Below are 57,671 nucleotides of genomic sequence, written 5' to 3'. Positions count from 1 at the left end.
AACGAGTTAGAGGCTGTTGTGCTAGCGCCGCGAGTAGGTTGCGTAATAATGGCGCACCCTGTCGCACGGCGAAGACGCCGGCTTTGGGGCGAGGAAAGTTGATCATCTCGGCGATATCGCCGGTGGCGAAAATATCGGCGTGAGACACTGATTGTAAATAATCATTCACCTTGATGCAGCCATTATCGGCGCATTCCAACCCTGCCTTCGAAGGCCAATCTGCCCCTCGCGCATTGGTTGCCCAAATGATTTCATCGAGTTCTATCGCTGCGCCAGCGGCATTAATGACGCGCCCCTGTTTGACTTGAGCAACGCGAAACTCGGTATGCAGCTCGATATTGCGCGTTTTTAATACGCGTAAATAGTGCTGTTGAACCCGTTTATTTTGACCCGACAGAATCTGTTTTGGACCGCAGATAATATGAAAATGTAAATGACTGGTACGACGTTGTTGTTTGCTCAGCATTTTTTGCAATTTATATTGCATTGCTAGCAATATCTCAACGGCGCTGGCGCCTCCGCCAACGCTACCGATATGGATCTCTTGGTTATCATCCCCTTGCATAATTCGCGCTTGAAGCGCGTCCCAGTAGGTCAGTAGCTGTTTGACAGGTTTCACCCCCGTGGTGTATTCCGAGGCGCCGGGAATAGCGCTGAGTGCCGGGGTTGAGCCGGTATCGATACTCAGCAAGTCATAATGAAAATCGGGGTGGTTGAGGCACTGTACGGTACGACTGCTAGGATCGATACTCGTTACGGTATCTGCAATAAAGTCGATACCGGCATAGCGACAAAAGCGGCCTAAATCGATATGTGCTTGATCAACGCTGTAATGTCCCGCTATCAATCCTGGCAACATGCCGGAGTAAGGGGTTTGCACGAGATCGGAGATGAGGGTGATACGCACGCCCGCAGGCTTCTTCATCGCCATCATCAGTAGCGCGATGGCGTGAGCATGTCCACCGCCGATGAAGATCAGGTGTTTATTCGCGGGGGTAGGGTCCAGTTGCATGAGTTACTCGGCCTGTCTTGAAAGTTGGCTATATAGTAACGAATAAATGACCGGAGATAAGAAAAAAATACCGGGTGTGTGCACCCGGTTAATATTAACAAGAGCCTGATAATGATCAGCGATCACTCTGATGAGCGTAAGCCACTAACGCTCGAGGTGAAAGAGGCATCACTGATGGATTATCAATGTTCGAAAGCAGGCGAGAGGGCTGGCCAAATCAGCCTTCCCGCCGAAGACAGATAGCCGGTGAGGTGAGAGCAACCTGTCTGTCCTAACGAACGAGATTGATCTTAATGCAAATGAGAATGCTTATCAATAAGTTTTTGCTTTTTTATTGTTTATAAACTAACCCAGTTTTGTTGATGTCGATTTTATGGGCGTTGAGCTGATTTATAAGTCGCTATGCAAAGGTTTTCCCATAGGATATCCACAGAATAAGGGGATAACATGGGGTGTGGGTAATTGTTATACTGATTTGCCTCTTAAGACGTTTATAACCGGCTGCTCAGGACAAAATGCGAGCCTAATTTAATAAATCAGTCGACTCACAGCCGATAACGATCGTTTAAGGATGAGCAATAAGGGGACTGACCGATCATTGTTGCATAAAAGAGGCGCTGACATCGCTCGTTGTGGATATCTATTCACAACTTATACTCGGCTACTCACAGGGATATGCACAGATTGCTGGGATTTTGATGACCTGCGAAGCATAATGCTGTCAGTCAGACGACTGTCTGATGCATAGCGCATTAAAGCGTCTGCTACTCTCATCGGGGTGAGTGTCACCGCTAGCGTTATAGCCGTATTCGCTAGCACACTTTCTTTAGAATGGCGACACCCTGTTTATAACCTAAGCCACCATTACCGTGGACTACACCGCACGAGTGGCGAGTGCTCGTCAGTAGTTGCTGATGCATATCAATCAGACTATTCAGCGCAGGATTGTTCCACGGGCCTTTGGCTAGATTCATTCCTCCGGTGATCGTAATGAGATGCTGTTTAAGGAATGCGGGTAACTGTTCTAAGTTATCGATCAGGCCACTGTTGAGCAGGAAGGCCATCGGTACCACTGGATAGCAGGTGTAAACCTCTAATAAAGCGTGGCCATCTCGAAAGAGTTGCGCAAAATCGATGTCTGCTTGCTGACAGGCTAATTGATAGGCTTTTTTAAGGTGGGTATAACTGACAATGTCAGCAATGGCTTGCTGACCATCGTCTGCTAACAGCCCAAGGCCGACCGAGGCAACTTCAAGGGTGTCTGCTGGTTTGAGATGCAGCGCCTTGACGGCCGCTGAATTGCCGATCAGTAAGCGGCCGCTAAAATCGATGAGTGGATTGGCACAATCGACGCCGCGAAACAGCGATGTAATGGGCTGATACCAGCGTTCATCCGGCAGCGATTCAGGGGATAACTTATCGGCATTGAGTTGCTGATAACGACGTTGATAGTTTTCAAATAGCTGCTCAGCTAACGCACGGAACTGTGCTGCATCGCTGTGCTGACGCTGAATAAATTGTTCGGCTAATTCGTTATAGGCGGTTGTCAGTGGGTAATCCTGACCATAGACAGCCATGAGATTGAGTCTTTCCTGACGATCATAATCACTGCGCAGCCTATCGGTACCGCTGATGACAACGGCATCCACCGCACCACTGCTAATGAGTGAACGAGCCTCTGCTAGCGCTTCGATGGGCGCACAGCCGCTGCGATAGTGATGGTGAGCGAGTTGACTGTGCCAAGGGGTGCTGAGTGGATCAATGATCAGCTCAATTACACGCAAACCTTGTTGTATTAAGCTTGCTTGCTGCGCTAGGCAATCGTCTAAAGAGCCGTGGTTATCGACAGTTTTAGCGGAGGCAATTATCAGGGCCTGAGTCATCGTGTTAATCCTTGATCAAAGGCACTAGTCTATCAGGGTTTTCCTGTATATGAGAAGGGGCCGCACGCTAAGGGTGGGCCCTGAGGCTTGATTGAAGCGAAATTATTACTTCAGAAGTCGAATGCCGCTTGCTTCGATGGCAATTTTGCGTTCTTTATAAAGACGTCCGATTGACAGTTTGAATGCCTTTTTACTGCAACTGAATAAACGTTTGATCTCATCGGGAGAGGTTTTGTCATTGGCGGCGATAAACCCATCATGATCGTCTAGCAGGTGCAAAATACGTTTGCCCAGATCATCGGTTTTACCATACCCGAGTTGCTGTAAACTCAGATTAATCTTGCCATCAGGACGAACCAGCTTGATAAAGCCTTTCATTCGCTGACCATAGCGGACCGGCTTAAACACATCATCGTCGTAGATGACGCCCCAGTGTTGCCCGTTGATGATCGCTTTGTAGCCGATATGAGTGTGTTCTTCGATGATGAGATCAACCTGCTGGCCTTGCTCATAGCGATGAGGATAGTTATCGAGAAACTTATTTAGTTTGGTCGATCCGGCGATGCGATCAGTTTCTTGATCGAGATAGAGGTAGACGATCTGCTCTTGATCTTTTTCAACGGTTTTCTTCTGTTCACTAAAGGGCACTAAGAGATCTTTAGGCAGTCCCCAGTCGAAGAATGCGCCGGTGCGATTGAGATCGACAACCTTAAGGCAGGCAAATTCACCGATCTGGGCTTTAGGCGTATCGGTTGTAGCGATGAGCAAATCATCGGAATCGCGATAGATAAAGACCTCTAGCCTATCACCGGCTTGCGTATTGTCTGGGACATAACGCTGAGGCAGCAGAATTTCGCCTAGCTCTTCGCCATCGAGGTAAACGCCAAATTTAACTTGTTTGATCACTTCCAGATTATTGAATCGGCCGATCATTGCCATGGGGAGGTGTGCCTCTAGGTAGATGTAACGGAGCCGGATGTATTGTGCTCCGTTACTGAATCAGATATCGATGTGATCAAGAATGGGTTTCTAGGAACTCAGGGTCTAACTTCAACTCAGCATTGCTGTTAACACCGACGCCACGCTGACGAATGTTATCGGCAATCGATTTCGCTTCTTCCAGTGAATGCATATGGTAGGTACCGCACTGATATTCGTTGAGCTCAGGAATCTGATTTTGCTGTTCAACATGCAGCACATCGTCCATGGATTCTAACCAAGCATCAGCGACACGCTGCTCTTCAGGTGTTCCGACTAGGCTCATATAAAAACCGGTACGACAGCCCATGGGTGAGATATCGATAATTTCTACATCCTTCGCATTCAGATGATTGCGCATAAAGCCGGCAAACAGATGCTCAAGCGTATGAATGCCTTTCTCGCTGAGTATCTCTTCGTTGGGACGGCAGAAACGGAGATCGAAAACGGTGATGGTATCGCCATGTGGCGTTGTCATATTCTTGGCAACACGAACCGCTGGCGCATTCATACGGGTGTGATCAACAGTAAAGCTATCTAGCAGAGGCATGTGCAAATCTCTCGGAAATAACAAATAGTATAGTCGATGATTATCCCAGTATTAGGCTGGGAAATTAACCCTTAGCAACGGATTTCTTTTCAATCGCTGACGCATTACCTTTCCCGAATACGATTTAATAATTTACGTGCGGGAAAGCCGAGCCGTTTTTCCAACCGCTTGGCGCTATTGAGTAGGGTTCTAGGATTGGATTCGGGTTTACCGCCCTTGAAACCAAAGGCGATGAGGTTACCGCTATCAACGGTGCAGCATAGCCAGTTATCGCCAAACAGGTTTGAGAGTTGTTGATTAGCACGCGGATGATAACCATGGCCTTCATCCCACAGATTTAACACCAGTACGCCCTGATCGCTAAGCAGACGGTAACACTGTTCGAGATACTCTTGTTGCAATTGTTGCTGTTGCATGCCCGCATCGCTGAACAGATCGGTAAAAATTAGATCCGCTGTGGTGCTGCTTTGACATAGATAATCCATAGCATCACTGATACTGATGGTTAGTCGATGAGTATCCGGTAACTGAAAGTGACTAACCGCCGTATTGAGTACCTGTGGTCTAAGTTCGGCCACATGGATCTGTAGCGCCTCTGAGTAGCTGAGTAACGCATGAATCAGTGACCCACCTCCTAATCCCAGCATCAGCGCGTGTTGCGGAGCGGGTTGATACAGCAAACCGAGCAGCATGACCTGTAAATATTGATAAACAGGATATTCCGGCCGGCTTCGATCAATACGGCTCTGCTCGCCACCTTCGCCAAAGCTCATATAGCGATAGGGGCCGTCGTCATACACATAAATAGGACCATATTCGTCAACTAAACGAGTGATCTCTGTACCCTGCATGGTGCTCAAACAATGATTCTCCAAAAATATTCGCTGCCTCCTCTATGAGGGCAGTCGACGCTGTCCATCGGTATTAGCCTTAATGAGTTTAATCCTAGCTACATAGTTGAACGGCGCGATGGCGACTTTTGATCTACCATTAATCACCGCAGAAAGGATAAAAACAAATAATGAGGGATACACTCATGGAGCAAAGTGAGTTGGTGTTAGCCCATTGTATCGGGTGTGGCTGTGATGATCATCACAGTTGTGATACGGATGCGGGCAAATGTACCTGGATTGTCGTAGACTGGGAATTAAATGTCGGTGTTTGTAGTGCTTGTAAAGCGGCGTTAGTTGCTTGGAAACAGGGCGCAAGGAGCGCTGCGGCGGTTCAAGCGAGCAGACAACAGGAACAGCCACCGTTAGGATAGAAAAAACCAGACCGCCACTGATCGATGATGCAGCGCTGACGCTCGTTGCGATATCACTGTTTTGATAGCATAAAGGAGCCATCGGCTCCTTTATGGTCTTCTGAGTATAAGTATCGTGACGGTTAACGGATACCCATGCGACGGATCGCTTGAGGGGTAAAGTCACTGTGCTTGAAGCGAGCATTGAAATCGAACCCATCGCCCTCTTCATTGGTTAGACTGCCCACCAAGTAGCGTCCCGATTGCAGATCATACAGGGCCTCAGCGGTTAACCAAGGCACCTGAGCGTCTTGATACTGTAACTGATGCGCTTCACCCACACGCCATAGCTGCCCACGACCGTCGTAATGATCGACAATCGCCGCTTGCCAGGTATCTTCATCGATATAGAACACGCGTTTGGCGTAGATATGACGAGCGCCTTCTTTCAGTGTGGCTTCAACCTTCCACACGCGGTGCAGTTCATAGCGACCGTAATCGGGGTTCATATGACCTTGTTTTAAGATATCGGTGTATTTCAGCTGACGATCGGCTAGCTTGTAGCTGTTATACGGGATGTAAATCTCCTCTTTACCCATCAGTTTCCAGTGATAGCGATCCGGCGCACCGTTGAAAAGATCGAGATTGTCGGAGGTTCGCTGTCCATCGGAGGCTGTCCCCGGGGCATCATAAGCAATCTGTGGTGCGCGACGTACTCGCCGTTGACCCGCATTGTAGATCCATGCCTGACGCGGTTTGGCGATCTGATTTTGCGCTTCATGTACGAGTAAGACGTTACCGGTCAGTCGAGCGGGCGCCTTAATTTGTTGCACGAAGTAGAAGAGGATATTGTCATCCTTATCGCTACGGCCCTCTTTCAGATAGTTTGGCCAAGACATCTTTTCGGTGATTTTAACCGGTACGAAATTGCCATTTTCATGTACGGGCACCTGTACAAAGGTACGTTCCAGCGCGCCGCCTCGGTAACGAGACATATGGTTCCAAATCACCTCCAAACCATTGCTTGGAATAGGGAAGGGAATACCTTCCAGAGTGTTCGCACTGAGTCCGTTACCGTTATCGGTTAATTCTGAGTTAACCGCATTGTTGCGAGCATTGTCATACTGAATCGCCGGTAGTGACGCACTCCGATGAGTCGGATAGACATTCATTCGAAAGCTATCGGGATATTTAGCAAACATCGCCCGTTGGCCAGGGGTTAAGTGCTGCTGATATTCGGCGGCATTGGTCGCGGTAATCGTGATGAGCGGTTGTTCACCGGCATAGGGGTCTTTAAAGCGTTCTCCGCCGGCGGGTAAGCCGCCATTCCAAGCAGGAATCGAACCATCGGCATTAGCGGCTTTTTCAGCTCCCATCGGGGTTAATGTCGTGCCGAGTTTAGCCGCTTCAACCGCGGACACTGCGGCGCTGGTTGACAGACTGAAACTCAACCCTATCACTGAACTAAGGATCAAAGCCGTTGATGTAAACGTCATAATAAATTCTCCTGTTTTCCTTAACACTTAGAAAGAGATCGAAGCACTGAGTGAAAGAAAATCGCGATCACTGATGGCGTTATAGTCACCGCCAAAGAAATTGGTATAGCCAAGCTGTACTTGATATTGATTTAGATAATCAGCGGTTAGGCTGACAGTGGCGACTTTTTCACCTTCCCTAAAGGTGGCGCCGGGTTCTGGCCCATTGCCTCCAAGACCCTGTTTAAAGCTTATCTGAGGGGATAAATTGATACCTGAAAAGGCATTCGGATAATTGAGACTGGCGCGGACGACGTATCCATAGGAGTCTTGCGTAACAAAACCATCCGTGTCACCGGAGGTATAGCCAAAGGTACCGTGACGGCCGTATTTTAGTGCATTAGCGTCTTCATCGAAGTCGTTAATGTGCGTCCAACCAAGCTCACCGATTAGCGTTAGACGGCTAGCGCCTAAGGTGTTATCAAAAAATTGTAAAAAACTGGTTTGTAGCTGCGTGATATCGAATAGGGTGTATCCATGAACATCCTCACCAGGGGCTGAACTGGCGACTAGGTTGTCTGCTGCCGTATTGCCGCTGCTTGCTCCCAGCCCTTCCGATAGGATGGCAGAGACTAGCAATGGGCCATTGATCTGAACGGGCGCATCTATTTTATGCGTCATTTCTCCAGACCAGGCGACGCTACCAATGGTGGTGTTAAAACTGAGGCCTAACATCTGTGTATCTTCTGGATATTCAATGAAGTATTCAGAGGTGAATACGCCAGGTACTCCGCCAGCCGTGTACTTGACGCCACTCGAGATGGGTAATCGACTATGATAATTAGCCAAGTAGAGACCAAACTCAGTGCTGTTTAGGGCTTCGGCATAATACCTAAATGCCAAACCAAATTGACCATCATTATCGGCTTCACGGCGCCCATCATTATGACGGTTGATGACAAATAGTCCGCCAGCGGTACCGAAGTAAGCAGAATCACCTTGTTGCGTTGGCGGGATTAAGGCAGAGTTGATCCGAATGCCATCACAGCCTTCTGCACCGAAGTCATTGCTGGAAAAATAAGTACCACAGCCATCAATAGCGGTGGGTTCCCATTTAAGCTGATAGAAACTCTCTACGCTGAGGTTGTCCGTCAGCCCTAACGATGCAAATGCCATATTTGATGGCAAAAGAGCTTCTTTAACCTCGACCCCAGCACGACGAATGGCACTGACATCGATGGGGTTAATTGAGTTTAGACCGCCTTGAATGAAGGTACTTTCCCCCCAGTTGATGACTTGACGACCTAGCCTGACATCGAGCGGTTGTTCGTTTACCGTAAAGGAGCCAAACACATAGGCATCGAGAACTTCCGCGCCGGAAAATTTGGCATAGTCGTTAAAGCCATCATCACTGAGCTGATCATTTTGTGAGTAACCATTGGCCGTATTACCATGCGCGCGATTACCATCATTAAGCTCGGTATCGAACCAGTATTTTCCACGGATAAACGCGCCAATATTATCTTTACGTAACTCCAGATCATGGACACCCTTGAACACGGTTGAAAAAGAATGGCCTTTTTCAAAGTTGAGGTTGGCATCATCATACGAGCCTGAGCCGGTACTCGTGCCGCCATTCGCTGTTGATATGTAGCGCTCATCGGCGTCATTTAAGCGCCAACTGGAGCCAACGGAAAGTTGGGAGTCAAATCGGCCTTCTATCTCGCCAAGGTTAAATTCGACCGCCATCACCGGACTGGCCAATGTCGTTGACAAAATTGCCAGGCTGACGCTTTGTGCGAGTTGATTGCGCATCGGCGTGCTTAGCCTTGGAGCAGGCATCAGTATCGATCTCTTTGCCATTGGTTACACCTTTATCGGTAGCTTGTTATTTTTGTTGGTTCAGCCTATCCCAATCATTGGGATATGAGCGAGCCGACTGATCAGGTATCGAGTCCTGCGGCTGGCGTGATCTGAAATGCAGCTGATTAAATCATCTATCAATCGACCCTTCGCTCTCAATAACAATAGCTGTCATTATTACTGACAAAAAATGTCTTGGCTGTTTTTTCTGCGTTTCGTGGTGTAAGTTGAAAACGATAGAGTATGAATTTTATAAGATTTGCATAACGAAGTAGAAAAGAGAAATAAAAGATGGAAAAAACCATCACAGTTCCAACAGGTTATGTGCGGTATTTACTCTCTCAGGTAGAGAAACAGGGCTACAATCTCGATGCGCTGTTGGCTGAGGTTGGTATCGATGCCACAGAAATAAAGCAAAGAACGGAATTTTCTGCTGTCAAATTCGGTCAGCTGTATCAGCGAATTATGTGGACAGCGCAAGATGAGTCGTTTGGTATGGTCTCCGGTGGGCGAGTGCCTAATGGCACCTTTCGAATGATGTGTCATGCGATTATTCATTGTACAACGCTCGAAAAAGCGATTTATCGCAGTAGTGCGTTTTATGAAATTTGTCGAGGCACCATGGTTAAGCCTCTATTGGTACGTAAAGGCCGTTATGCCAAGCTTTCGTTTGCGCCAGTTAGTTCTGTGCCGGCCGAGGACGTGCGTACCATGTTGGAAAATGAACCGGCCGGCGTGGTACGCACCGGACTATCGATGTGGCATCACTTTATCAGTTGGCTGATTGGCTCTCGATTGGATCTTAAGGCGGCTTACTTTACGTTTCCTCAGCAGGAGGATAGTTATCATTATGAGACACTGTTTCAATCAGAAGTTAAATTTGATCAGCATGATAATGCCATCGTTTTTCCGGCTCGCTATCTTGATTACCCCATTATTCAGAATGATGAAAGCTTAAGAGGGTTTCTGCAAACCGCCCCCTATCAATTAATCGTTATGGTGGATAACGATCAAAGCTTGCGTTCACAGGTTAAAGCGATGTTGGGTAAAGATTTCAGTCGCGAGCTACCGGGAGCCGAGGAGGTGGCCTTTAAGTTGAATATGTCTGTATCGACTTTACGGCGTCGTTTGGCTGAAGAAAATAGCTCCTATCAAAAAATTAAAGACGAGTGTCGTAAGAAAGCGGCGATTAATTATATGGATTCGCCGCAGCTATCGATCAACGATGTGGCCGCCTTAATGGGTTTTGATGAACCCTCGGCTTTTTTTCGCTCGTTTAAAAAATGGACCGGCATGACACCGGGTGAGTATCGTCGTAGTGAAACCTATGGTGAGAAATACCGTCTGAGCATGAGTTAACGTAGGTCGATGGGGTCGAGCAAGAATGACTACGTTTTTTGATAAAAATATAACTTTTTATATTCCAAAGTGTTGACACAAACACGAAATCCTTTAATATACGCCACCTCGCTTAGGAGGGGTGGCTGAGTGGTCGAAAGCACTGGTCTTGAAAACCAGCGAGGGTTAATAGCCCTCCCAGGGTTCGAATCCCTGCCCCTCCGCCATAGCGAGAAACGTTGTTCCTCGATAGCTCAGTTGGTAGAGCAGTAGACTGTTAATCTATTGGTCGCTGGTTCGAGTCCAGCTCGAGGAGCCACAACGGGTCGTTAGCTCAGTTGGTAGAGCAGTTGGCTTTTAACCAATTGGTCATAGGTTCGAATCCTATACGACCCACCACTTTCTTTATTAAAGAATTGTGGTATGGGGTAAAAAAGAAGTTCGGTGTGGGTCGTTAGCTCAGTTGGTAGAGCAGTTGGCTTTTAACCAATTGGTCATAGGTTCGAATCCTATACGACCCACCACTTCTTATAGATAGCCACCGTTGGGTGGTTTTTTTATGCCTGCTGTTTATGGCACTGATAGGATGAGAACCGCTTGTGTGAATGGCGAGATTCGAGCCGAGCGCAGCGAGACAACGCTGACGCTTGCGGCAGCGGCCCGTAGGGCGTAGTCATCCTCTGAGATCCTACGACACGATCCAGCACTTCTTATAGATAGCCACCTTTGAGTGGTTTTTTTATGCCTGTTATTTATGGCACTGATAGGATGAGAACCGCTTGTGTGAATGGCGAGATGCGAGCCGAGCGCAGTGAAACAACGCTGACGCTTGCGGCAGCGGCCCGTAGGGCGTAAGTCAGCCTATAGGCTCCAACACCACTCATCAATAGCCAGTGTCGTTTATAGGTATCTAAAACGCATGACAGATGCCTTAAATTATCGGTAGTTGCTTCAGTGATGCAGCAGATAGCGGCTTTATTCGTAAAGCTCAATTTTATTATGCAGCTGTGAAGGTGGTAATATCGATAGCAGATGATCAACTCGTAGTCAGAAAGGATTTGAAATGCTGCTTCATAATCGCAATATCATTCGTGTGGCCAAAGGTGACAGTGTTGCTAACTGTATCATTTTAAAAATGTGCTACGACTATGCCGTGGTTAAGTTTGAAGGGAAAGAATACCGGATCGCTTATGATGTAATCGATGAGGTGGTTGGGCATGAGTTGTTGGTTAGTATCGAATAACTCGCGATGCTGTTGAGGTGTATCAAAAGCGCTGCTGAAACAGCGCTTGAAAGCGTAACTGATGACGTGTGCGTCTCGCCTTAGCGTCATCAGTTACAGGGGTTATGCCTTTTGCTTCGTGGGCGGCGGTATGCGATAGACGAGGGTGTAAAGCACGGGGACGACAATGAGTGTCAGTATCGTCGCAAAGCCCAAGCCGAACATGATGGTGACCGCCATCGATTGAAAGAAAACATCGAAGAGCAGCGGAATCATCCCCAGAATCGTGGTGATAGCGGCCATGGCAACCGGCCGTACACGACTGATGGCTGAGTGGAACACCGCTAGGTAGGGGTCCTTACCCTCGGATAACTCAAGGTTGATTTGATCCACCAATACAATACCGTTTTTAATCAGCATACCCGAGAGGCTCAGCAGGCCTAGCAGCGCCATAAAGCTAAAGGGTGCACTCATTACCAGTAAGCCGAAGGACACGCCGATAACTGCTAGCGGTACGGTTGCCCATATGACTAGCGGCGCCCGCACCGAGTTAAACAGCAATACGGTAATGATAAACATACACAAGTAACCTAGAGGTAAGCCGCCGAACAGGGCCGCTTGTGCGTCACGGGATGATTCATATTCGCCTCCCCATTCTAATTGATAGCCCGGCGGTAAATGGATCGCTTCGATGCGGGGCTTAACGCGACTGAACAGCGTGGCAGCGGTTTCATCACCCAAGACATCATGATCCGCCATCACGGTAATCGTGCGTTTACGATCGCGACGCATAATCAGCGAATCTTCCCAGTCGGTCTTAAAACCGTTGATCACTTGAGTGATCGGCACATAAGCATTGGTTGCCTGACTATACACCTGTAGCTCCGGTAAGCTATCAATGGTTAGGCGTTCATCCTGTGGTGCTCTGGCGATAATCGGCAATAGTTGGGTGCCGTCTCGGTAAAGGCCTACCTGCTGGCCCGAGAACGTCGACAATAATAGCTGATCAATATCCTGTTTACTGATGCCAACGCGGCGTGCCATCGCTTCATTAAATTGAGGGCGGATAACTTTCGTGCGTTGACGCCAATCATGACGAATATTGTGCGCGCCCGGATCTGATCGCATGATGGTCATGGCTTGACTGGCTAACAGCCGCAACTCATCGGGATCGGGGCCACTGAAACGGGCTTCTATTTTGGCATCCGTGGAGGGCCCTATCTCCATCTGTTTAACTTTGTATTGCGCCTGAGGGTAGTTATCGAGCATATAACGTCTTAGGTCGGCCATAACGTCGGGTAAGGCGTCTCGATTCTGTACTCGAATAATCAACTGACCAAAAGCGGCATAAGATTTTTCAGGGGCATAGGTGAGCATAAACCGTGGCGCGCCTCGGCCCGTGGTGCTGGTGACTTGCGTGACTCGCTGCTGTTGCATTAGGTAGCGTTGGATGGATTCAATATCCGCTTGAGTGGCGCGAATATCAGACCCTTGGTAGCGCCAGTAATCGAGATAAAACATCGGTGTGTTGGATGGCGGGAAGAAGGATTGCTTCACCTGCCCGAAACCGATAATCGCACTGACAAATAACGCGGCCATCAACACCATGGTGAGCAGGCGAAACCGCATACATAGGTGTAGTAGGCCTTTGTAGGTGGTAAAAATGAAGCCTTGATAGAGTTCGGCATCACTCCCGTCGGCACGATCAGCCGGATGACGCTCTTTAAACATCAGGTCGGCGAAAAACGGCGTCAGAGTAATCGCGGTGACCCAACTAAGCAATAACGAGATAAACAGAACCCAAAAGAGGCTACCGGCAAACTCACCAGTGGCGTCCGATGATAAGCCGATAGGCGCGAATGCGGTGATAGCAATGACGGTTGCACCGAGCAAGGGTAAATTCGTCTGTCGAGTGATATCCAGCGCGGCTTGAAGCTTCGTCTGACCTTTTTTAAGGCCGATCAGAATACCCTCGGTAATGACGATGGCGTTATCGACCAGCATACCGAGTGCGATAATCAACGCGCCGAGTGAAATACGCTGCAGTTCGATATCAAACAGTTTCATAAAGATAAAACTGCCAAGCACGGTTAATAGCAGGATTAGGCCGATCAATACGCCGCTTTTTAGTCCCATAAAAATAAGCAGCACGGCAATGACGATAACCACCGCTTCCACGAGACTCAGCATGAATGACTGCATCGAGTTATCGACTTCTGCGGGCTGATTGTAGACGCTACTGATCTCCATGCCGACAGGGCGCATATATTCAAGTTCAGCCATGCGCTGCTGTACAACTTCACCAATCTCTACGACGTTAACGCCACTACTGAATGAGATGCCTAACAGTAATGCTTGCTGGTTGTTGTAATTTATAATATTACTGGGGACCTCCGCATAGCCACGGGTGATGCTGGCCACGTCGCCGAGATAGACCAGTTGAGAGGTGCCAGGATTGGAAATGAGTAGCCCTTCGAGCGCTTTGATACTATCGAATTCGCCGGTCGGGTGTAGGCGGATATACTCACTATCGACGTTGACGCTACCGGCGTTGGAAACTTGATTTTGGGTTTGCAAGAGTTGATAGATACGGCTGGCGGATATACCCAGTGCCGAGAGTTTATTTCGGGCTATCTCAACCATGACCTCTTCTTGCTGCTTACCGGCAACGGTCACTTTGCCCACGCCTTTAATCAACACGAGCTCGCGTCGCAGATAATCTACATAGTTGTTTAACTCTTCATAGGAATAACCCTCACCGTTGACGGCGAGTAAAACCCCATAGACATCACCAAACTCATCAATCACGGTGGGGGTTGCGACGCCAGGGGGCAATTGTGCTTCAAGGTCATGTACCTTACGTCGTAGTGCGTCCCATATTTGTTGTAGATCATCTTTGCGATAGGTGCTTTTCATCTCAATGATAATCTGCGATAAGCCGTTCGATGAGATCGATGTGACGTAATCCACATAGGCCAGTTGCTGGATGGCATTCTCCAGCGGGTAAGTGACCTCTTCTTCAACCTGTTTCGGCGAGGCACCTGGGTAGGCGGTGGTGATCATCGCTTGTTTAATCGTAAAAGATGGATCTTCTAAGCGACCTAAGCCGTTGTAGGCGATGATGCCCCCAATCAAGAGTATCAGGGTAAACATCCAACTGGTGACTGGCCGTTTAATCGAATATTCAGTTAACTTCATCGTTAGAGCCCCGCTTCACGAGTCCAAGGTCGCACTTTCTGACCTTCGCTGAGGAAGCTTGCACCGACCGCGATCACTTGATCGCCGGGCACTATGCCGCTTTCAATCACAATACCTTGTTGCGTGATTTCACCGACAGTCACCTTAGCTTGATGAACTTGTTGCGTCTGAGGATCATATTTCCAGATAAAGCGGCTGCGATCCGATAGTGACGCACCTTCGGCAACGAACACCGCGCCAACCGGTAACATTAAGCGGGTGTTATTCAGATCAGTCACTTTTGAAACATCGATTTTGATACTCGCAGCCATCCCCGGCAGCACATTAAACGAGGTGGGTGTCGGCATGGAGAAAACGACTTTGTAGGTCAGGGTCGATGGATCGGCTTGAGTATCCCATTCCTTTACCTCGACGAGAAAGGATTGATCGGGATGGGTGTCAAACACTACGGTGGGTTGATAGTCGGTATCGGCTTTAACTCGCGAGATAATATTTTCAGGCAACTGAATAGTGATATCAATATGATCGCTGGTTTGTAGCAACAAGACCGTTTGATTCGCCTGAATGTTTTCATGCTGATCGATCTCTACCTTAGCAATCGTGCCACTGAAGGGCGCTCGCAGGTAGGTGTATTCTAAGTTTGTTTTGGCCACATTATAGGAGGTTAAGGCCACTTTTAGTTCAGCACTGGCTTCATCGTAACTCGATTGCGAGATGAGTTTACGTTCAAGCATGGTTTTAGCCCGTTCAAATTGAGAATTAGCGAGTTGATAGCGGGCTTGTCGATCATCAAGGGATAGTTTGTAATCTTGTTGATCGAGCCGTGCCAACAATTGACCTTGTTGTACTTTATGGCCGGGTCTGACGAGCACTTCAGCCACTTGTCCATTGACACGAAAAGCTAATTTGGAATCGCCATTCGCTTCCACCTCCGCCGGAAAACTACGGATATCGGTTAACGTTGGATTAGCGACTTGAAATATTTTTGCCGGCCTGATGATATCCGCTGTCGTAACGGCGTCATGATTGTCACTGCAACCTGTCAGAACCATTAGGAATGCCAGAATAGAAATCGGGGTCAGCCGAAATAAAACCTGCATGGTAAACCTCTAAAAATGTTGCCGGTGAATAAACCTAATAAGGGCTTATCGCGCGCGGATTGAGATGAAATTTTCTGGGATCTGTCTAATGATTGCATCACAGCCCCGTGATAGTGGATGCTGAGGAGGGTATTTCAGCTATTGCACGGTGAAATATATGTTAGATTCTGGTTAAATAATATTCATTAAATATTGCTAAGTTGTTAAGTAAAATTTATATGACTCTCGATCAATTACAAACGCTCAGCCGTATTGTTGAATGTGGCTCGCTCAAGTTGGCCGCTGACAGCTTACATAAAACTCAGCCAGCATTATCGATGGCGATTAAAAAGCTGGAACAGGAATACGGTTTTAAAATCCTTAACCGCAATAGCTATCGTCTGAGCTTAACGGAAGAGGGCCGTTCTTTTTACCGCAAGGCGCAAGAGCTGCTACTGAATAGCCAGCAGCTAAGCTCGCTAGGCCAACATTTAGGGGCTGGAAATGAGCCATTGATTCGATTTGCCTTTGATCAAGCCTGTCCCTACTCACACATATTGCAGGTATTGAAACAGTGTCAGCAGCAATATCCATCAACCGAGTTTAAAATTTCGGAAAAATCGCGCTTCGGGGCGCTGGATATGTTGCAACATGGGCAGGCCGATCTCGTGGTTAGCCCGTGGTGGCCGACATTTTATGCGGCCGGTGATTTCGATACCCTACCGATTGGGCATTTTCGTGTGCTCATGGTGGCTGCCCCCGAACTGTTTCCCGATGGCCCCGTGATCCATTCTGAGCAGTTAAAATCACAGGTTCACTTAACACTTGAGACCAGTCCTTTTAGCTTTGATTCGGATAGCTTAATGTTGGATAAAGGCGTGCGTCGTTGGAAAGCCGAGGATAGCTTCACCGTGAAACAGTTGTTGTTGGCTGGCTTAGGCTGGGGGTATGTGCCTGAACACTTAGTCAAAGACGAGCTTGAGCGTGGTGAGTTAATGCGTTTAACGCCAAAAGATGTTGAATATAGTGTCACAGGGGAAGTACGCTTGATTCGTAATTTGGAAGATAGTTTAGGGCCGGTCGCGAGCATGATATGGCAGACGTTTGCGCAAGAGACTTCGCCTGATACAGCGTCATGACGGTGTGTTGCCTAGGCTACCGAGAGGCTGCTGCTGGCGACGTGCAGTGAGCGTCAGGGTAGATGGATTTATCAGACAGGGGGTTATATGACGCATAGGCAACTGAAACAGAAGCATCGCGCGTTGCGAAAGGGATTTCATCTCAATTTGTCGTTACGAACGCATCGCGCGTTGAGTTGGCTCGATCGAGCCGAGCATAGTCATGATGATGCAGATGGGCAGTTTATTTTTCTGTGGATATCATTTAATGCGGCGTATGCCACGGATATCGAAGAGCAATATCGAACCACAGAGAAAGGAATGTTTGAAGCCTTTTTTAAAAAGCTGGTGGATCTCGATAGTGACGATCGGCTATATCATTCGGTCTGGGCGGAATTTTCCAGTTCGATTCGTGTATTACTGAATAATCCGTATATTTTTCAGCCTTTTTGGGACTATCAGAATGGGAAAATCCCCGAAACTGAGTGGCAAACGCGTTTTCAAACCTCTAAGCGTAAAGCCTCAACGGCACTCGGACGGCGTGATACGGTCGCCGTGCTATCGGTCGTTTTTAGACGTATCTATACCTTACGCAATCAAATTATTCATGGCGGTGCTACCTGGAATAGTCAGGCCAATCGTGCTCAGTTAAATGACTGTATCGCATTGTTGTCGAAGGTGATTCCTGTTGTTATCGATTTAATGATGGATCACCCAGAACAGCTCTGGGGCGATGCCTTTTACCCTTTTTTAGCAGATGATTGAATGAGATGACGTCAACGCGTTGACTCATGGAATGAATTAATGAAATTTATACATACCTCAGACTGGCATATAGGTCGGTTATTTCAAAATATCTCGCTGTTGGATGATCAGCTCTATGTGTTACAGCAGCTTAAGCACTTCGCGTTGACGCATCATGTGGATGCGCTAGTGGTGGCGGGTGATATTTTTGATCGGTCGGTGCCGCCTGCCGATGCCGTAGATGCCTTAAATCGTTTTTTAGCCGATTTTACCGCCACACTGAAGATTCCTGTGATTATGATCTCCGGTAATCATGATAGCGCTAAACGGTTGCGGTTTGGCGCACAATATATGCAGGGAGCCGGTGTCTATATCTTGAGTGATATTGACGCTATTGATACTCCGATCGAGATTACCTCGGGGGATCAAACCGTGCGTTTTTATGGCATTCCCTATCATGATCCGGTTGAAGTGCGCGAGGCGTTTGACTGTGATGTGCGCAGCTATGATGAGGCACATACCTACCTCGTTGATAAAATTAAGCCGCAACTCGCCGAAGGCATTGCCTCGGTGTTAATCAGTCATTGTTTTATCGATGGCGCACAAGAATCCGATTCAGAACGCCCGCTATCCATAGGCGGCGCTGATCGTGTCAGTTATGAACCGCTAAGCGACTTCAACTATGTCGCCTTGGGGCACCTGCATGGGCCGCAGTATAAAGGCCATGAACATATTCGTTATTCCGGTTCGTTGATGAAATATTCGTTTTCCGAGTATAAGCAATCTAAAGGGGTGACGCTGGTGGATATTGCCCCTACCGGTGAGACCTCATTCGAACATTTACCGCTCACACCTAAAAGAGAGCTCAGAGTGTTAGAAGGTTTGTTGGAGGATATTATTAGTGCGGCACGCACCGATCCACGGGCGGACGATTATCTATTGATCAAGTTAACCGATAGCAAAGACATATTAGATCCGATGGGGCAGTTGCGCGCGGTATACCTTAATGTCTTGCAGTTAGAACGATTGAGTTTTGCGGTGTCGAGTGGCAATCGTTTGGTGACCACCGCAGGCAATCAAAAAACCGAACTGGAGGTGTTTGAGGATTTCTTTGAGCAGGTGATGGGGGATGATTTGTCGGCCGCGCAGACTGAGTTATTAACCACGACTATTGCTGAAGCTAAACAGGTATTGGTGGGCACAGAATGAAACTGAACACACTCGAACTTCAGGCATTTGGACCGTTTGCGGGTCAGCAAATCATCCGCTTTGATGATCTCGGAGATAACCCTCTGTTTTTGATTGATGGCCCAACAGGGGCCGGAAAGTCCTCTATTTTGCATGGTATTTGCTATGCTCTCTACGGCGAAACGACGGACACTGAACGCAAAGAGCAGGGCCTAAGATGCGATTTTGCCGCTGCCGATGATTTAACCTATGTGACGCTGACCTTTAGCATTAAAGACAAAACCTATCGTATTAGCCGCGTGCCGACGCAGATGCGCCCCGCCAAACGGGGTCATGGGGAAACCGAAGAGAAGGCCTCGGCACACCTGCTAGAAGTCTTAGCGGATGGCACTGAAAAAACCTTGGTGGCGAAAAAGAAAAAAGATGCCGATGAGCGTGTGCGTGAGATAGTCGGGTTATCGGCTGAACAATTTCGTCAGGTGATGGTGTTGCCGCAAGGGAAATTCAGAGAGTTATTGCTGGCAAAATCAGACGATCGTCAGGCGATTTTATCAACGTTATTCGAAACCGGTTTGTATAAACAGATAGAAAGCCTATTGAAAGATAAGGCTGGCAATATCGAGAAGGAAAATAGAGCGTTTGAACTGAGAATTGAAGAAGCTTTAGCTGATGTCCATGTCGACAGTCTGGAAGCGCTGGTGGAAAAGCGACAGGCGGAGGAAGCGCAGCTGGCTTTGGCGGCAGAACAGAAACAGCAGTGTGATGAGCGGCTACAAGGTGAGCTACAAAAAGCGAGAGATGCCAAAGCGGTGATGGCGCAGTTTGAGCAGCGACAAAGCTTAAAAGCGCAACTTGACGCGAAACAAGCGGCTGTGGATAACATTAATGCGCTAAGACAAACCATCGTCAAAGGGGAGTCGGCCCACGCAATTGCGCATCTGTGGCGAGATGTACAAATCGGCCAGGCGAAACTCGTTGAACAACGCGACAATATTGCGCAACTTAACACGCAGTTGGTCACCGCTAAGCAACAGGCGGAACAGAGTGCAGCGGCCTTAGCTGAGGTAACCACACGTTATAAAACTCGGGATACGTTAATCACTGAAGAACAGCGGCTTAAAGGCTATCAAACCGATTTAAGTGATTTTGAGCAGGCGAAAGTACGGCTGCTTCAAGTGACAAAAAATGAACAACTTATTATGCGCGAAGTCGCGCAAAAGAAGACTGATTATCAAGCGTTAATTGAGCAGGTGCGGGGGCATAAAGACGCAATAGAGCAGCGTCAGCAAGGGCTACAGGATAAAGCGAATATCGTTCAGTCGATCCATGCGGCTAAGAGTCTTTTTGAACAACGAAAAACGTTAGGTGAACAGCAAACTCTGCGACAGCGTTTAGAGACTAAAACAGCTGAGGCTGAGCGTCAGCGCGATGTTGCTAAAGCAGCGTTTCAGGCGGCAGAACAACATGCCGATCAGCTTGAAATGCGTTGGTTTAGCAATCAGGCGGCTATTCTGGCGGCAAAGCTCGAACAAGATCTCCCTTGCCCGGTATGCGGTAGCGTCGAACATCCGGCTCCCGCTACATTGACAACGAATGAGGCTGTCTCAACGAAGGACGATGTGGATATTGCCCGCGCGGAGCAAACAGAACGATTGCAGGCTTATCACCATAGTGATAAGCATTATCAGGATGCACTGCGTTTACAACAGACATGTGAACAGCAGATTCAGCTGCTGATCGGTCAATTAGGTGAAGATGCCTCGCTCGAGTTAGATCACTTTAAGCAGCAGTTAGCGGCGCTAGAAACGCAATGGCAACAGGCAGAGAAGGATGAGCAAGCGTTACTTGTGTTAAGGCAAACCTTGATTCGCGATGAACAGAATTTAAGCGTGTTGAATGATGCCATTTCGCAGCAGGCGACGACACTGAGCCAAGCATTGGCTGAGTCAGCCGTTGCAAAACAAGCGTTAGAGAGCTTAGAAAATAAATTGCCAGATGAATACCGAACATTGGCGGCGTTAAATAGCGCATTGGCGCAATTGCAAGGACACATTAAGTCACTCGATAGCGACTACCAATTAGCGCAGGCAAGCGATACTAAGAGCCAACAGGCACTGTCGGCAATGGGGGCTAGGTTAGAAGAGGCTAATACACAGTTATCTCAACTGACACTACAGACGCAATCGGCAACAATAGCTTGGGAGCAAGCACTGAAAGCGGGGTTTGCCTCTCAGGCTGAGTTTGAAGCCGCACTGTTGGAGCGAGAGCAGCTTAAAGCGCTGCGTCAAACGGTCGCCGATTATGAGGATTTAGTTAAACAGCTAGCGACGCAGATCAAGATGCTGGACGCGGGGCTAGAGGGGAAAGCCCAACCGGATCTTGAGAATATTACTGTCGTGGTTGAGCAGGCGAAAACGGCATTTAAGCGAGCGGATGATTATTGGCTGGGTATCACAACCGAGCTGGCTCGACTGCAAGGCATCGAAGCCAAAATAGCGGAGATTAAAACCCGGCAAAAAAATATCCGTGAAAAATATGAGGTGGTGGGTGCATTGGCTAAAGCCGCATCTGGGCAGGGTAATGTGCGGGTGAGTCTTGAACGGTTTGTGTTGGGCACATTATTGGATACGGTACTGGGAGTAGCCAGTCAGCGATTACATCTGATGAGTAAAGGACAGTATCGTTTGGTGCGACAGAATGAGCAATCGCAAAAGCGCAATGTCACAGCAGGGCTCGATTTAGCCATTGATGATGCCTTTACCGGTAAAGTGCGTCCGGTCGCTACTTTGTCGGGCGGCGAGTCATTCATGGCATCGTTATCCCTTGCCCTCGCATTATCGGAGGTGGTGCAGCAACGTTCGGGCGGCATTCAATTGGATACGCTATTTATTGATGAAGGCTTTGGCAGTTTGGATCAAGAGTCGTTGCAGTTGGCCATTAATGCCTTGATCGATTTACAGTCAACGGGACGGGCGATTGGCATTATCTCCCATGTCTCTGAGTTGAAAGAACAGATGGCGCTACGTATCGATGTGGTCGGTTCGCGGGAGGGGAGTAGCGTGCGCATCGTCACTTAATTTAGGGGCTAATTTAGGGGCTAATTTAGAGGCTTAATCGTGTGGCTTAAATCAGGAAAAGGCTGGCTAGGTCTGAGTAGCCTAGCCTGAAACACAGGACGACGTTAAGCTTCGTTGCTGTGGCTAACGAAGGATGTTTAGCCACAACACTTTTTAAATTTCTTACCGCTACCGCAAGAACAGGGCGCGTTTCTTTCCGGTGTTTTTTCACTCTGCACAGTTTTCGGTGTTGTCAGCAGCGCCGTGAGTGCAGAGATATTTTCCTCTCGGCTGACATCAACGCTAATATCGACAATCAGATCATGCTCGGCGGCTAGGGCGGCTACTTCTTGCTGCCGCTGTTCAGTGGCGACATTCACCAATAATGGGCTCATTTCACTGCCGAGCTTCACTTTCGCTTTGGTGTTGTAACCACTCTTACCGTAGTTACCCATGATATCGGGAGTACCTTTATAGAAACACTTAGACATGGGTGACTCCTGTAATGTTATCGACTGACGGCAGTGCGCCGTGGGAGCAGGATTCTACCAGTTAATCAGTATCAACAGGAAATTGATTACGTGGTTGTCTGTTTAAGATTGAGTGTCTCGTCTATTCGCGCTCATAATAAGAAAGAAAATTCCTCCGCTAATTAACGCTGTTCCGCTGATGAGAGAGAGTGTAAGAGGTTCATTGAGAAACCAAGTGGAAAATAATAAACCGATGACGGGCACGCCGAGAATCGCTGTCGACATCGTTGCGCCGGCCAATACGCGACTCGCGTCATTAACGGCACAAAAACAAAATGCCGTTGCTAGTGGGCCAAGGTAAAGGCAGATCTGCCAGAAAGCGAGACTCCCATTCCCCGTAAAAGGGCCTTCAAACGCATAAGCGAGAACAATTAAGGGAAGGGTCGCTATCAGCATTTGCCAGGGCGCTAACTGAAAGGCTGTTGCTTTCGAGCGTGTGTGGCGCAGATGTAAAATGCAGATACTCCAGCAAAATGCGGCTAACAAGAGCATGCCATTGGCAAATAAGAGCGATGAATTATGCCAATCAAAGCTAAACGGGTTAAATAAGGCAATCACGCCGGATAAGCCAAGCAATGTGGCAATGATCTGTTGTTTGGAGGGGGTCTCATGAAACAAAATAATCGATAGAGGTAACACCCAGAGTGGGGTTGTATAGGCTAAAACGGCGGACCGTCCTGCGGCAACTTGGGTCATTGCCATGGCGCCTAAGGCCGTGAAAATCATCATCTGCACTAAGCCGATACTCAAAATTAATGGCAGATCGCTGCGGCGAGGAATATAAAGCTTTTTGGTGCTAATTTGAAAGGCAAAGAGCGTGGCAGCCCCTAACGCAAAGCGTATCATGGAGAACCACAAAGGCGTGATATGATCGAGACCGGCTTTCATGACGGGCCAGTTACCGCCCCAAATAATAATCGCAACAAATAACACTAACATCGCTTTTGTCGTGGCAGATAATTGAGGCAGTGAGTCAATTTTCAAATGTCTGTTAAGTGTATTTAAGTGTTCCATGATGCCTATCCACCTCGTTAATGACTAAGAAGATGATACGCCTCATGTTCTAAAGAAAGTTTCTTTTAAAGGTGTTAAAAGCGCTGATTGCAGTATAAATTATCTTCATAAATCTTTTTTTTAGGAATATTTATCTTATGCGTCTGGATAGGAAAGACATTGCCATTCTTAATCAACTGCAAAACAATGCTGATATCACCAACGCAGAATTGGCCGAAAGGGTGAACCTTTCAGCAACACCGTGTTTTAATCGTGTTAAAAAAATGGAGGAGTTAGGCGTACTCAATGGCAAGGTTTCGTTAGTCTCTGCTGCTAAGCTTGGCTTACGAGTCAATGTGTTTATTCATGTGAGTCTTGAAAAACAAGATGAAGATGCGCTTCACGTCTTTGAGACAGCAGTAGCTAATTGCGCCGAAGTGATGGAGTGTTACTTGATGACAGGCGATGAAGATTATCTGATGCGTGTGTTAGTGCCCGATATTCTAGCGTTGGAAAAGCTGATCTTGACCAAGCTAACCAAGATCCCCGGAGTGGCTAATATCCGTTCGAGTTTTGCCCTTAAACAAGTCAGTTATAAAACCGCATTGCCATTATCGAAAGAGGGGATTGAGGTACTCTAACCCTCATAGATGGATAAACTGCATCGCGTGTGACAAGAGAAGTCAGTGATTGAGCAGTCACTATCAATTGCTCACTTATTAATTAGGTGAGCCATACCTAGGGGATATTGCGTTGTGGTTATCGCACGCCTGCAGTAGGACTTTTACCGTATACCCGATGACATCGGGAGTACCTTTATAGAAACACTTAGACTTGATGACGCCCGTGATGTTATCGACTGACGGCATTGCGCCGTGGACGCAGGATTCTACCGGTTGAACAGCAGCAACGGGAAATTGATTCTAGTTTGTGTCGACAGGGCGCTACAGACGGCTGTTATTAGTACAACGATTAGCACAGCGTGAGCTCATACCCAATCAGATAGTTTCAATATCAATCCCATCAATACTTTTTATCGCATCACACGATGCTTGACGACTACATTGTTGATGATCTGATTCCTAAGCCCTAAGCCCTAAGCCCTAAGCCCTAAGCCCTTTATCTGGTTATCTCTATCCGCACGATGGTGTGTTACAGATTTTATTACAGCGCTGAAAGCAGAAAATATTAACTGTATCGATTCTTATCATTTTGCTCACAGTCGCGTTAAAGAAGCTACGGCTATTCGAGTGGCACTCACGACACCCGAAACACGTAAATCTCTTGAAAACGGGCTTACTGTGTTAAAGCAGGTTCTGGTGAGCGCACCGGCTATCCGTCAGCCGCTTTATTGAGCGTTTTCAAGCAAGCGAGGTGATGAGCTAAAGCTTACAAGCCTGCCACAAGGGGGCTTGTAAACGTATCAAGTTATTATTCGAACACGATACCCTGAGCCAACGGCAATTCACCGCCGTAGTTAATCGTATTGGTGGTACGACGCATGTAAGCTTTCCATGCATCTGAACCTGATTCACGGCCACCGCCGGTCTCTTTTTCACCCCCGAAGGCACCACCGATTTCAGCACCGGAAGTACCGATATTAACGTTAGCGATACCACAGTCGGAACCCGCAGCAGATACGAATAGTTCGGCTTCGCGCATGCTTTCAGTAAAGATAGCGGAAGATAGGCCCTGTGGTACTTCATTTTGAATGTCGATCGCTTGTGTCATGGTGGTGTAGGTCAGTACATACAGAATGGGGGCGAAAGTTTCTTGATGCACCACCGGAGCATCATGACGAATGCTAACAATAGCGGGACGCACATAGTAACCGCCGTCGGGTACCCCAACAGTCACACGCTCGCCACCGAACAGCACTTCACCGCCTTGCTCTTGCGCTGCCGTTAAGGCGTTTTGCATCGCAGCGAAACTACACTGATCGATCAAAGGCCCGACGAGATTACCGTCGACAGTAGGATCGCCGATGGTAAGGGAGGCATAAGACTTCTTAAGACGTTGTATTAGATCGGCTTTAACTGAAGTATGGGTAATTAAGCGCCGCAGAGTGGTACAACGTTGACCGGCAGTGCCGGCAGCGGAGAAGACGATCGCACGTAATGCCAGATCCAGATCGGCTGTTGCCGTTACGATCATGGCGTTATTGCCACCTAACTCAAGTAGCGAGCGGCCAAGCCGAGCGCCAACGGCTTCACCGACGCTACGACCCATGCGGGTAGAGCCGGTCGCGGATACCAACGGGAAGCGCTTGTCAGTCGCGATGAGTTGACCGATATCACGATCGCCGATGATAACACTGAAGATTCCACGAGGAATGTTAGGCATGCTCTGCAACGCTTTTTCCAATATCGCCTGACATGCGAGGGCGCACAATGGGGCTTTCTCCGATGGCTTCAAGACCATCGTATCGCCACAAACCAGTCCAATCATGGTATTCCATGCCCAAACCGCCATGGGGAAGTTAAATGCAGTAATAACAGCCACTGGCCCCAGAGGCTGCCACTGTTCCATCATGCGATGTCCAGGACGTTCACTGACAATGGTTTTACCGTGCAATTGACGTGACAGACCGACAGCAAAGTCACAGACATCGATCCATTCCTGAACTTCACCCAGCGCTTCCGCCATGATCTTGCCGGATTCTAGGGTAATAACTTTAGCCAGATCTTCTTTGTGTTCACGCGCCAGATTACCGATACGCCGAACCAGCTCACCCCGCAGAGGTGCTGGAATCGTACAGAACGCTTTAAAGGCTTCTTCAGCCGTGATGATTACCTGCTCTAACTGAGCCGGTGTCGCGTTTTTAAAACGAGCGACTTCCATACCATTGATAGGAGAGGTAACAGCAAATTCACTGCCTTCGCCGGTCTGACGGAGATCGCTGCCGATTACACTGTAATAGACGTTCTCCGACTTGAGCTGATTAATGCCTAGGTTTTCAAGAAAAGTCATGCTCATGGTTTAAGCCCTTGTAAGAAACAATGATTTAACTATTTGCATTTCATGCTAGCGATAGATGAAACAAGGAAAAAATACATAATTTCTGGAGGGGGTATCGTTAAAGGCTATACCGTCGTTGCTTGGCTATAGGTTATTTGAGTGAAGTTCGCTGAGCGCAAGTGGATGGATAATCCCCCCGAAAAATCACGTTACTCAAAGATGCGCTTTGATGGCTCAGCTGAAAGAGCTTTAAGATGAAAGTCGATGTCTTTCAAAAGCGTAAGAGGAAAAAGCGTACGAGAAAGGGGGACTTAAGGCCGAGATTGTTCAGGTGGTGCCTTTTTGCTACTGATTTTTTACAACTATAATTGATTTATTTGATTTGTCTGATGACTGTTTCATATGATTTCTCATATTAGTACGCGTGGTTTTCAGCACTATCGTCAGTCATCTAGGCTCTGAACCGGACTCAGAGCGCAATAGTCGTTGGCGATTGAATCGTCAATTAAACGTTCACTGTCATACAGCTTAGAAAGCGCTGGGCTCAGCGTCACTGATGACCAAAAAAGGGTATGTTAATGATTTTCCGGCTTAATTCTTTGCTTATCTCGGTGAGTAGTGCCCTTGAGGAGGCAGGATACGCTAAGGATGCTTACCACCTAAAATGGCTTTACCCACGTGGTGCTATGCGGGTATCTTGAACGTTAATTTGAACACTGGTTCGTTGAGAACTGTGGTAGCATGGTGATACAGAGTTATTATCATTCTTATTCGGTCATTACGGCTAATTATAAAAGGTATTTGATACTAGGCCCGTTGTGATCTAACTAAGGAAGGTGCGGATAAGTCCGTCATGTTCTCTGCGGACATTAGAATAGCCAGATCCGCGAAAGCCAGTGCAGCGAAATGTCTGGACCTTTTCAAGCTGGCTGACAAAGTAGATGACCATTCTAATGTCCGCCCTTCGGGGCTTTCAGAGAAGCAGGATCTCAGCGTTAACATTTTTCGACGTACAACCAGTATGCCTGTAACGGTTGCCTTGATCTCCAGCTTCTCTGTAAGCCAGAGGCGTAATTGACTTATTCGCACCTTCCCTAATCTATATACTTTGTTCATTTGATACTTACGTTATGCCGAGGCCGTTAGTAATGCTTCATCTACCTTTGTTAAATGCGTTAAAAACCTTTGTCATCGCAGGACATTACCTTAATTTTACAAAAGCGGCTGAAGACCTACTGGTTTCACCCTCAGCGGTGAGTCATCAGGTTAAGGTGTTGGAAGAATATCTTGGTTTTAAGTTGTTTATTCGCCAAAACCGAACACTAACTCTGACTATCGATGGCGCGCATCTGCATGCTTCTCTTGAAGGTCCATTTGATCAGATCGCTAGGGCTTTACAGGATACTCTTCAGAACAGGGGGCGCGAGTCACTTCGTATTGCGTTACGGCCTTTTTTGTCGAGTGCTTGGTTAGCCCCACGCTTAAATAGTTTTTGGGGGAAGCATTCACAGATAGAGATCGATCTGATTCATAATATAAAAATGCCTGATTTTATGAGGGACCATATCGATATTGCGATTGTCTGGGGTAAAGGAGATTGGCCAGGGATGGAGGCTAAGCTTTTAATACCTGGAGATCTTACACCTGTCTGTGGAGCTTGTTTGATTGAACAGCATGGGCGCCCAAAAAGTCCCGCTGAATTAAGTGACCATACCTTGATACATGATGAGGATCGTTCGGCGTGGGATGCTTGGTTGGAAAAATCAGGTGTGGGTAGTGTCAACTGTAAAGCGAATCTAATTATTGATGATACGAATGTTCGAATTCAATCAATACTGAATGGTCAAGGTATCATGTTGGGTTGTCCTACCTTGCTGAGAAAAGAGTTGGATGAGGGGGTGTTGGTACAATTATTTGAGACCTGTTTGGATACGTATGGTTATTACTTGATATATCCAGAAAATATACAGTTGACTCCCAATATGGAAACGTTTATAGATTGGATTTTTTCGGAAGCTGAAAACAACTTCTCTTCATAATACAGTTACTTTTATTCAACCATGCACCGCTTAATAATCGTAATACTTCTCTAAAGGTCCGTATCACGCGGCTTAGCGCCTTTATTTGTCTATTTTTATTCATTTTTTACTTTATGTAAATAGATATTTGCGCACCTTTTTTGTGCCATCTTTATTTATTCGCACTCTGGTTGCGCATGTTTTTAACTACTGTGAATTAATCTCATAGAGTGCTGAGAATCGTTTCATGGTAACTAGAAGAAATTATGACATTATTGATTTGTGTCTAAGTATTGGTCGGAAGTTTTAAGGTGGTTTAGCGGCGTTAAGCGTTGTTATGAAACACCGGTTCTGATTATTAACAAGAATCATGAATTACTGTGAGAAGTAATTCTACCTTAGTAGGAAATAGATATGATTAAAAAAATAATTACACAATTAGGCTTGTCAGCCGTTTTTACCGCTGCCTTAACATTCCCTGTTAATGCTGCGCCAGTAGTTTGGGATATGCCTGATGAATATCCTGCTACATCAGTTCAAGGGGAAGGTGATAAATATTTTGCCGCTGTTTTAAAAGATAAATCAAATGGTGAGATTGAAATTGCTCATCATTTTGGTGGGGCTTTAGGTTTTAAATCGAAAGATCAATTAGATGCCGTTGGTGATGGTGCTGTGGTCTTGGCGAATACGTTTATTCCCCCATTGGGCGGTATCGATCCTATTTTTTTATTGTCATCGTTGCCTTTCTTAAGTTCCAATATTGAGGAAGCCAAAACATTATATAATGTGGCCAAACCGGAGTATCAACGAGTCTTAACTAAATATAATCAAAAACTATTATATTCTTCACCTTGGCTTTCCAGTGGCTTATGGGGCAAAGAAGCTTTAATCAATAATGATGTCGTTAATAATCTTAAAATGCGGACTTATGATGTTAATGGCACGAAAGTGTTTCGTAATGCAGGTTCTGCACCGATTCAGTTGAGTTGGGCTGATATTGTACCGCAGTTGAGTACCGGTGGTATTGATGGCGTACTTACCTCCATCGAAGCCGGTTTAAGTGGTAGTTTTAATGATTATGTGTCGCACTTTACGGCACTGAATTACGATAGCACGATAAATTTGGTGACGATTAATTTGGATACCTGGAATGACTTATCACCTGAATTACAGCAAGCAGTGACTGATGCGGCGGCTGAAACTGAAGCGCACTTGTGGACAGGTTTGAAGGGTATTGTTGAGGAAACCTATGCTGAGGCACGAGGTAAAGGATTGATCGTCGTGGAAGATGTACCGACTAGCTTTCGTTCTGAGTTGAAATCTTCGGCTCAACCGATTATTCAAGAATGGCTTGAAAAAATGGGGCCAAGAGGTGAAAAGTTACTGGCAGAGTATCGTGCAGCAATAGCGAAGAACGTAGCTTCGAACTAAGTTTGTTTCTCTATGTAGGCCGGGTTTTTCTCGGTCTTTTTTAATCAGAATTATTCTGTTGAAACATCAATGATTTAAGGTGTATGCCTAAAATTGATGATGGATAAAGTAATAATTAATATTTATAGAGACTTAGTAATGGATAGTAATTCAAATATTTTAAAAGTCGCGGTGAATTCTTTTATTTGCTTTGCATCATGGTTGTCTAAAGCGGGTGCTGTATTGGCCATGTTGTTGATGGCAGGCATGACATTACACGTAATTTTGGAAATTCTACTGAGGGCTTTCTTTGATAGTTCAACGTTCATTCTTGATGAATTTGTTGGTTATGGTGTTGCGGCAATGACGTTTATGGCATTGGGGTATACTTTTGAAACCAATACGTTGATACGGGTGAATATTCTCTTAACTCGGGTACGTAGTAAGCTTGGCCGTCAAATTATAGAGTTTTTGTGTGTTAGTACTGCCTTTTCGTTGACTTCGTTCATTTTTATGTATTTTTGGAAAAGTGTTATACGAAATTATGAGAGAGGTTCGACCAGTGAAACTTTAGCAGAGGTGCCTCTGTGGATTCCGGAAGCATTTGTTTTGTTTGGTCTCAGCATTTTTATTATTCAGATGTTAGCTTATTTTTTACGGATTGTTTCGGGTCAGCCATTGCTTAGCGAGCAAGACTGATAGTTAACGCGATTATTATAATTCTAAGAGAGTCTGATATGGACGCTTTATTGACGATGAGCATTTTACTTGCTCTGATTATTTTGTTTTTAGGTCTTGGGGTCTGGGTATTTGTTGGCTTATTTTTGGTGGCTATTACAAGTTTAACCTTAATTGGTGATTTCTCATTAGATCGAGTTGGGCATATTGCGCAATCGGTTATTTGGCGAAGTTCGAGTGCTTGGGAGTTATCCGCGATTCCCTTATTTATATGGATGGGTGAGATCATATTTCGGACTGATATATCTGATCGGCTTTTTCGCGGATTATCGCCGTTAGTTCAATGGATGCCAGGACGATTGCTACATACTAACGTGTTGGGGTGTACGTTATTTGCCGCGGTAAGCGGTTCTACATCGGCAACAACTGCAACCGTTGGTAAAATCACAACAACGGCATTGGCTGAACGTGGCTATAATAATTCTTTAGCGGTAGGTTCATTAGCAGGTGCAGGTAGTCTAGGGTTATTGATACCACCTTCAATTGTGATGATTATCTATGGCGTATTGGCGGAAGTATCTATCGCTAAACTATTTGCAGCGGGCATTATGCCTGGCCTGTTAGTCGCTTTTTTATATTCGTCTTATATTATTGTTCGTTGCATTCTTAAGCCTGAATTGGCGCCTCACTCAGAAGAAAAACTAACGTTGAGCAAGCTGCTTAGCGGCTTGAAAGATTTATTTCCGATAGTGACCCTCATTTTTTTAGTGTTGGGTGGTATTTATAGTGGTATCGCTACACCATCTGAAGCCGCAGCAGTCGGTGTTGCTGCTACTTTTGTTCTAGTCATTTTTATGGGTAGTTTTACGTGGGATATTGTTATTGAGGCCGCAATGGGGGCAGTCAAAACATCCTGTATGGTTTGTTCTATTTTAATCTCTGCTGCATTCTTGTCCGCGGCAATTGGGTTTTTACATATTCCGGTAGAGCTGGTGAAAATTATAGAAAGTATGGCGTTGTCCCCTTACGCTCTGTTAGGGATTTTAGCGCTTTTCTATATTTTATTAGGCTTCTTTTTGGATGGTATATCTATTATTGTGATGAGTTTGCCTATTACATTGCCGCTGATTCTACAGGCTGGCTTTGACCCTATCTGGTATGGCGTGTTTCTCGTACTCATGGTTGAGTTAGCCCAGATGACACCGCCGGTTGGTTTTAATTTGTTCATTTTACAAGGCTTAACAGGCCAATCCATTGGTAAAGTGGTCAAGGCTGCCTTTCCTTTTTTTATTCTCATGTGTGTCGCTGTCGTGATAGTCAGCTTTTTTCCGCAGGTTGTACTCTTCCTGCCAAATATGATGTAAGGAGACAGTCTCATGAGTTTGCCAGATATTAATAAAATTTTATATACGACTTCGTTGGGTCCTTATACACGTTCCGTTTATCGGCATGCTATTCAATTGGCTCAAACAAACCAGGCCGAATTAATTATGTTGCATGTTGTCAGCCCTATAGGCGAGATGGGTGAAGCATTGATTCGTAAGTATTTACCTGATGATTTGGTGGAAAAAGCTCATAATGAAGGTGTGGTTAATATACTTGAGCAGATGGAAAAACGAGTTCAGCTGTTCTTTGATGAGGAGTTGCTTAGCTTGGGCATTACAACGCCAGTCAATGTGACGCCGAAAGTGGTTGAAGGCATTCACTATGAAGCGATTTTAGCAGCCGCAAAGCATGAAGAGGTTGATATGATTGTGATGGGGACAGAAAATAAATTGGGCATTTATAGTCAGAGTCATACGACGCAGCAGGTGATTAAAAGAGCTAAAGTGCCAGTGTTAGTTGTACCTACTGGGAAGGATTATAACTCTTAATGGGGATAGATTAGATAAGAAAAAAGCCGGTTTTGACCGGCTTTTTTTAGTTATTCAACGGTTCGTTTAGCTCAATAATGTAGCCGTCCGGATCGAATACAAATCCCAGCATTCGGGTGCCGTGATTCATTGGTTTTGCGGGACTTTTTATTATCACTCCTTCTGTTTCTAGGTATTTCATCGCTGCTGATACATCTGCAACATTGAATGCAATATGGCCATAGGCTTCGCCTTTGTCATAAGGTTTTTTTGTGTCCCAGTTATATGTTAACTCTATTGTTGTTGTTTTGTTCTCAGGGCCGTAGCCAATAAAAACATTAGTGAAACGTCCATCGGGGTATTCATTTTTTCGTAATACAATCATCCCCATTATACGAACATAGAAATCTAACGACTTTTCTAAGTCTGCGACTCGTATCATTGTATGGTCAAGTTTGAAATTCACTTTTTTAGACATGGTTTTCCTCTATGATGATTTTTATTTAGCTAATTCTACAAGGTAAATGAATGTGTTTACCCCTAGTTATGCTCAGGTAACGTTGAATTATACTTACTTCAATGTGGTGTGATAGATGTGTATATTTATATCATCGTTTTAATTTAAAGATTTGATCTTGTAATTTTGTTGTAAATATAGATTTTATTATATTTTTATGATTATTTTGATTAAATTAATCTATTAATTAATTGAAGGAAGTTTTACATTATGACTGCGAAAATAATAAAAAGCCCTATTCCTATTGAAAGTTTTGATGCCAGTTATAGTGATGGTGGGCCTGTTTATTCTATGCCGCCAGAGTGTTTTACAAGCGAAGATTTTTATCAGTTTGAATTGAATGCTGTGTGGGCCCACGAATGGTTTTGTGTTGGCCGTGCGAATGATATTCCTAAAACGGGTGACTACTATACGATTGAAGTGGGTGAAGATCCTTTGATTGTTATTCGTGATCGTAGTGGTTCAGTAAATGTTGTTTCAAATGTATGTCAGCATCGTGGAATGGTCATTGTCGAAGGTCGAGGTAATACTCGTCGTTTAACTTGTCCATTACATGCTTGGGTTTACAACACGAGTGGTGAATTAACGTCTGCACCTGGGTTAACCGATGAAAAAGTAGAAGATTTTAATATTAAAGATGTTTGTCTTCCTAAAATTCGTACTGAAATTTGGCAAGGCTTTATCTTCATTACTTTCGATGAAAATTTACCTCCATTGAGTGACCGTTTAGGGAATCTTGGTGAGCAGTTAAGTAATTATAAAATGTCTGAATTACGTGCTTCTGAACCGCTAAAAATGGAAGCATTTGATTGGAATTGGAAGATTTTTAACGACGAATGTTACCACTGTTCATTTTTACATGGTGGCTCGTGGGGTGAGATGTATCCTTTACCTCAGAGTAATGTCGATGAGATGACTAAGTTTAATGATGTTGAAAGAGGCTTGATGTCATATAACTTAATTAGTCAGCATATAGACGCTGCGCCTACACATACGGGTTCTATTCTTCAGCCGCCGATCGAGGGTTTGACAGATCAGGAACGTGAGCAGTTGAGTTATGTGACGGTTGCTCCTAATCTTTTGATTGTCGCAATGCCCGATAAAGTTAAGTATTTCATGTGGTTACCTAAAGGTGCTAAGGAGTCTTGGTACGGTGTTTCTTGGATGTATCCAGAATCAACTCTGGCTTTGGATACCTATGAGAAAAACTACCAACAAGAGCACGACGACTTGTGGCAGGTTATGGAAGAAGATCTATTCGCTTGGAAAGGCTCGCAAAAGGGTATGCAGTCTAAATATGCGCCTCGTGGTCGTTTAACGTCTCATGAGTTGGTTATTCAGCGCTTACAAAATTGGCTGATTGATAAGTATAGAGCAGAAGAACAACGTGCAGATACTGAGTAAAAATACGTCTAATGTTGTTTAGATAATTATAATTAGGGTGGGTGTTCTAGTGATGTTAAGTAACTAGATCTCCCCATCTTTTAGATAGGTTTCGAGCCGCAGGTTTGTTTACAAAGCGGAGCGTTATAGGGTGATCTTATGGCTATAAATAATCATTTTTTGGTTAAGATAGCTGCCAAACAGCAGTTAGCAGAAGATGTTGTTGAATTAACGTTGGTGTCTGCTGATGGCGAACTTTTGCCGATTTGGCAACCCGGTGCACACATTGAATTAGTATTAGAGCTCTATACTGATGCAAGTGGTAGTGTGAACGATGATAATGTTTTGTTGCGTCATTATTCCTTATGTAGTGATTATCTTGATCGCAGCCAGTGGAAGATCGCTATTTTGCGCGAAGAGGGAGGGCGTGGAGGTTCACGGTTCATTCATAATCAATTGCAGCAGGGCGACACGCTTAAGGTTTCTGAGCCACGTAATCATTTTCCTTTTACTCCTCGTAAAAAATGTCTTTTTATTGCTGGAGGTATTGGTATTACTCCGATGTTGCCGATGTTACAGCAGGCGGATAAGGACGGCGTAGATTGGCGTTTGGTTTACCTTTCTCGTGAACGTAGTCGAATGTCATATATTGATAAGCTGGCGCTGTATGATCAATCTCGTATAACGCTTAATGGTGATAAAGAGGATGGGTATATTGATTTACCTAGCCTGTTAGCCACCTGTGATGCTGAAACCTCTGTTTACTCTTGTGGTCCTAAGCCACTTTTAGATGCATTAGAGTTGCAATATAAGGCTCAGGTTAATCCTACTTGGGATTTAGATATTGAGCGTTTTGCCGCGGAGCCTGTTGATAGCTCTGGTGGGGCTTTTGATGTGATTATCAATAGTACAGGGCAGCGTATTCATATTCCTGAAGGTCAATCTGCTCTAGCTGTATTGCGTGAAGCGGGTATTAAAATTCCTATTTCTTGTGGCGATGGTATCTGTGGCTCCTGTGAAACCCGCGTGATATCAGGGATTCCTGATCATCGTGATGCCGTTCTTTCTGAAGAAGAACGTGCGGAAAATGATTACATGATGTTGTGCGTTTCTCGTGCCTTATCTCCTGAATTGATTCTAGATCTTTGATGCTATCTCCTTGAGTCAATAAGGGGTAGGAAAAAGAGGTCGGATCTCACTGTATAACTAGAAATATATTAGGTCATTTTATGTCAATTAAACGTGTTGTTGTGACCGGCGGTGCTGGTCGTGTGGGGGGCTATGTTGTCCGTCAGTTACTTAAAAGTTATGAAGTTGTTATTGCTGATTTAGTCGCAGGCGAAAGTGGTGTCGAATATATTGAAGCCGATGTGATGGATCTACCTGCATTACGTAAAGCCTTTGAAGGTGCCGATGCGGTAGTGCATTTAGCGGCTCTAGATTATGACTGGAATTGTGCCCCTGAGAAATATATTGATGTCAATGTGCGAGGTACGTGGCATGTATTGCAAGCGGCTTCAGAGGTAAATGTCCAGAAAGTAGTGCTCTGTTCTAGTGTCTCGGCCTGTGGTTTGAGTGAGATGCGCTCAGATTGGAAACCGACCCGTTTACCTATCGATGAGACGCATGAGAATAAGCCTGTACAGGCTTATAGCGTTTCTAAAATCGTTATGGAACAGATGGCGAAGAGTTTCGTCGATGGTACTGATATGGATGTGATCTGTTTGCGTCCGTTGGCGGTTGTGCTTGATGAAACCCTTGAACAGTATATTGAATTTGTCGATGCACCTGATCGGCACTGGTTGTTCTATTACGTCACCGCTGAAGATGTAGCGACCGCTTTTGATTGTGCCCTGAAAGCAGAAGGGTTGCGTTTCGGAACGTTCTTCCTCAGTGCAGATGATACCTCACACCCCAAACCAACATTGGAATGGTATGCGGATGTGATAGGTGTTTTGCCAGAGATCACTATTCCACGGCGTTATCAGGAAAATCCGCGAGCGTCGGTTTTCTCCAGCTCCGCTGCCAAAGAAATACTTGGCTGGCAACCAACCTCAGATTTTGAACAACTGCGGGCTAAAGCAAAAGCGCGTGCCTGAGAGATCTATCTTCAAGTTAAAAGCAATAAAGACAACTAACAAAAGGATCTATGCTATGAATTCAATCCGTACTGGTAAGGTCGACTGGACCGGCGATAACCCATTTATTTACCTGAAAACCGATGCTGATGGCGATTGGTCTTCTTTGTCGTTGTACTTTCGAATAGCTGCGTCTGATTACGGCCGCGGTGAAGTCATTCTGGTGTTGGAAAATCCTTATCAGAAAGAAGATGCAAGTGCTGTGCGTCAGTGTCTCACTGATAATCTCGAATTGGCGCAATACTTGGTGGAAAATTTTGTCCGCCGCTTTGGTTTATTTCGTGCCGCAGTGGCCCTGGATAACCTGGAATATATTGCGGATGCAAGTTTCAAGACTGAAACTGATTATCCGAAGCAGCAGGCCTGTATTGCTCACTCTGAGGGTACTGGCACAACCTTGAGCATGATCTGGAAAGATCTGGCGGAACCTTTTGCGGTGGCTTTACCGCCGGAAGAAACTCAGACGGGTGAGCATGAGATGTTCGCTATTTTCCAGCCTGCTGGCGCTGCGCAAGTTGAAGTGAATGGCACTCCGCTTCCGGGTACAACGGTAGAGCGAGATTTTCTGAATCGTATCGCTCAATCTGCTGCTTTAGCGAACAGTGAAAGTTGGGTTCGCGCTGAATGACCCTTAAGTTTTTGGTCATTACTGAGTAGTCGTTAAGTAATTTCTACTTCATATTTTTATCATTTATATGAATGCCATCTTAGTTGATGGCATTCTTGTTAGGAGAGTCCCCTTATGTTGTTATCCGCTGCTGATCAGCTCGCATTTGATCGGGTTTCAGAGTGTCGTCCTCAATGGGTTGGCATGTGCCAAGTGAGCGATGTTGTCGCTGAGCAAAAGAATGTGTTGCTGTACGCTGGCCCTCCTTTTAGCTCAGTCGACATAATTCCCGCTCCCGTCATGAATTCCCTTTGTGTTGGAGCCGTATGGGAGGGATGGGCTAAGACTTATGCACAAGCTAAAGACCTGATTTTGCAGGGACAGATTAAAATCGCTTCGGCGCAGGATCATAATATAGTCGTACCGTTAGCTGGAGTTGTTTCTCCTTCAATGCAGTTAATGGTTATCGTGGATGCTAATAATCCTAGCGCGCGTAAATATTCAGTATTAAATGAAGGTATGGTGCACTGTACCCGTTTAGGTAAGTTAGACCCTGAACTTCAAGGGCATTTAACTTGGTTGAATGGTGAGTTGAGTGAGTGGATCAAACCCCGATTATTAACACCAATCGACCTGTTACCCATTATTGAAGCGGCCTTAAACGAGGGTGACGATTGTCATGGACGCACCATCGCAGGGTCTGCATTGTTAGCTGATTGGCTGTTTAAGGTTGATGATAATGATGTGCCAGAAGCTATCGAAACGTTTTTAAAGGGTGCAATGGCTTTTGCGCTCAATGTTTGGATGGCCGCGAGTAGCTTAATGATGTCTGTGGCCGAAGGTGTCGAAGGGGCGTCTTTGATTACTAAAGCGGGCGGGAATGGCCATGACTTTGGTGTTCAGATTGCGACGAAACCTGGTGTTTGGTTCACGATGCCTGCGCCTGAAGTGAAAGGGGCGGTCGAAACTGCATATGCTGGGCGTACCGCGGTTGGCGCAATCGGTGACAGTGCCGTTGTCGATTTCATTGGTTTAGGTGGTCAAGTGTTGAATACTGCGCCGGCATCTTATAACGGCCTTAAAGATTATCTACCTGAAGATGCTCTGAACCGACCAGACAAAGCGTTAACGGCTTCTCTTGCTGGGTTTGGTGGTCGTCCTGCTATGACTTGTGCCCGTCAAGTTGTCGATCATGAAGGTGGTCCAATGGTGGTGTTGGGGATGATAGAAGATCGTGGCGAAGTGGGTCGTATCGGCGGCGGTGTAGCCGATGTGCCGGTCAGCTTTTTCCGTCAAGTGTTGCAAGAGGCCGGATTATGAGTGATCAAACATCAAAAACCGATCTTAAAGTACAGAGTTTAAGTCAGGCGTTAAAGCTGATCGCCGCCGGTGATTGTACTGCCGAAGATCTGATTAACGCCTATTACGATCAGATTGAAGCCCGCGAAATGGAAGTCGGGGCTTGGCAATTTCTGTTGTCTAGAGAAGAATACCTGCAAAAATATCAGCAACAAAAGGCATTTTATCAAGCGAGTGTGCTGAAAGGGTTGCCCATTGGTATCAAGGATATTATTGATACATGTTGCATGCCAACAGAGATGGGATCACCTATTCACCAAGGACGGCAGCCCGTCGATAATGCCAGCTGTGTCAATCTACTGATGCAGGCGGGTGGTATCGTATTAGGTAAAACAGTGACGACAGAGTTTGCCTATTTTAAACCAGGTAAAACGCGTAATCCGAAGGATCTTGATCGTACTCCAGGTGGATCGTCGAGTGGTTCTGCTGCCGCTGTTGCTGATTTTATGGTGCCAGTTGCAGTAGGGTCTCAAACCGCCGCATCTGTTATTCGCCCTGCCGCTTATTGTGGTGTTGTAGGTTATGTCGGTAGTCGAGGCGAATACTCTTTGCGGGGTGCGCAGCCTTTAGCTCAATCACTCGATTCATTGGGCTTGTTTGCGCGTCGAGTGGACGATATTGAGCTGCTACGCAGTATCTTATTATTACAGCCACTGAAGCCCTCGGTTAAGCCTGATCGTCCATACCGTATTTTAGTGTGTCAAGGTAGTGCGGTGGGTGAAAGTGATTCTGCCATGAATCTTGCGATGCAACAGTTCAGTGATCGTTTACAGCAGGAAGGGGCTGAAATGGTTGAGATGCATAGTTGTGATCTGATGCGTCGTTTAGTTGAGCATCATCGTAATATTATGGCTTGGGAAGTCGTCCGTAATCTGAGCTATGAAGCTGAACATCCTGAACAGGTTTCTGCAGCTTTGCTACAGTTATTTGAGCAAGGACGTGAGATGACGCGAGAAAGTTATCTTGAATCGTTAGAGGCCGTCGCGAAAATTGGTCGTTGGCTCTGGTCTAATCCTGATCATTTAGGTATCGATGCAATACTGGCTCCTGCTGCACCAGGTGTAGCGCCTATGGGTCATGAAGCAACGGGTCAGCCGCATATGAGTCGACCTTGGCAAGTACTCGGATTGCCCGTCGTTACCTTGCCTGGCATCACCGATGAGCAAGGTTTGCCACTGGGATTGCAGTTGATTGGTCGTGCTCGAGAGGATGATCAGTTGTTGGCTCTGTCTCGTTGGGCTGAAGGATGTATTGTTTAAGTCATTGCTATGTATTGACGGATAGACAACATCATATGGCTTGACTGAAAGAGCTTTAAGGTGAAAGTCGATGTCTTTCAAAAGCGTAAGAGGAAAAAGTGTACGGGAAAGGGCTTAAGGCCGAGATTGTTCGGAGACTGAGCCCTGTTTTCTGCTGAGTAGCCTCGAATCTAGTTGATTAATATCGTTATCCATTATGCGATCGATTCAGTCAAATACGTGTTGGAAAGTCGCCGCCGGAAGGTTAGGGAAGGTACGAATAAGTCCGTTATGTTCTCTGCGAACATTAGAATGGCCAGATACGCGAAAGTCAGTGCAGCGAAATGTCTGGACCTTTTCAAGCTGGCTGACAAAGTAGATGACCATTCTAATGTCCGCCCTTCGGGGCTTTCAGAGAAGCAGGATCTCAGCGTTAACATTTTTCGACGTACAACCAGTATGCCTGTAACGGTTGACTTGATCTCCAGCTTCTCTGTAAGCCAGAGGCGTAATTGACTTATTCGCACCTTACTTAGGCGTATTATCGCGTTTCGAGTGTTTTAGCTCTCAGGCTGATTCTTAGGTTTCATTGGGCTAGATATTGTCGATACAGTGATGAATTTGCTGTCTGAAATAGTCGCTGCTGCGTCTGTTAGTGGGCTGTGGATGATTTTCTACATACTGACGTTCTAGTGTGACACTTTATTGAGGTATGTTTGAGAGTAGCGTCAAAAATATGCAAAATATCAAACAATTATAGAGGCAGGGTGCTGGCCTCCCCGAGAGGACTCGAACCTCTATCTAAGCCTTAGGAGGGCCCTATTCTATCCGGTTGAACTACGGGGAGACAGTGGCGTGAATTCTACTTGTTCTAGGGCGTGAGGTCACGAGGAAATAATAAAAAAATCAGGCTTTTCCTAGGCTGTTTTGAGCAGCATAGTTACCTTTGTTACCGCTTTGATTATAGAGGGTGTTTTTCTGATTCTGCCCTCGGATGATGCTCATCAGTTGTTCTAGATTACGGCTGTTGCGAGTGATGATAATTTCGTTACGTTTATTTTTATCATTCACTTGATGCAGTATCTGTTCGAGTTCACTCCAAAGTGTCTTAAACGATAGCGCTTGTGATTCGCTCAGTTGAGACTGATAGTTTAATAATCCGGCTTTATTCGGGGTAATGTTAGCGGCGCTAAACAGTTGATTGCGGGCCTGATTGTTTTCTTCAAGCTGTTGCAAGGTGGCTGTCTTTTGCTCGACCAGTGACTGTAGCTGAGTAATATCACGTTGTTGAAGCGCGAGATGCTCCGCATCGAGAAGTTCATTCAACGTCGAGAGAAAACTAATGCCCTGAGAGGTCAGGGCATTGATCTGATCGAGTGGCGGCAGTGCGGTCACGAGTGATTAGTCCAACAAGCTTTCGATTTGGAGTAAGTTGCGAGCTGTGCTCTCATAATCAATCTGATAACTGCCATTATCGATGGCGGCTTTCAGTTCGGCGACTTTTTGCTCGTTAACAGAGATACCTTCTTCCACCACTAGGCCGGCGCTTTTTTGCACAGCCTGAGCCGCATCGCTCAAACTAACACCGGAAGAAACGGAGGTTTCTGTTGTCGGTGTTGATTGCGATTGCGTTTTACTACTCTCAGTAGCCGTTTGTTCACTTGCTTTGGCACGAGAGCTAGTCGCCTGAGATGACGACGTTAAACCCGTGATATCAATAACCATTTTCTGGTCCTCATGCTGTTCTGTACACAGCTATCGGCGAGTCGAAAGAGAACTTTAACTTTATTTGTAAAAATATGGCCTCAGTATAGCAGTTCAAATATCTGCCTGCGAGATGCGATTTAGTGATGGCTTACAGAGACCACGCCTTGGCTTTTGACATAGCCATACACTTTTTTGCCTGAGCGATTGTTGATAACCGGTATTTGTTCGCCTAATGAACCATCTTGCTGAGCGGTGCCGGTCATGCGTACCGACATGGGGCCTTTGTTGGCTTGGATATAGACAACATCGCCTTTACGGATGAGTAATTTCTTTTCAACCTGTGAAGGAGAGATCACCTGATTCGCTACAATCGAACGTTTTAGCTCTCGACCGATGAGTTCTCCGGGGTTGGTAAAGTAGGGCGATGTTAAGCGTCGGGTATCAAATGTCTTTAGATAAACATCAGAGTCACCCAAAATGGTGCCTTTACTTAATGCTCTGCTGGTGATGGCAACCGGCTGCCATTGTTCTACGGTGGCGGAGATAAAAATCGTCCATGCAGGGTGATCGCAAACCGCTTTTGCTGATATTCGATTTGCCCTGCCAGGCTTATGAATAATGGTGATTGGGCTATCACAGCGTCGCTGATCGAGCGCCTTGGCTAAAGGCTTTACTTTGACAATGGTGCGAGCCATCGGGTTAATAATCTGATACTGTTTTTCTAGCTGTTGTTGTGCTTTTTGGCTGACGGAGGAGGGGGCTTCCGCGAGTGCGCTCTTTACGGGCAGGGCGAACATCGCTATAAGTGTGATTATTGTAGAGAATATATATTTTTTCACGCTGAATCCGAAAGTTCACATTGCAATAAAGTAAGCAATGTTCAGGTAACGCTTAGTACAGAGAGCATCATGTCAGGTATAAACAGTACTGTAAACCAACGTACCAATATGGCGGGACAAAACCGTCTTGAACTGCTTTTGTTTGGTCTTAATGATGATCAAGTGTATGGCATCAATGTATTTAAGGTTCGTGAGGTACTTACCTGTCCGGAGTTGACGGGTATTCCTAAGCAGACCACTGCGTTGAAAGGGTTAGCGCATATTCGTGGTGAAACCATCCCGGTGATCGATCTCTCTCAGGCGATTGGTGGTGCGCCGGTGGATGCTAGCGAACGTTTAAATTGCTTTCTAATTGTGTCGGAGTATAACCGTCGCGTGTTAGCGTTTCTGGTGCGTAATGTCGATCGTATTCTGCCCGCCAAGTGGGATCAGGTCAGTCCGCCGCCTATCGAAACCAATGAAAAGAATTATTTGACGGCGGTGGTGCAGTACGACGGTGGCTTAATTGAAATTCTCGATGTCGAACAGGTACTGGCTGATCTTATTCCGGTAAGCACTGAAGTGAAGTCGACAGTGATTACCGAGAGTGTGAAAAAGAGTGCCGCGCAGTATCGCATTTTGGTGGTGGATGATTCGAGTGTTGCTCGAACGCAGGTTAAAAAAGCCCTAGAAAATTTGAATATCAAAGTGACCACGGCTAATGATGGTAAAGCCGCGCTGGATATGTTGTTGCAGTTGGCTGATACAGAACAGAAGTTAACCGATACCTTCTTGATGGTTATTTCCGATATTGAGATGCCGCAAATGGATGGGTATACCTTGGTTAAGCATATACGCGAGGACGTTCGGCTGAAGTCTTTGTATGTTATGCTGCATAGTTCTTTGAGTGGTCGTTTTAATCTGGCGATGGTAAAGCGAGTCGGGGCGGATGCCTTTATTGGTAAGTTTAACCCCGATGAGTTGGCTGAAGCGGTTGTTAAGCGCATGGAATCGATAAAGGGGTGAGTCATTCAACCTTGAATGAGGGTAGAGAGCTGAAGGATAATAAAATAAGCATCACACAGGCAGAGTTTGATCAGTTTTGTCATTATCTAGAGAATGCTTGTGGTATTTTATTGGCCGAACATAAGCAATATCTGGTTGAAAGTCGCTTAGGTAAAATTCTTATTGAAGGCGAATATGGTTCACTCGGTCAACTCATTGTGGTGCTGACTCGTCCCGGTAATAGCTGTCTTAAAGAGCGCGTCATTAATGCCATGACCACGAATGAGACGCTGTGGTTTCGCGATATTCATCCCTATACGATTTTAAAAGAAAAGTTACTGCCTGAACTGGCCGTTAATATGAACTCTCAGCGGTTAAAAATCTGGTCGGCAGCCTGTTCGACTGGGCAGGAACCTTACTCCATCAGTATGATTATTGATGAGTTTAAGCACGAAAATCCCGGTGCCTTTAGGCTAGGGGAAGAGATTATCGCCACTGATATCTCTACGCATGTTCTAGAGCAGGCGCGTGCGGCGGAATATGAGATGCTTGCGCTTGGACGGGGCTTATCGCAAGAACGATTAAAAAAGTTCTTTGTCCCCAGTCGGCAAGAGGCGTGGACGCTCATGCCTAAGATTAAAAACCGAGTATCCTTCCGAGAGCTTAATCTACTGGGAACGTGTGCCGGTATCAGCTCCTGTGATATTGTTTTTTGTCGTAACGTGTTGATTTATTTCTCGACAGAGCGAAAGCGCGATATCCTAACCAAAATTCATAAGAGCCTTAAACCCGGCGGTTATTTACTGCTAGGGGCATCGGAATCTATTGGAGATCTGCAGCCGTTATATGAAATGATTCACTGTCGCCCGGGTATCATTTATAAAGCGCGATAGATCAGGGTATAAAAAGCATCGACTGCCGCGTTGTCTTATGGTTCTGTTTTGACTACCGTCATGGGCTGTTTGGCTGAGGTAGGTGATGTCGGCCACGCACATCTCGAAAACGCCCTGATTCAACGCCATCAAACTGCGCCATTAAGTCTGCTCATGTCGATGCCTCTATACGGGCCTTTCAGTCACTAAAATCCGCACCACATCATCGATGCTGGCCCTTTCTGCCGCTACCTAGCCTCTTTGAGAGAGGTGCTATCCTCTGGCAAGTATCGCCTTAATAACTTGATTCAAATCTGATATTTGCGCTTATTGCCGCCTATCTGTTTAGCTTGCCGCTTTGCCGCTGATAGCCGGACAAGGGTTGCCGCTTATCTCGAAGTTTTATTTTAACTGTATGAATTTAAGGGTTATTTTATTTGTGGTACTGCTTTTGCATTATCAGAGTAACTAAATATTTTGAGGCAAACCGATGGCGATTAGCTTTGACAAAGCACTGGGAATTCATGAACAGGCCGTCAACGTGAGAGTTAAGCGCGCTGAAATTTTGGCGAATAATATCGCCAACAGTGATACGCCGAATTATCAAGCTCGAGATATCGATTTCGAAAGTGTTTTGCAAGGTGTTCAGGGTGGGCAGCAGCCTCTAACAATGAGTCGCACCAGTGAGGGACACAGCAGTGGTTTGATTAACGCCGATTTTGCATCGGAGTTAATGTATCGGATTCCCAGTCAGCCGAGTGTCGATGGTAATACCGTGGATGTTCAGGCGGAGATGGCACGGTATACAGAAAATGCGATTGATTATCAGGCTTCGTTTCAGTTTTTGAATAATAAATTTACAGGCCTCAGTAGTGCCATTAAGGGTGAGTAATCATGTCTCTAGGTAATGTGTTTGATATAGCGGGTTCAGCGATGAGCGCACAGACCGTGCGACTGAATACCACCGCCAGTAATATGGCCAATGCCGAGAGTGTCAGCAGCAGTGCTGATGAAACCTATCGTGCGCGCAAGCCTGTATTTGAGTTAAAACAATTGAATGATATTCAGCCGGGCAATGCGCCGCTGGGTGTACAGGCGGGGCAGGGTGTCGAGGTTTCTGGGATTGTGGAAAGCGATGCGCCATTGCGACATGAATATAACCCAGATCATCCGATGGCAGATGAGCAGGGCTATGTCTACTACCCCAATGTGAATGTTGTTGAAGAGATGGCGGATATGATCTCGGCGTCACGCTCTTTTCAGATTAATGCTGAGATCATGAATACAGCCAAACAGATGATGCAGCGGGCGCTGACACTGGGGCAGTAAGCTCAGGAGCCTGATGTGAGGTATATGATATGAGTGTTAACGACGTTTCAGGAACGCAATCGATCTACGATCAGATCAATGCGCAGAATCAGAGTAGCGCAACTTCGACAACGACCAGTAGTAGCGAAGATAGCGAAATGTTCATGAAGCTGATGATTGCGCAGCTACAAAACCAAGACCCGACCAGTCCGGCCGAAACCAGCGAGTTTATGCAGCAGATCGCCAGTATGAGTACGGTGGAAAATATCGCCAAGCTGAATACCACGATGGAGACGATGTCTAATTCGCTGCTGTCTAGTCAGGCGGCCTTACAAGCTTCGTCGATGATTGGTCAGGATATCTACGCTCAAACGGATATCGCTAAGGTGGCCGAATCCGGCGAGATTCGCGGTGTCGTTGAGTTACCCGTGAGTACAGAAAATCTACGGGTTTCTATCTATGACAGTGATAATAATTTGATCGATGAAGTCGAGATGGGCAGTCAAAGTGCGGGTGATCAGTACTTCGTCTGGAGTGCGGGTGATCGTCCGGCCGGCGACTATCGCGTAGTAGCGCAGGCGCAGGTTGATGGTAACTACGAAACAGCGAGCAGTTATATTGCTTACAACGTCAATAGCGTCACGCTGGGACAAAACGGCATTGGGATGACAGTGAATACCGATGCCGGCTCAGTCGACTTTAGTGATGTCAAACGAATAGGGTAAATCGGAGAAAGTATCATGGCGGGTTTTAATACTGCGATAACAGGTCTGAAAGCGGCATCCACTGATCTTGATGTAACCGGTAACAACATCGCGAACTCCAGCACTGTAGGCTTTAAGTCTTCGCGTACTGAGTTTGGTGATATCTATGCAACGGCCGTTGTGGGTGCAGGTTCCAGTAATGTGGCGGGCTCCGGTGTGACGGTAACGGATATCGCGCAAAATTTTGAAGCGGGTACCACTGAATTTACCAGTAACAATTTGGATTTGGCCATCAATGGTTCGGGCTTCTTCCAGTTGGATGATGGACAGGGTGGCACCACATATACCCGTGCCGGTGCCTTCGAGCTGGATAAAGATGGTTATATCGTCTCCAAAACAGGCAAGTATTTGCAAGGCTATGGGCTAGACACCGAAGGCAACCGTCTGCCGATTCAAAACTTGTCGGTGGATCAAAAAGAGAGCCCGCCACAAGCAACGAATAATATTGGTTTATCGTTTAATATCAATGATGCTGCCGATGCGACACTGTTGAGCACACCGTATGATAAAGACGAGCCAGCATCGTTTACCTACAGCACCACGGTGCGGACGTTTGATAGTCTCGGTAATGAAAATACCATTAAGTACAATATGGTCGAGCAGCGGCCTGTGCGTGATGTCTATGATGTTGATGTGACAATGCCTGTGACTATCAGTGGTGTCGAACTCAACCTTGATGCGGCCAATAGTCCTTCTTTTTTGAGTCAAGCGGATATTGATTCCTTATCGAATACCGATAAACGTATCGATGCATCAACGCTGACTTTTACAGGGGATACCACCACCGGCGTGGGCACGGTTAGCTTTGAGACCTATTCGAAATACAGTAGTTATGGCGACATGCAGGTTAACGATAATGCGGGTATCGAGATTTCGCCGACCGTGACTGAGCGTGACTCGAATGAGAATTACGCGTATACCTTGGCAATTCCGGATGCGGATACCGAACTGAATATTGGCGGTGTGTCGATCGATATTTCAACCTCGCCGACGGTGCCGACACTGAATAGTATTGCCGATCTGATTGCAGCCAGACAGACCGATATTAAAGATCGCAACCCGAATGTTGAATCGGTGACGGTGGTTGAAGAGGGTGGCGTGTTTCAGTTGGATGTTCGCTTTAAAGCGGAATACGGCAATATTGGCTCTGAATTTAGTGTCACCGAATCCGGTGCATCAACGACCCCAGTATTAACGGCTAATCTCGATGACACCTATGAGGGTGATAATGGCTACCGCGGTCAGTATCAGATGTATGCTTATCTCAATAGTACTGAGTTGCTGGATATCGGTAAGAGCGTGGATCCAGGAGAAACGGGTTTTTCTATTGATAGTGATGAAACCTTGAGTGAAGTCGGCTCGGTGATGCTTGGCTTTGATCCCACTACGGGTTTTTTGAATAGTGTTAACGGTACGAGCTTTGCTGAAGGGGCTTCGGCCCCGGCCTTGAGTGTTAAAGGTGCGGACCCTGCCAATACTGAAACGATCATCGATCTCGATTTATCGGATAGTACTCAGTTTGCTTCCGCATCGATTGTTAAAGCCTCCTCTCAGGATGGTTACACTAAAGGGGATCTGATCGGTGTCAGTTTTGCCGAAACCGGTGAAATGGTGGCGAGCTTCTCTAACGGTGAGACGCAAAATTTAGGTGTGGTCGCCTTTGCCACCTTTGAAAATCAGTCGGGCTTACAGCCCTCTGGCGATACCGAGTGGACGGCAACGCTGACTTCCGGTAGCGCGGTGCTTAACCCGCCGGGTACCGGTTTGAATGGTAGCTTGCGTTCTGCCGCGTTGGAGCAATCAAACGTTGATCTGTCGACCGAATTAGTACGGTTGATTGAAGCGCAGCGTAATTTCCAGGCGAACTCTAAGACGCTGGAAACCTTGAATACCGTGACGCAGGCCATCTTGCAGATCTGATATAACACGCTAGTGCAGTTCATAAAAAGGCGGCCTCGGTCGCCTTTTTTGCGTCTGTGTGAAAGGTTGGCACAAGCATTGCATTTTACCTGTTAGTGAATTTAAACCACTAAAGCGGCAATCTCTGACCGTTTTAGCGTGAAGGCGGCAAACGGGGTATTCAATGGACAAAGTGTTGTATCTGGCAATGAGTGGCGCACGGGAAAATATGCGTTCGCAACAAGCTCACGCGAATAACTTAGCGAATGCAACCACCACCGGCTTCAAGGCTGACTTCGCTCAGGCGCGGGCGATGCAGGTTGAAGGCGATGGCTATGATTCCAGAGTCTACGCCATGGCAGAACGTCCCGGGACGAATATGTCGAGTGGCACATTGATGCAAACCGGCCGTGCCATGGATGTTGCCATTGATGGCGATGGCTGGTTAGCCGTTGTCGATGCCGACGGCAATGAAGCGTATACCCGTCAGGGCGAGTTACAGATTAACAGTTTAAATCAGTTGGTGACGCAGTCGGGTCAACAAGTGATGGGTAATGGCGGTATACCGATTACCTTACCCCCTTTTGAACAGCTGGATATTGGCGGTGATGGCACCATTACCATTCGCCCCGCGGGTGATACGGCCAGTGAGTTAGCGATTCTGGATCGTATTAAGATGGTGAATCCCGATAACGCTGAGTTAGTGAAGGGCGTCGATGGCATGATGCATAGCGGCAATAATCAGCCGCTGGAAGCGGCAGCGGGTGTGAAACTGCGTTCCGGTTTTTTAGAATCGAGTAATGTTAACTCGATATCCGAACTGACCTCCGTGATCGATCTGGCACGTCAGTTTGAGATGCATGTGAAAATGATGAAAACCGCAGAAGAGAACTCCTCTGCCGCGACACAGATACTGTCACTTCAATAATCGAATAATGAACTTTAAAACAGCTGGAGAATAAGTATGCATGGAGCTCTCTTTGTAGCCAAAACAGGTTTGAGTGCGCAGGATACCTCCCTGAAAATCATTTCCAACAACTTGGCCAACGTCAGTACCGTTGGCTTTAAAAAAGATCGTCCGGTTTTTGAAGATTTGATGTATCAGATTCAGCGACAGCCCGGTGCACAGACCGCCGATGATTCACAGTTACCGTCCGGCTTGCAGCTTGGTTCGGGTGTACGAGTGGCAGGTACACAAAAGCTGTTTCAGGAGGGTGAGTTAGAAACAACCGGTGAATCTTTCGATATCTCTATCGAAGGTCGCGGCTTTTGGCCGATTACCATGCCTAACGGCGATACCGGTTATACCCGTCACGGACAGTTTCAGTTAAATGCTGATAATGAAATCGTTACCTCCGAAGGGTATATCTTGGAGCCCGGCCTAACCCTGCCCGATGAAGTACAGTCGATGACGGTTGGCGTTGACGGCGTTGTCAGCGTGGTGGTGCAGGGCGATGCCACACCACAAGAGATCGGTCAGTTGCAATTGGCGGATTTTGCTAACCCTCAGGGGCTACAATCCTTTGGTCAAAATCTCTATATTGAAACAGCGGCTAGTGGTAATGCGACTTTATCCAATCCGGGTGAAGGTGGCACGGGGCAGCTAAGACAAGGGATGTTGGAGGGTTCGAACGTGAATGCCGTTGAAGAACTGGTGAATATGATCACCACTCAGCGAGCCTATGAAATGAACTCAAAAGTCATCTCCACGGCGGATCAGATGTTGTCCTATGTGACACAAAACCTGTAAACCTGAGTTGAGGAGATAACCGATGAAATTACGCTTAGCCATGCTGACCGCCGTGTTTATTTTAGGCGGATGTTCTAGCACCGTGCCAAAGCCGGATAACCCTCACTTTGCGCCGGTGCGAGCTCAAGCGATGCAGGCCCCGCGTGAAGTTACCGGTTCGATCTTCAATGCGGCAACGAGTAATAATTTGTATGGTGATGGTCGTGCACATCGAGTCGGCGATATCATTACGGTGGTGTTGGAAGAAAGCACCTCTTCAAGTAAGAGCAATAAAACCTCAATCGATAAGACCAGTTCGCAGACGATTGCGGCGCCGACTATTTTTGGACAGCAGGCGTCGGTCATGGGGCGACCGTTAAATTATGATAGCGGTGATTCTGATACGGAGTTTGATGGTGAAGGGTCATCCGATATGAGCAATAGTCTCGATGGCGATATTACCGTGACCGTGCATGAAGTATTGCCTAACGGATTGATGATCGTTAAGGGTGAAAAGTGGTTAACGCTCAATCAGGGCGATGAATATATTCGCGTCAGCGGCATGATTCGGCCTCAGGATATCTCGTCGAGTAATACCGTGAACTCGACTCAGTTAGCCGATGCGCGTATCACCTACAGTGGTTCGGGTGCACTGAATGATTCTAACTCGATGGGTTGGCTGTCAAAATTCTTTATCGGCCCGCTGTGGCCATTTTAAGCGGATGAAACGGAGAAAAATGATGAATCGTTTCTGCATACTGGCGTTGATCGGGTTGTTGTTGAGCAGCACGGCTAATGCCGAACGCATCAAAGATTTGACCTCAGTGGCAGGGGTGCGAAGTAACCAATTAGTGGGTTATGGTCTGGTTGTCGGTCTCGATGGCACGGGGGATAAAACCTCGTTTACCTCGGCCACCTTTCGCAATATGTTGAATAATTTCGGTGTGGCGATTCCGCCGAGTACCGATCCCTCTTCAAAAAATATTGCTGCGGTGGCGGTGCATGCCGATCTGCCGCCTTTTGCTAAGCCGGGTCAGATGATCGATGTTACCGTATCAACCATTGGCGATGCTAAGAGTCTGCGCGGTGGTAGTTTGATTATGGCACCGTTGAAAGGTGCCGATGGTCAAATTTATGCAATTGCACAGGGTAACTTAGTTGTCTCAGGATTTGGTGTGCAGGGTTCGGATGGATCACGCTTATCACTTAATGTGCCCAGTGTCGGACGTATACCCGGTGGTGCCTCGGTGGAACGGACGGTGCCCAATGCCTTTGGGCAGGGTGATAGTCTGGTGTTGAATCTTAATCATGCCGATTTTACCACGGCGCGACGTGTGGCCGAGCAGGTGAATAGCTTGTTGGGGCCGGGCATGGCGCAGGCGATGGATGCAACCTCGATACGCGTGTCGGCCCCTCGTGATCCGAATCAGCGGGTATCATTTTTATCGGTGTTGGAAAATTTGGAAGTACAGCCCGCCCAAGAAGTGGCTAAGGTGATTATTAACTCACGTACCGGCACCATTATTATTGGTCAGAATGTGCGTGTATCGCCGGTAGCGATAACCCATGGCGGGATGACCGTCGCCATCACCGAAGACTTGGTCGTTGATCAGCCTAATGCGTTGGCCGCAGGTAATACCGTCGTCACGCCGCGCACCGGAATTGAGGTGGATGCGGGGAGTGGTCATATGTTTGAATTTTCTCCGGGCGCTTCATTGCAGGATATTGTTGAAGCTGTTAATCAGGTGGGGGCGGCGCCGGGTGATCTGATGGCCATTCTCGAAGCCTTGCGACAAGCCGGTGCCCTGAAAGCCGAATTGATAGTGATCTGATAATGAAAACCGATGCGAGTCAACACGCTCAGCTCTACACCGAATTAGGTGAAATGAACAAGTTGCGGCAGCAGGCAAAGGATAACGATCCGGCGGCGCTGCAAGGGGTGGCTGAACAGTTTGAACAGCTGTTTTTGAATATGTTGGTCAAAAGTATGCGCGAAGCGAATGCTAGCTTTTCCGAAGACAGTTATTTCAATAGCCCTCAGGTGGAGTTTTATCAACAAATGGGTGATACCCAGTTGACCAAAGAGATCGCCGAAAATAAAGGCTTTGGTTTAGCCGAAATATTGGTACGGCAGTTGGGTGGTCAGGTTGATCCGCGTATCGCAAATGAGGAAGAAGATAATCGCTTAATGCCACTATCTTCCTCTGAACGGCTGTTAAATCGCACCGTGGATAGTGCCGCGAGTATGGCGGCCTCGGCTATTTTGGGTCGGGCTCAGGCGAACAGTCAAGCGCTTGAAGAGGCGACGGCGGCGGATGTTGTCTCGGCGAGTGAGATAACGAACAGTACATCGGTATTGGCCGCGACGGATGCCACCGAGTCAACTTCAGCCGTGTCTGCGGCTACGGTGAGCGCCGATAACGTTGATAGCGCCTCGATACCGCAGCGCTTTGAAACCCCCGAACAGTTTGTCGAGACGCTGTTGCCCTTAGCCGAGAATGTCGCCGCCGAGCTGGGCGTTGATCCTAAGGTGTTATTGGCGCAAGCGGCGCTAGAAACCGGCTGGGGCCGGTATGTGATTCAAACGTCTGACAGCGGTACGAGCCATAATCTGTTCAATATTAAGGCCGATAGTCGCTGGGAAGGTGAAAAAGCACAGGTCGGCACGGTTGAATTTCGTGATGGTGTTGCGCAACAAGAGAGGGCCGCGTTCCGCGTGTATGACTCTTATGAACAGAGTTTTCGCGATTACGCTGATTTTTTACAGAACAGTAGTCGCTATCAGCAGGCGCTCGAACAGGCCGGTGATCCCTATGACTACCTGAATGGCCTACAGCAAGCGGGTTATGCCACCGATCCTGAGTATGCGCAGAAGATAAGTCGTATTTTTGATGGGGATGTGTTGGCTGGACGTAACCTTGAGTCAGACACTAAAGAAAGTTAATGATTGGTCGCTATAGAGGGGGATAACATGGTGAAACCTGTCTGCTCCCTGCCTTGCCGATAGCGTGTTCCCGGGAGTTTAAATATGTCCAATTTGTTGAATATTGGTGTTCAGGCGCTGCAGTCGAATCAATCGGCGCTGGCGACGGTCGGCCAAAATATCAGTAATGTGAATACCGATGGCTATAGCCGTCAGCGAGTCGATCTGGTTAGTCGTGTTGATCAGGGCGGTGTGTATGTCATCGATGTTGAACGCATCGCCGATCAGTTTATGACGCAACAATTATGGACCGACCTCTCTGCTTATAATCAGTCATCGACATTTGCCGGCTTGGCCGAACAGCTCGACAATACCCTAGCTTCCAGTACGACCAGTGTCTCTGCGTCGATGGATGATTATTTTAGTGCGCTACAGAATGTGGTAGACGACCCCGTTTCAATACCGAATCGCGAGCTATTTATTGCGCAGGCCGAATCCTTAGTACAGCGATTTAACGATGTCGATGCCAATATTCAACGGCAAAATGAGACAGTCAATGGCATGGTCGATAGCTTGGCCGGTCAGGTGACTAGTTTGGCGACCAATATTGCCGATTTGAACGGCCGTATTAGCCTAGCGTCAGCATCGAATAACTCCGTTAACGAGCTACAAGATCAACGCGATAGCTTAACCAATCAGTTAGCCGAAATTGTCGGTGTCACGGTGATTGATCAGAGTTCCGGTGATTACAGTATTTTTATCGGTAATGGTCAGCCATTGGTGATTGGGCAATCGGTTAATCAGGTGGTATCGCTCAAGGGTGATCCCGATGCGACGCAAAAAGAGGTCGGGGTGGTAATCGCGGGTAATCTGACCAATATTGATGATGAGATCAGTGGCGGTAAGCTAGGTGGTTTGCTGCAATACCGTAATGAAGAACTCAATGATGCGCGTGATGAACTAGGGCGCATCGCCATTAGTTTTGCCGACAGCATGAATGCTCAGCATCAGGTGGGTATCGATCTTAATAATGAATTTGGCGGCAATCTATTTAAAGATGTGAATGACCTGTCATCACAGCTGGAGCGTATTACCGCACACTCCGATAACAACGCGATCGTGACAACGGCACGGGTAGAGATTGATGCGGTTGCCGAGCTGCAAGCCACCGATTATGAATTGATGGTGGGCAGTCAGAATCAATTCACCCTGGTGCGCAGTAGCGATGGTCAACGCATTAACCTGAATCAACTGACACAAGAGACGGGTGCAACAACCAGTGATGGTATTGCCGCGGTGGATCAGGGTGAATATTTTCTGGCAACCGATGGCTCATCTCTATCGTTTGCCGTTGATGGTATCAAAGTCACCATTGAAACGACCAATGGTTTTAGTAAAGGCGATAGTTTCGCGATTCAGCCGGTACGCAGCGGTGCGGATGATTTGTCACTAGCGATTCAAGACGGGCGCGAACTAGCGCTCGCCTCGCCATTAAGGGTGACCGCCGATACACAAAATCAAGGCTCGGGCGTGGCGAGTACGACAATCACCGATCGCAGTGCCGATGCTTTTGCCACACCCGGCGCGCTTAATCCACCGCTGGATATCGTGTTTAACAATAGCGATCCATTAAGCTATACCGTCTACGATATTAGCCAACCGGATAATCCACAAGTGTTTGAGCTGGATACCGGTAGCGGCAGCGTTGCTCTGGAAAATCAGACCTATACCCCCGGTAGTGAGATTCAGGTCGATGGCTTTGCGATTACCATTAATAATCAGCCGATGGCCGGTGATCGCTTTCGTTTCGAGTTTAACCAAGACGGTGTCTCAGATAACAGCAATGCGTTAGCGATTTCGAGCCTGCAAATTGCCGATGTGATGGATGGGGCTTCTTATCAAGATGCCTATGGTAGTCTCGTCGAGCGTATCGGCACCCGTACTGCCAATTCACAGATTACCGCCACGGCCAATCTTTCAGTACTCGAGACCACCGAGAGCGCTAAAGCGAGTCTATCCGGTGTTAACTTGGATGAAGAGGCCGCGAAGTTGGTGCAATTTCAACAGGCATATCAAGCGTCTGCACAGCTCATCAGTGTATCGCAAACGATTTTTGATAGTCTGCTAAGCAGCATATAGAGGAGGTTGATCATGCGTATCTCAACCCAGCAACAATACCTGACATCGATTAATAATATGCAGCAGTCACAAACACGACTGGCCAGTCTGCAAGAACAAATATCGACAGGAAAAAAGCTATTAAACCCTTCCGATGATCCGGTGGCCGCCGCGCAGATTGTTAAGTTAGAGCGAGAGTTGGCGCAATACGAAAAGTACGATGACAATATCAATGTCACGACCCGTCGCCTAGAGATGGAAGAAACGATTCTTGATGATATCAATACCGCCGTCGATCGTATGCGTGAGTTGACGGTTCAGGCGGGGAGTAGTGTGTTGGCCGATCAGGATCGGGCATCGATCTCGCAGGAACTCTATCAACTCACCGACTATGTTGCCGGTTTGATGAATACGCAGGATTCCGAAGGCGAATACCTTTTCGCGGGTAGCAAAGGCTCGACCAAGCCGTATACCGAATTATCAAACGGCCGCTATGAATATAATGGCGATGCGGGACAGCGATCGATTCAAGTCGGTAGCGATCTGTTTGTGCCCTCCAATGATTCTGGGCAGTTCCTGTTTGAAGCGGTAGAAGGCGATCTGCAAATAAATCTCACCGGTCAGGCTGTCTATGATGCCAATCTTGCCGCGACAGATCCCTTCGTGACCAATGCCGCCTTTGCCGATAGTGCCGCAGAACAACGTTTTCAAGCAGCGACCCGCGGCTTGGGGGACTTAACTATTCAGGTGAGCGAACCAACGTCGGGTGCATACACATACAGTGTCATCGATAGTGGCGGACAATATGTGAATGATGCCGCGGGTAATCCCCTCAGCAATATTGCTGCTGGCGATCTAGCAACGACACCGCTACAGGTTGATTTATTAGGCATGCAGTTTGAACTGAATGCCCCAGCCGATATAGCCAACGCCAATGAGATTAAGGTGAATGTCACGCCGGAAACCAAGAATGTATTGGATATAGCGATGGACCTGGCCGATGTGCTGGCAACACCGCTAACCACCGCTAATAAAGATGCATTCAATGAAGCGATCGCCACGGGCTTAGATCAGTTTGAAGCCGCCGCCGAACGTAACATCGAAGCGCGAGCCGTGGTGGGGTCGCGTTTAAAAAGCCTAGAATATGTGAGCAGTTCAAACTTAGACTTTAAGCTACAAACGGAATCGGCGATATCGTCATTGGAAGATGCCGATTTAGCCGATGTGATCAGTCAATTTAGTTTAGAAGAAGTGACCCTACAAGCAGCACAGGCAACCTTTAGCCGCATATCCTCATTATCCCTCTTTGATTACCTAAGATAACTCGGAAACCGCGATGGAGAGGTTGTTCCAGCGTATCGGTTTATTATGTCGTGTGCGGTGAAGTATGAGCCGCACCGATGGTGATGTTATTCCGGCGTGAAAATTCATCAACCGCACCGATGGTGATGTTCGATGATGTTGATGTGTTTAATCTGCCGGTGCGGTTCGCAAGCTCACCGTCACCCTACGATTTATATCTGCCTTTGTAGCGAGCGACGCCCCCGTCGCGATTAACCATCTACAAGCCAAACATCATCGGCGTGAGGTACCCAAGGGGCATGCCAGCACGCCTCCTACAAAAACATCACACCGTTGCGATTCAATATCTGGTGCGGTTCGCAGGGCTCACCGTCACCCTACGTTGTGTTGGCGTGATGGGTTGTTATGTAGGGTGTGGTGAAGCATGAACCGCACCGTTGGTAATGTTATTCCGGCACGAAAATTCATCAACCGCATCAGCGGCGGAATGGTATCATTTGCTACGGTTATGCCAATGAATCGATCAATTTCATACCGCTGAATGGTCGATCAAACCAATATCATCAATTTATTATGATTCAAATGGAGGGCAAGGAATGCCCGATTATCGACGAATAAAGGTTCAAGGTGGAACGTATTTTTTCACGGTGAATTGCGCCGAACGTTATCATCAACATTTATTAATCAATCAAATCGGCGCTTTAAGAGCCGCTTTTCGTAACGTTAAACATCAATACCCCTTTTCGCTAGATGCCATCGTGATATTGCCCGATCATTTACATTGCCTTTGGACGCTACCGCCCGATGATGCGGATTATCAAAAACGCTGGGCATTGATTAAAGCGAACTTCTCTCGCGCGATACCCGCCACCGAAAAGCGAAGCCAAAGCCGTATTAAACGCGGCGAACGCGGTATTTGGCAACGCCGTTATTGGGAACATCTGATAAGAGACGAGCGGGATTTACGCCATCATATTGAATATATCCATTGGAACCCCGTGAAACACGGTTGGGTTGAAAGTGTGTGCGATTGGCCTTATTCCAGCTTCCATTCCTATGTAAAACGCGGCATTTATTCAGAAAATTGGGCTTGGGATGGCGATGAAACGTTGGATGTTGGTGAATGATAATTGCGTTAATGGTGTTTATGTTTATCGGCGTGAAAATTCATCAACCGCACCGGTGGTGTTAATACGGTGGCGATTTAATGTACCAAATATCATGCTTGGTGCGGTTCGCAAGGCTCACCGGCACCCTACGTTGTATCGGCGTGATGGGTTGTTATGTAGGGTGTGGTGAAGCATGAACCGCACCGGTGGTGTTAATACGGTGGCGATTTAATGTACCAAATATCATGCTTGGTGCGGTTCGCAAGGCTCACCGGCACCCTACGTTGTGTTGGCGTGATGGGTTGTTATGTAGGGTGTGGTGAAGCATGAACCGCACCGGTGGTAGTGTTAATACGGTGGCGATTTAATGTACCAAATATCATGCTTGGTGCGGTTCGCAAGGCTCACCGGCACCCTACGATTTATATCTGCCTTTGTAGCGAGCGACGCCCCCGTCGCGATTAACCATCTACAAGCCAAACATCATC

The 57,671-nt window shown here is 46.9% G+C and carries 49 protein-coding genes and 5 tRNA genes (1 of these 54 running past the window's edge); 37 read left to right on the top strand and 17 right to left on the bottom strand.

Annotated features, from left to right (window positions below):
• The 5 genes from selD to Q4488_RS14320 all read right to left on the bottom strand — a co-directional run.
• Window positions 1–1,012, bottom strand: partial view of a selenide, water dikinase SelD gene (selD, locus tag Q4488_RS14340; RefSeq protein WP_303581165.1) — the beginning only. 1,220 nt of this gene lie to the left of the window's left edge; only the first 1,012 of its 2,232 coding nucleotides appear in the window; it begins with the start codon at window positions 1,010–1,012; its stop codon lies beyond the left edge, outside the window.
• An 812-nt stretch (window positions 1,013–1,824) separates the two neighbouring features.
• Window positions 1,825–2,895: a hypothetical protein gene (locus tag Q4488_RS14335; RefSeq protein WP_303581164.1), complete on the bottom strand. Its 1,071-nt coding sequence runs from the start codon at window positions 2,893–2,895 to the stop codon at window positions 1,825–1,827.
• 105 nt (window positions 2,896–3,000) lie between these two features.
• Window positions 3,001–3,834, bottom strand: coding sequence for a S1 RNA-binding domain-containing protein (locus tag Q4488_RS14330; protein ID WP_303581163.1), 834 nt, complete (start codon window positions 3,832–3,834; stop codon window positions 3,001–3,003).
• A 76-nt stretch (window positions 3,835–3,910) separates the two neighbouring features.
• Complete coding sequence (gene luxS / locus Q4488_RS14325) at window positions 3,911–4,423, bottom strand: S-ribosylhomocysteine lyase (protein ID WP_303581162.1); 513 nt, start codon at window positions 4,421–4,423, stop codon at window positions 3,911–3,913.
• 104 nt (window positions 4,424–4,527) lie between these two features.
• A complete protein-coding gene (locus tag Q4488_RS14320) occupies window positions 4,528–5,274 on the bottom strand; it encodes a fused MFS/spermidine synthase (RefSeq protein ID WP_303581169.1) in 747 nt (248 codons plus the stop codon).
• Window positions 5,275–5,444: 170 nt separating this feature from the next.
• Between Q4488_RS14320 and Q4488_RS14315 the strand changes: the two genes are divergently transcribed.
• The gene (locus Q4488_RS14315; RefSeq protein ID WP_303581161.1) at window positions 5,445–5,687 is read left to right on the top strand and encodes a hypothetical protein; all 243 of its coding nucleotides are present in this window, start codon (window positions 5,445–5,447) and stop codon (window positions 5,685–5,687) included.
• 122 nt (window positions 5,688–5,809) lie between these two features.
• On the opposite strand, the gene Q4488_RS14310 is transcribed toward Q4488_RS14315, so the two are convergent.
• Together Q4488_RS14310 and Q4488_RS14305 are read right to left on the bottom strand one after the other, a co-directional pair.
• Window positions 5,810–7,162 carry a DUF1329 domain-containing protein gene (locus tag Q4488_RS14310; protein WP_303581160.1) on the bottom strand — a complete coding sequence of 451 codons (1,353 nt, stop codon included), beginning with the start codon at window positions 7,160–7,162 and terminating at the stop codon, window positions 5,810–5,812.
• A 27-nt stretch (window positions 7,163–7,189) separates the two neighbouring features.
• On the bottom strand, window positions 7,190–9,004 hold the full coding sequence (locus tag Q4488_RS14305) for a DUF1302 domain-containing protein (protein WP_303581159.1): 1,815 nt from the start codon (window positions 9,002–9,004) through the stop codon (window positions 7,190–7,192).
• A gap of 291 nt (window positions 9,005–9,295) precedes the next feature.
• Here Q4488_RS14305 and Q4488_RS14300 point away from each other — a divergent pair, with 291 nt between their 5' ends.
• The 6 genes from Q4488_RS14300 to Q4488_RS14275 all read left to right on the top strand — a co-directional run bounded on the left by Q4488_RS14300 (window position 9,296) and on the right by Q4488_RS14275 (window position 11,585).
• Window positions 9,296–10,363 (top strand): AraC family transcriptional regulator, encoded by a 1,068-nt coding sequence (locus tag Q4488_RS14300; RefSeq protein WP_303581158.1) that lies wholly within the window; start codon window positions 9,296–9,298, stop codon window positions 10,361–10,363.
• Between the two features lie 115 nt (window positions 10,364–10,478).
• Window positions 10,479–10,569, top strand: a tRNA-Ser gene (locus Q4488_RS14295).
• A 16-nt stretch (window positions 10,570–10,585) separates the two neighbouring features.
• Window positions 10,586–10,661: transfer RNA gene (locus Q4488_RS14290), tRNA-Asn, on the top strand.
• Window positions 10,662–10,665: 4 nt separating this feature from the next.
• A tRNA-Lys gene (locus tag Q4488_RS14285) sits at window positions 10,666–10,741 on the top strand.
• Between the two features lie 49 nt (window positions 10,742–10,790).
• Window positions 10,791–10,866: transfer RNA gene (locus Q4488_RS14280), tRNA-Lys, on the top strand.
• 539 nt (window positions 10,867–11,405) lie between these two features.
• Complete coding sequence (locus tag Q4488_RS14275) at window positions 11,406–11,585, top strand: hypothetical protein (protein ID WP_303581157.1); 180 nt, start codon at window positions 11,406–11,408, stop codon at window positions 11,583–11,585.
• Window positions 11,586–11,687: 102 nt separating this feature from the next.
• On the opposite strand, the gene Q4488_RS14270 is transcribed toward Q4488_RS14275, so the two are convergent.
• Both Q4488_RS14270 and Q4488_RS14265 read right to left on the bottom strand, forming a co-directional pair.
• Window positions 11,688–14,762 (bottom strand): efflux RND transporter permease subunit, encoded by a 3,075-nt coding sequence (locus Q4488_RS14270; protein WP_303581156.1) that lies wholly within the window; start codon window positions 14,760–14,762, stop codon window positions 11,688–11,690.
• A gap of 2 nt (window positions 14,763–14,764) precedes the next feature.
• Window positions 14,765–15,862, bottom strand: a complete 1,098-nt coding sequence (locus Q4488_RS14265; RefSeq protein WP_303581155.1) for an efflux RND transporter periplasmic adaptor subunit — start codon at window positions 15,860–15,862, stop codon at window positions 14,765–14,767.
• Window positions 15,863–16,080: 218 nt separating this feature from the next.
• Between Q4488_RS14265 and Q4488_RS14260 the strand changes: the two genes are divergently transcribed.
• The 4 genes from Q4488_RS14260 to Q4488_RS14245 all read left to right on the top strand — a co-directional run bounded on the left by Q4488_RS14260 (window position 16,081) and on the right by Q4488_RS14245 (window position 21,968).
• On the top strand, window positions 16,081–16,980 hold the full coding sequence (locus tag Q4488_RS14260) for a LysR family transcriptional regulator (protein ID WP_303581154.1): 900 nt from the start codon (window positions 16,081–16,083) through the stop codon (window positions 16,978–16,980).
• A gap of 87 nt (window positions 16,981–17,067) precedes the next feature.
• On the top strand, window positions 17,068–17,724 hold the full coding sequence (locus tag Q4488_RS14255; RefSeq protein WP_303581153.1) for a HEPN domain-containing protein: 657 nt from the start codon (window positions 17,068–17,070) through the stop codon (window positions 17,722–17,724).
• A gap of 39 nt (window positions 17,725–17,763) precedes the next feature.
• On the top strand, window positions 17,764–18,912 hold the full coding sequence (locus Q4488_RS14250; RefSeq protein ID WP_303581152.1) for an exonuclease SbcCD subunit D: 1,149 nt from the start codon (window positions 17,764–17,766) through the stop codon (window positions 18,910–18,912).
• On the top strand, window positions 18,909–21,968 hold the full coding sequence (locus Q4488_RS14245; protein WP_303581151.1) for an SMC family ATPase: 3,060 nt from the start codon (window positions 18,909–18,911) through the stop codon (window positions 21,966–21,968). The genes Q4488_RS14250 and Q4488_RS14245 overlap by 4 nt, the downstream gene beginning before the upstream one ends.
• Window positions 21,969–22,105: 137 nt before the next feature.
• Here the strand turns inward: Q4488_RS14245 and Q4488_RS14240 are convergent, their stop codons facing one another.
• Together Q4488_RS14240 and Q4488_RS14235 are read right to left on the bottom strand one after the other, a co-directional pair.
• Entirely contained in the window at window positions 22,106–22,438 is a 333-nt protein-coding gene (locus tag Q4488_RS14240) for a PBPRA1643 family SWIM/SEC-C metal-binding motif protein (protein WP_303581150.1), read from the bottom strand.
• A gap of 102 nt (window positions 22,439–22,540) precedes the next feature.
• Window positions 22,541–23,491: a DMT family transporter gene (locus tag Q4488_RS14235; RefSeq protein WP_303581149.1), complete on the bottom strand. Its 951-nt coding sequence runs from the start codon at window positions 23,489–23,491 to the stop codon at window positions 22,541–22,543.
• Between the two features lie 137 nt (window positions 23,492–23,628).
• Between Q4488_RS14235 and Q4488_RS14230 the strand changes: the two genes are divergently transcribed.
• Complete coding sequence (locus tag Q4488_RS14230) at window positions 23,629–24,111, top strand: Lrp/AsnC family transcriptional regulator (protein ID WP_303581148.1); 483 nt, start codon at window positions 23,629–23,631, stop codon at window positions 24,109–24,111.
• A 790-nt stretch (window positions 24,112–24,901) separates the two neighbouring features.
• On the opposite strand, the gene Q4488_RS14225 is transcribed toward Q4488_RS14230, so the two are convergent.
• A complete protein-coding gene (locus Q4488_RS14225; protein ID WP_303581147.1) occupies window positions 24,902–26,446 on the bottom strand; it encodes an aldehyde dehydrogenase family protein in 1,545 nt (514 codons plus the stop codon).
• A 1,130-nt stretch (window positions 26,447–27,576) separates the two neighbouring features.
• Between Q4488_RS14225 and Q4488_RS14220 the strand changes: the two genes are divergently transcribed.
• The 5 genes from Q4488_RS14220 to Q4488_RS14200 all read left to right on the top strand — a co-directional run bounded on the left by Q4488_RS14220 (window position 27,577) and on the right by Q4488_RS14200 (window position 32,408).
• A complete protein-coding gene (locus tag Q4488_RS14220; RefSeq protein ID WP_303581146.1) occupies window positions 27,577–28,467 on the top strand; it encodes a LysR substrate-binding domain-containing protein in 891 nt (296 codons plus the stop codon).
• A 393-nt stretch (window positions 28,468–28,860) separates the two neighbouring features.
• A complete protein-coding gene (locus Q4488_RS14215) occupies window positions 28,861–29,877 on the top strand; it encodes a TRAP transporter substrate-binding protein (protein ID WP_303581145.1) in 1,017 nt (338 codons plus the stop codon).
• Between the two features lie 96 nt (window positions 29,878–29,973).
• Window positions 29,974–30,555 carry a TRAP transporter small permease subunit gene (locus tag Q4488_RS14210; protein ID WP_303581144.1) on the top strand — a complete coding sequence of 194 codons (582 nt, stop codon included), beginning with the start codon at window positions 29,974–29,976 and terminating at the stop codon, window positions 30,553–30,555.
• 38 nt (window positions 30,556–30,593) lie between these two features.
• Window positions 30,594–31,898, top strand: a complete 1,305-nt coding sequence (locus tag Q4488_RS14205; RefSeq protein ID WP_303581143.1) for a TRAP transporter large permease — start codon at window positions 30,594–30,596, stop codon at window positions 31,896–31,898.
• Window positions 31,899–31,910: 12 nt separating this feature from the next.
• Window positions 31,911–32,408: a universal stress protein gene (locus Q4488_RS14200; RefSeq protein WP_303581142.1), complete on the top strand. Its 498-nt coding sequence runs from the start codon at window positions 31,911–31,913 to the stop codon at window positions 32,406–32,408.
• A 46-nt stretch (window positions 32,409–32,454) separates the two neighbouring features.
• Here Q4488_RS14200 and gloA read toward each other — a convergent pair whose 3' ends face one another.
• Entirely contained in the window at window positions 32,455–32,865 is a 411-nt protein-coding gene (gene gloA / locus Q4488_RS14195) for a lactoylglutathione lyase (protein ID WP_303581141.1), read from the bottom strand.
• Between the two features lie 249 nt (window positions 32,866–33,114).
• Between gloA and Q4488_RS14190 the strand changes: the two genes are divergently transcribed.
• The 6 genes from Q4488_RS14190 to Q4488_RS14165 all read left to right on the top strand — a co-directional run bounded on the left by Q4488_RS14190 (window position 33,115) and on the right by Q4488_RS14165 (window position 39,650).
• Window positions 33,115–34,308 (top strand): aromatic ring-hydroxylating dioxygenase subunit alpha, encoded by a 1,194-nt coding sequence (locus Q4488_RS14190; protein ID WP_303581140.1) that lies wholly within the window; start codon window positions 33,115–33,117, stop codon window positions 34,306–34,308.
• A gap of 138 nt (window positions 34,309–34,446) precedes the next feature.
• Window positions 34,447–35,436: a PDR/VanB family oxidoreductase gene (locus tag Q4488_RS14185; protein WP_303581139.1), complete on the top strand. Its 990-nt coding sequence runs from the start codon at window positions 34,447–34,449 to the stop codon at window positions 35,434–35,436.
• 80 nt (window positions 35,437–35,516) lie between these two features.
• On the top strand, window positions 35,517–36,386 hold the full coding sequence (locus Q4488_RS14180) for an NAD(P)-dependent oxidoreductase (protein ID WP_303581138.1): 870 nt from the start codon (window positions 35,517–35,519) through the stop codon (window positions 36,384–36,386).
• A gap of 55 nt (window positions 36,387–36,441) precedes the next feature.
• On the top strand, window positions 36,442–37,053 hold the full coding sequence (locus Q4488_RS14175) for an NAD-dependent dehydratase (protein WP_303581137.1): 612 nt from the start codon (window positions 36,442–36,444) through the stop codon (window positions 37,051–37,053).
• A gap of 114 nt (window positions 37,054–37,167) precedes the next feature.
• Complete coding sequence (locus Q4488_RS14170; RefSeq protein ID WP_303581136.1) at window positions 37,168–38,352, top strand: DUF1116 domain-containing protein; 1,185 nt, start codon at window positions 37,168–37,170, stop codon at window positions 38,350–38,352.
• Window positions 38,349–39,650: an amidase gene (locus Q4488_RS14165; protein ID WP_303581135.1), complete on the top strand. Its 1,302-nt coding sequence runs from the start codon at window positions 38,349–38,351 to the stop codon at window positions 39,648–39,650. The genes Q4488_RS14170 and Q4488_RS14165 overlap by 4 nt, the downstream gene beginning before the upstream one ends.
• Before the next feature lie 750 nt (window positions 39,651–40,400).
• Here the strand turns inward: Q4488_RS14165 and Q4488_RS14160 are convergent.
• The 4 genes from Q4488_RS14160 to flgA all read right to left on the bottom strand — a co-directional run bounded on the left by Q4488_RS14160 (window position 40,401) and on the right by flgA (window position 42,175).
• Window positions 40,401–40,476: transfer RNA gene (locus Q4488_RS14160), tRNA-Arg, on the bottom strand.
• Window positions 40,477–40,535: 59 nt separating this feature from the next.
• Window positions 40,536–41,024, bottom strand: coding sequence for a flagella synthesis protein FlgN (locus Q4488_RS14155; RefSeq protein ID WP_303581134.1), 489 nt, complete (start codon window positions 41,022–41,024; stop codon window positions 40,536–40,538).
• Between the two features lie 6 nt (window positions 41,025–41,030).
• Window positions 41,031–41,354 carry a flagellar biosynthesis anti-sigma factor FlgM gene (gene flgM, locus Q4488_RS14150; protein ID WP_303581133.1) on the bottom strand — a complete coding sequence of 108 codons (324 nt, stop codon included), beginning with the start codon at window positions 41,352–41,354 and terminating at the stop codon, window positions 41,031–41,033.
• 119 nt (window positions 41,355–41,473) lie between these two features.
• Window positions 41,474–42,175: a flagellar basal body P-ring formation chaperone FlgA gene (gene flgA / locus Q4488_RS14145; RefSeq protein WP_303581132.1), complete on the bottom strand. Its 702-nt coding sequence runs from the start codon at window positions 42,173–42,175 to the stop codon at window positions 41,474–41,476.
• 69 nt (window positions 42,176–42,244) lie between these two features.
• Here flgA and Q4488_RS14140 point away from each other — a divergent pair, with 69 nt between their 5' ends.
• The 14 genes from Q4488_RS14140 (at window position 42,245) to Q4488_RS14075 (ending at window position 57,201) form a co-directional block, all read left to right on the top strand.
• A complete protein-coding gene (locus tag Q4488_RS14140) occupies window positions 42,245–43,180 on the top strand; it encodes a chemotaxis protein CheV (RefSeq protein ID WP_303581131.1) in 936 nt (311 codons plus the stop codon).
• The gene (locus Q4488_RS14135; RefSeq protein WP_303581130.1) at window positions 43,177–44,052 is read left to right on the top strand and encodes a protein-glutamate O-methyltransferase CheR; all 876 of its coding nucleotides are present in this window, start codon (window positions 43,177–43,179) and stop codon (window positions 44,050–44,052) included. Before Q4488_RS14140 ends, Q4488_RS14135 begins: the two co-directional genes overlap by 4 nt.
• A gap of 469 nt (window positions 44,053–44,521) precedes the next feature.
• Complete coding sequence (flgB, locus tag Q4488_RS14130; RefSeq protein ID WP_303581129.1) at window positions 44,522–44,923, top strand: flagellar basal body rod protein FlgB; 402 nt, start codon at window positions 44,522–44,524, stop codon at window positions 44,921–44,923.
• Window positions 44,924–44,925: 2 nt separating this feature from the next.
• Window positions 44,926–45,360: a flagellar basal body rod protein FlgC gene (gene flgC, locus Q4488_RS14125; protein ID WP_303581128.1), complete on the top strand. Its 435-nt coding sequence runs from the start codon at window positions 44,926–44,928 to the stop codon at window positions 45,358–45,360.
• A 29-nt stretch (window positions 45,361–45,389) separates the two neighbouring features.
• Window positions 45,390–46,064, top strand: a complete 675-nt coding sequence (locus Q4488_RS14120) for a flagellar hook capping FlgD N-terminal domain-containing protein (protein WP_303581127.1) — start codon at window positions 45,390–45,392, stop codon at window positions 46,062–46,064.
• 15 nt (window positions 46,065–46,079) lie between these two features.
• Window positions 46,080–48,023 carry a flagellar hook protein FlgE gene (locus tag Q4488_RS14115; RefSeq protein WP_303581126.1) on the top strand — a complete coding sequence of 648 codons (1,944 nt, stop codon included), beginning with the start codon at window positions 46,080–46,082 and terminating at the stop codon, window positions 48,021–48,023.
• 163 nt (window positions 48,024–48,186) lie between these two features.
• Entirely contained in the window at window positions 48,187–48,930 is a 744-nt protein-coding gene (gene flgF, locus Q4488_RS14110; RefSeq protein ID WP_303581125.1) for a flagellar basal-body rod protein FlgF, read from the top strand.
• Window positions 48,931–48,966: 36 nt separating this feature from the next.
• Window positions 48,967–49,752, top strand: a complete 786-nt coding sequence (gene flgG, locus Q4488_RS14105; protein ID WP_303581124.1) for a flagellar basal-body rod protein FlgG — start codon at window positions 48,967–48,969, stop codon at window positions 49,750–49,752.
• A gap of 22 nt (window positions 49,753–49,774) precedes the next feature.
• Window positions 49,775–50,449 (top strand): flagellar basal body L-ring protein FlgH, encoded by a 675-nt coding sequence (gene flgH / locus Q4488_RS14100; RefSeq protein WP_303581123.1) that lies wholly within the window; start codon window positions 49,775–49,777, stop codon window positions 50,447–50,449.
• A 19-nt stretch (window positions 50,450–50,468) separates the two neighbouring features.
• Window positions 50,469–51,563 carry a flagellar basal body P-ring protein FlgI gene (locus tag Q4488_RS14095; RefSeq protein ID WP_303581122.1) on the top strand — a complete coding sequence of 365 codons (1,095 nt, stop codon included), beginning with the start codon at window positions 50,469–50,471 and terminating at the stop codon, window positions 51,561–51,563.
• A 2-nt stretch (window positions 51,564–51,565) separates the two neighbouring features.
• Complete coding sequence (flgJ, locus tag Q4488_RS14090) at window positions 51,566–52,675, top strand: flagellar assembly peptidoglycan hydrolase FlgJ (protein ID WP_303581121.1); 1,110 nt, start codon at window positions 51,566–51,568, stop codon at window positions 52,673–52,675.
• 84 nt (window positions 52,676–52,759) lie between these two features.
• Complete coding sequence (flgK, locus tag Q4488_RS14085; RefSeq protein WP_303581120.1) at window positions 52,760–54,793, top strand: flagellar hook-associated protein FlgK; 2,034 nt, start codon at window positions 52,760–52,762, stop codon at window positions 54,791–54,793.
• Window positions 54,794–54,805: 12 nt separating this feature from the next.
• Window positions 54,806–56,095 carry a flagellar hook-associated protein FlgL gene (gene flgL, locus Q4488_RS14080; protein ID WP_303581119.1) on the top strand — a complete coding sequence of 430 codons (1,290 nt, stop codon included), beginning with the start codon at window positions 54,806–54,808 and terminating at the stop codon, window positions 56,093–56,095.
• Between the two features lie 575 nt (window positions 56,096–56,670).
• Window positions 56,671–57,201, top strand: coding sequence for a transposase (locus tag Q4488_RS14075; RefSeq protein ID WP_303581118.1), 531 nt, complete (start codon window positions 56,671–56,673; stop codon window positions 57,199–57,201).
• The last annotated feature ends 470 nt before the right edge of the window (window positions 57,202–57,671 follow it).

Source organism: Amphritea sp. 1_MG-2023, from assembly GCF_030547545.1.
Classification (GTDB): domain Bacteria; phylum Pseudomonadota; class Gammaproteobacteria; order Pseudomonadales; family Balneatricaceae; genus Amphritea.
This window is presented reverse-complemented; position numbering and strand designations above follow the sequence as displayed.

Bases quoted from the DNA above. Each gene is read 5' to 3' on its own strand.
- Q4488_RS14335 (WP_303581164.1), bottom strand. From the start codon at position 2,895: ATGACTCAGGCCCTGATAATTGCCTCCGCTAAAACTGTCGATAACCAC.
- Q4488_RS14330 (WP_303581163.1), bottom strand. From the start codon at position 3,834: ATGGCAATGATCGGCCGATTCAATAATCTGGAAGTGATCAAACAAGTT.
- luxS (WP_303581162.1), bottom strand. From the start codon at position 4,423: ATGCCTCTGCTAGATAGCTTTACTGTTGATCACACCCGTATGAATGCG.
- Q4488_RS14320 (WP_303581169.1), bottom strand. From the start codon at position 5,274: ATGCAGGGTACAGAGATCACTCGTTTAGTTGACGAATATGGTCCTATT.
- Q4488_RS14315 (WP_303581161.1), top strand. From the start codon at position 5,445: ATGAGGGATACACTCATGGAGCAAAGTGAGTTGGTGTTAGCCCATTGT.
- Q4488_RS14310 (WP_303581160.1), bottom strand. From the start codon at position 7,162: ATGACGTTTACATCAACGGCTTTGATCCTTAGTTCAGTGATAGGGTTG.
- Q4488_RS14305 (WP_303581159.1), bottom strand. From the start codon at position 9,004: ATGGCAAAGAGATCGATACTGATGCCTGCTCCAAGGCTAAGCACGCCG.
- Q4488_RS14300 (WP_303581158.1), top strand. From the start codon at position 9,296: ATGGAAAAAACCATCACAGTTCCAACAGGTTATGTGCGGTATTTACTC.
- Q4488_RS14275 (WP_303581157.1), top strand. From the start codon at position 11,406: ATGCTGCTTCATAATCGCAATATCATTCGTGTGGCCAAAGGTGACAGT.
- Q4488_RS14270 (WP_303581156.1), bottom strand. From the start codon at position 14,762: ATGAAGTTAACTGAATATTCGATTAAACGGCCAGTCACCAGTTGGATG.
- Q4488_RS14265 (WP_303581155.1), bottom strand. From the start codon at position 15,862: ATGCAGGTTTTATTTCGGCTGACCCCGATTTCTATTCTGGCATTCCTA.
- Q4488_RS14260 (WP_303581154.1), top strand. From the start codon at position 16,081: ATGACTCTCGATCAATTACAAACGCTCAGCCGTATTGTTGAATGTGGC.
- Q4488_RS14255 (WP_303581153.1), top strand. From the start codon at position 17,068: ATGACGCATAGGCAACTGAAACAGAAGCATCGCGCGTTGCGAAAGGGA.
- Q4488_RS14250 (WP_303581152.1), top strand. From the start codon at position 17,764: ATGAAATTTATACATACCTCAGACTGGCATATAGGTCGGTTATTTCAA.
- Q4488_RS14245 (WP_303581151.1), top strand. From the start codon at position 18,909: ATGAAACTGAACACACTCGAACTTCAGGCATTTGGACCGTTTGCGGGT.
- Q4488_RS14240 (WP_303581150.1), bottom strand. From the start codon at position 22,438: ATGTCTAAGTGTTTCTATAAAGGTACTCCCGATATCATGGGTAACTAC.
- Q4488_RS14235 (WP_303581149.1), bottom strand. From the start codon at position 23,491: ATGGAACACTTAAATACACTTAACAGACATTTGAAAATTGACTCACTG.
- Q4488_RS14230 (WP_303581148.1), top strand. From the start codon at position 23,629: ATGCGTCTGGATAGGAAAGACATTGCCATTCTTAATCAACTGCAAAAC.
- Q4488_RS14225 (WP_303581147.1), bottom strand. From the start codon at position 26,446: ATGAGCATGACTTTTCTTGAAAACCTAGGCATTAATCAGCTCAAGTCG.
- Q4488_RS14220 (WP_303581146.1), top strand. From the start codon at position 27,577: ATGCTTCATCTACCTTTGTTAAATGCGTTAAAAACCTTTGTCATCGCA.
- Q4488_RS14215 (WP_303581145.1), top strand. From the start codon at position 28,861: ATGATTAAAAAAATAATTACACAATTAGGCTTGTCAGCCGTTTTTACC.
- Q4488_RS14210 (WP_303581144.1), top strand. From the start codon at position 29,974: ATGATGGATAAAGTAATAATTAATATTTATAGAGACTTAGTAATGGAT.
- Q4488_RS14205 (WP_303581143.1), top strand. From the start codon at position 30,594: ATGGACGCTTTATTGACGATGAGCATTTTACTTGCTCTGATTATTTTG.
- Q4488_RS14200 (WP_303581142.1), top strand. From the start codon at position 31,911: ATGAGTTTGCCAGATATTAATAAAATTTTATATACGACTTCGTTGGGT.
- gloA (WP_303581141.1), bottom strand. From the start codon at position 32,865: ATGTCTAAAAAAGTGAATTTCAAACTTGACCATACAATGATACGAGTC.
- Q4488_RS14190 (WP_303581140.1), top strand. From the start codon at position 33,115: ATGACTGCGAAAATAATAAAAAGCCCTATTCCTATTGAAAGTTTTGAT.
- Q4488_RS14185 (WP_303581139.1), top strand. From the start codon at position 34,447: ATGGCTATAAATAATCATTTTTTGGTTAAGATAGCTGCCAAACAGCAG.
- Q4488_RS14180 (WP_303581138.1), top strand. From the start codon at position 35,517: ATGTCAATTAAACGTGTTGTTGTGACCGGCGGTGCTGGTCGTGTGGGG.
- Q4488_RS14175 (WP_303581137.1), top strand. From the start codon at position 36,442: ATGAATTCAATCCGTACTGGTAAGGTCGACTGGACCGGCGATAACCCA.
- Q4488_RS14170 (WP_303581136.1), top strand. From the start codon at position 37,168: ATGTTGTTATCCGCTGCTGATCAGCTCGCATTTGATCGGGTTTCAGAG.
- Q4488_RS14165 (WP_303581135.1), top strand. From the start codon at position 38,349: ATGAGTGATCAAACATCAAAAACCGATCTTAAAGTACAGAGTTTAAGT.
- flgM (WP_303581133.1), bottom strand. From the start codon at position 41,354: ATGGTTATTGATATCACGGGTTTAACGTCGTCATCTCAGGCGACTAGC.
- Q4488_RS14140 (WP_303581131.1), top strand. From the start codon at position 42,245: ATGTCAGGTATAAACAGTACTGTAAACCAACGTACCAATATGGCGGGA.
- flgB (WP_303581129.1), top strand. From the start codon at position 44,522: ATGGCGATTAGCTTTGACAAAGCACTGGGAATTCATGAACAGGCCGTC.
- flgC (WP_303581128.1), top strand. From the start codon at position 44,926: ATGTCTCTAGGTAATGTGTTTGATATAGCGGGTTCAGCGATGAGCGCA.
- Q4488_RS14120 (WP_303581127.1), top strand. From the start codon at position 45,390: ATGAGTGTTAACGACGTTTCAGGAACGCAATCGATCTACGATCAGATC.
- Q4488_RS14115 (WP_303581126.1), top strand. From the start codon at position 46,080: ATGGCGGGTTTTAATACTGCGATAACAGGTCTGAAAGCGGCATCCACT.
- flgF (WP_303581125.1), top strand. From the start codon at position 48,187: ATGGACAAAGTGTTGTATCTGGCAATGAGTGGCGCACGGGAAAATATG.
- flgG (WP_303581124.1), top strand. From the start codon at position 48,967: ATGCATGGAGCTCTCTTTGTAGCCAAAACAGGTTTGAGTGCGCAGGAT.
- flgH (WP_303581123.1), top strand. From the start codon at position 49,775: ATGAAATTACGCTTAGCCATGCTGACCGCCGTGTTTATTTTAGGCGGA.
- Q4488_RS14095 (WP_303581122.1), top strand. From the start codon at position 50,469: ATGATGAATCGTTTCTGCATACTGGCGTTGATCGGGTTGTTGTTGAGC.
- flgJ (WP_303581121.1), top strand. From the start codon at position 51,566: ATGAAAACCGATGCGAGTCAACACGCTCAGCTCTACACCGAATTAGGT.
- flgK (WP_303581120.1), top strand. From the start codon at position 52,760: ATGTCCAATTTGTTGAATATTGGTGTTCAGGCGCTGCAGTCGAATCAA.
- flgL (WP_303581119.1), top strand. From the start codon at position 54,806: ATGCGTATCTCAACCCAGCAACAATACCTGACATCGATTAATAATATG.
- Q4488_RS14075 (WP_303581118.1), top strand. From the start codon at position 56,671: ATGCCCGATTATCGACGAATAAAGGTTCAAGGTGGAACGTATTTTTTC.